General features: G+C 70.5%; 63 protein-coding genes, 2 tRNA genes and 1 pseudogene (1 of these 66 only partly in view). 43 read left to right on the top strand and 23 right to left on the bottom strand.

The window, feature by feature from the left end; genetic code table 11:
• From VF330_RS07485 to VF330_RS07435, 11 genes and pseudogenes are all read left to right on the top strand, one after another.
• Window positions 1-47 (top strand): annotated as a pseudogene (locus VF330_RS07485) (PhoH family protein); its annotated part reaches 310 nt to the left of the window's first position; the annotation flags it as partial.
• Window positions 48-52: 5 nt separating this feature from the next.
• Complete coding sequence (gene ybeY, locus VF330_RS07480; RefSeq protein ID WP_330850768.1) at window positions 53-613, top strand: rRNA maturation RNase YbeY; 561 nt, start codon at window positions 53-55, stop codon at window positions 611-613.
• A 6-nt stretch (window positions 614-619) separates the two neighbouring features.
• Window positions 620-1,921, top strand: coding sequence for a hemolysin family protein (locus tag VF330_RS07475; RefSeq protein ID WP_330850767.1), 1,302 nt, complete (start codon window positions 620-622; stop codon window positions 1,919-1,921).
• Window positions 1,902-2,246, top strand: coding sequence for a cytidine deaminase (locus VF330_RS07470; protein WP_330850766.1), 345 nt, complete (start codon window positions 1,902-1,904; stop codon window positions 2,244-2,246). The genes VF330_RS07475 and VF330_RS07470 overlap by 20 nt, the downstream gene beginning before the upstream one ends.
• Window positions 2,247-2,289: 43 nt before the next feature.
• Entirely contained in the window at window positions 2,290-3,186 is an 897-nt protein-coding gene (gene era / locus VF330_RS07465; RefSeq protein WP_330850765.1) for a GTPase Era, read from the top strand.
• 15 nt (window positions 3,187-3,201) lie between these two features.
• Entirely contained in the window at window positions 3,202-3,954 is a 753-nt protein-coding gene (gene recO, locus VF330_RS07460) for a DNA repair protein RecO (protein WP_330850764.1), read from the top strand.
• Window positions 3,955-4,000: 46 nt separating this feature from the next.
• Window positions 4,001-4,828 carry an isoprenyl transferase gene (locus VF330_RS07455; RefSeq protein WP_330850763.1) on the top strand — a complete coding sequence of 276 codons (828 nt, stop codon included), beginning with the start codon at window positions 4,001-4,003 and terminating at the stop codon, window positions 4,826-4,828.
• Entirely contained in the window at window positions 4,825-5,226 is a 402-nt protein-coding gene (locus VF330_RS07450) for a YbjN domain-containing protein (protein ID WP_330850762.1), read from the top strand. Before VF330_RS07455 ends, VF330_RS07450 begins: the two co-directional genes overlap by 4 nt.
• A 23-nt stretch (window positions 5,227-5,249) precedes the next feature.
• The gene (locus VF330_RS07445) at window positions 5,250-5,681 is read left to right on the top strand and encodes a hypothetical protein (RefSeq protein WP_330850761.1); all 432 of its coding nucleotides are present in this window, start codon (window positions 5,250-5,252) and stop codon (window positions 5,679-5,681) included.
• A complete protein-coding gene (locus VF330_RS07440; protein ID WP_330850760.1) occupies window positions 5,678-6,688 on the top strand; it encodes a permease in 1,011 nt (336 codons plus the stop codon). Before VF330_RS07445 ends, VF330_RS07440 begins: the two co-directional genes overlap by 4 nt.
• Window positions 6,685-7,386 carry a TIGR03943 family putative permease subunit gene (locus tag VF330_RS07435; protein ID WP_330850759.1) on the top strand — a complete coding sequence of 234 codons (702 nt, stop codon included), beginning with the start codon at window positions 6,685-6,687 and terminating at the stop codon, window positions 7,384-7,386. The genes VF330_RS07440 and VF330_RS07435 overlap by 4 nt, the downstream gene beginning before the upstream one ends.
• 3 nt (window positions 7,387-7,389) lie before the next feature.
• Here VF330_RS07435 and VF330_RS07430 read toward each other — a convergent pair whose 3' ends face one another.
• From VF330_RS07430 to VF330_RS07420, 3 genes are read right to left on the bottom strand one after another with little or no spacing between them, the layout of a single operon-like run.
• Entirely contained in the window at window positions 7,390-7,788 is a 399-nt protein-coding gene (locus VF330_RS07430) for a Fur family transcriptional regulator (RefSeq protein WP_089922330.1), read from the bottom strand.
• Window positions 7,785-8,135, bottom strand: a complete 351-nt coding sequence (locus VF330_RS07425; protein ID WP_330850758.1) for a metalloregulator ArsR/SmtB family transcription factor — start codon at window positions 8,133-8,135, stop codon at window positions 7,785-7,787. Before VF330_RS07425 ends, VF330_RS07430 begins: the two co-directional genes overlap by 4 nt.
• A gap of 11 nt (window positions 8,136-8,146) precedes the next feature.
• A complete protein-coding gene (locus VF330_RS07420) occupies window positions 8,147-8,425 on the bottom strand; it encodes a hypothetical protein (protein WP_330850757.1) in 279 nt (92 codons plus the stop codon).
• Between the two features lie 17 nt (window positions 8,426-8,442).
• On the opposite strand from VF330_RS07420, the gene VF330_RS07415 reads away from it, so the two are divergent.
• Window positions 8,443-8,823, top strand: coding sequence for an antibiotic biosynthesis monooxygenase family protein (locus VF330_RS07415; protein ID WP_330850756.1), 381 nt, complete (start codon window positions 8,443-8,445; stop codon window positions 8,821-8,823).
• On the opposite strand, the gene VF330_RS07410 is transcribed toward VF330_RS07415, so the two are convergent.
• Window positions 8,804-9,481 carry a tetratricopeptide repeat protein gene (locus VF330_RS07410; RefSeq protein ID WP_330850755.1) on the bottom strand — a complete coding sequence of 226 codons (678 nt, stop codon included), beginning with the start codon at window positions 9,479-9,481 and terminating at the stop codon, window positions 8,804-8,806. The genes VF330_RS07415 and VF330_RS07410 overlap by 20 nt on opposite strands.
• A 93-nt stretch (window positions 9,482-9,574) precedes the next feature.
• On the opposite strand from VF330_RS07410, the gene VF330_RS07405 reads away from it, so the two are divergent.
• From VF330_RS07405 to VF330_RS07385, 5 genes are all read left to right on the top strand, one after another.
• On the top strand, window positions 9,575-10,960 hold the full coding sequence (locus VF330_RS07405) for a glycine--tRNA ligase (protein WP_330850771.1): 1,386 nt from the start codon (window positions 9,575-9,577) through the stop codon (window positions 10,958-10,960).
• A 72-nt stretch (window positions 10,961-11,032) separates the two neighbouring features.
• Window positions 11,033-11,698, top strand: a complete 666-nt coding sequence (locus tag VF330_RS07400; protein WP_330850754.1) for a YbaB/EbfC family nucleoid-associated protein — start codon at window positions 11,033-11,035, stop codon at window positions 11,696-11,698.
• Window positions 11,695-12,015 carry a type VII secretion target gene (locus VF330_RS07395; RefSeq protein ID WP_330850753.1) on the top strand — a complete coding sequence of 107 codons (321 nt, stop codon included), beginning with the start codon at window positions 11,695-11,697 and terminating at the stop codon, window positions 12,013-12,015. Before VF330_RS07400 ends, VF330_RS07395 begins: the two co-directional genes overlap by 4 nt.
• Window positions 12,012-12,743: a hypothetical protein gene (locus VF330_RS07390; RefSeq protein WP_330850752.1), complete on the top strand. Its 732-nt coding sequence runs from the start codon at window positions 12,012-12,014 to the stop codon at window positions 12,741-12,743. The genes VF330_RS07395 and VF330_RS07390 overlap by 4 nt, the downstream gene beginning before the upstream one ends.
• Window positions 12,740-13,246 (top strand): hypothetical protein, encoded by a 507-nt coding sequence (locus tag VF330_RS07385; protein ID WP_330850751.1) that lies wholly within the window; start codon window positions 12,740-12,742, stop codon window positions 13,244-13,246. Before VF330_RS07390 ends, VF330_RS07385 begins: the two co-directional genes overlap by 4 nt.
• On the opposite strand, the gene VF330_RS07380 is transcribed toward VF330_RS07385, so the two are convergent.
• Both VF330_RS07380 and VF330_RS07375 read right to left on the bottom strand, forming a co-directional pair.
• Complete coding sequence (locus VF330_RS07380; protein ID WP_330850750.1) at window positions 13,230-14,090, bottom strand: serine hydrolase; 861 nt, start codon at window positions 14,088-14,090, stop codon at window positions 13,230-13,232. The two genes, VF330_RS07385 and VF330_RS07380, sit on opposite strands and share 17 nt — an antisense overlap.
• A gap of 16 nt (window positions 14,091-14,106) precedes the next feature.
• On the bottom strand, window positions 14,107-14,838 hold the full coding sequence (locus VF330_RS07375; protein WP_330850749.1) for a peptidase E: 732 nt from the start codon (window positions 14,836-14,838) through the stop codon (window positions 14,107-14,109).
• Between the two features lie 52 nt (window positions 14,839-14,890).
• On the opposite strand from VF330_RS07375, the gene VF330_RS07370 reads away from it, so the two are divergent.
• From VF330_RS07370 to VF330_RS07355, 4 genes are all read left to right on the top strand, one after another.
• The gene (locus VF330_RS07370) at window positions 14,891-15,565 is read left to right on the top strand and encodes a YdcF family protein (protein ID WP_330850748.1); all 675 of its coding nucleotides are present in this window, start codon (window positions 14,891-14,893) and stop codon (window positions 15,563-15,565) included.
• Window positions 15,565-16,803 (top strand): deoxyguanosinetriphosphate triphosphohydrolase, encoded by a 1,239-nt coding sequence (locus tag VF330_RS07365; protein ID WP_330850747.1) that lies wholly within the window; start codon window positions 15,565-15,567, stop codon window positions 16,801-16,803. The genes VF330_RS07370 and VF330_RS07365 overlap by 1 nt, the downstream gene beginning before the upstream one ends.
• Window positions 16,804-16,871: 68 nt before the next feature.
• Complete coding sequence (locus VF330_RS07360; RefSeq protein ID WP_330850746.1) at window positions 16,872-17,879, top strand: serpin family protein; 1,008 nt, start codon at window positions 16,872-16,874, stop codon at window positions 17,877-17,879.
• A gap of 80 nt (window positions 17,880-17,959) precedes the next feature.
• A complete protein-coding gene (locus tag VF330_RS07355) occupies window positions 17,960-18,481 on the top strand; it encodes a Scr1 family TA system antitoxin-like transcriptional regulator (RefSeq protein WP_330850745.1) in 522 nt (173 codons plus the stop codon).
• A 2-nt stretch (window positions 18,482-18,483) separates the two neighbouring features.
• Here VF330_RS07355 and VF330_RS07350 read toward each other — a convergent pair whose 3' ends face one another.
• On the bottom strand, window positions 18,484-18,660 hold the full coding sequence (locus VF330_RS07350; RefSeq protein ID WP_157512840.1) for a hypothetical protein: 177 nt from the start codon (window positions 18,658-18,660) through the stop codon (window positions 18,484-18,486).
• Between the two features lie 82 nt (window positions 18,661-18,742).
• Here VF330_RS07350 and VF330_RS07345 point away from each other — a divergent pair, with 82 nt between their 5' ends.
• Window positions 18,743-19,312 carry a carboxymuconolactone decarboxylase family protein gene (locus tag VF330_RS07345; protein WP_330850744.1) on the top strand — a complete coding sequence of 190 codons (570 nt, stop codon included), beginning with the start codon at window positions 18,743-18,745 and terminating at the stop codon, window positions 19,310-19,312.
• Between the two features lie 48 nt (window positions 19,313-19,360).
• Entirely contained in the window at window positions 19,361-19,957 is a 597-nt protein-coding gene (locus tag VF330_RS07340) for a class I SAM-dependent methyltransferase (protein ID WP_330850743.1), read from the top strand.
• A gap of 68 nt (window positions 19,958-20,025) precedes the next feature.
• Here VF330_RS07340 and VF330_RS07335 read toward each other — a convergent pair whose 3' ends face one another.
• Window positions 20,026-20,886: a sigma-70 family RNA polymerase sigma factor gene (locus VF330_RS07335; RefSeq protein WP_330850742.1), complete on the bottom strand. Its 861-nt coding sequence runs from the start codon at window positions 20,884-20,886 to the stop codon at window positions 20,026-20,028.
• 35 nt (window positions 20,887-20,921) lie between these two features.
• On the opposite strand from VF330_RS07335, the gene dnaG reads away from it, so the two are divergent.
• Genes dnaG through VF330_RS07320 form a run of 3 tightly spaced genes read left to right on the top strand, consistent with a single transcriptional unit; the run spans window position 20,922 to window position 24,067 of the window.
• Entirely contained in the window at window positions 20,922-22,808 is a 1,887-nt protein-coding gene (gene dnaG, locus VF330_RS07330) for a DNA primase (protein WP_330850741.1), read from the top strand.
• Window positions 22,808-23,302, top strand: a complete 495-nt coding sequence (locus tag VF330_RS07325; RefSeq protein WP_330850740.1) for a hypothetical protein — start codon at window positions 22,808-22,810, stop codon at window positions 23,300-23,302. Before dnaG ends, VF330_RS07325 begins: the two co-directional genes overlap by 1 nt.
• Window positions 23,303-23,326: 24 nt before the next feature.
• Complete coding sequence (locus VF330_RS07320) at window positions 23,327-24,067, top strand: trans-aconitate 2-methyltransferase (protein WP_330850739.1); 741 nt, start codon at window positions 23,327-23,329, stop codon at window positions 24,065-24,067.
• 6 nt (window positions 24,068-24,073) lie between these two features.
• Here the strand turns inward: VF330_RS07320 and VF330_RS07315 are convergent, their stop codons facing one another.
• Entirely contained in the window at window positions 24,074-24,343 is a 270-nt protein-coding gene (locus tag VF330_RS07315; protein ID WP_330850738.1) for a YtxH domain-containing protein, read from the bottom strand.
• Between the two features lie 139 nt (window positions 24,344-24,482).
• On the opposite strand from VF330_RS07315, the gene VF330_RS07310 reads away from it, so the two are divergent.
• Window positions 24,483-24,555, top strand: a tRNA-Asn gene (locus VF330_RS07310).
• Window positions 24,556-24,625: 70 nt separating this feature from the next.
• Window positions 24,626-25,483, top strand: a complete 858-nt coding sequence (locus VF330_RS07305) for an oxygenase MpaB family protein (RefSeq protein ID WP_330850737.1) — start codon at window positions 24,626-24,628, stop codon at window positions 25,481-25,483.
• Here VF330_RS07305 and VF330_RS07300 read toward each other — a convergent pair.
• The gene (locus VF330_RS07300; protein WP_330850736.1) at window positions 25,438-25,899 is read right to left on the bottom strand and encodes a GNAT family N-acetyltransferase; all 462 of its coding nucleotides are present in this window, start codon (window positions 25,897-25,899) and stop codon (window positions 25,438-25,440) included. The genes VF330_RS07305 and VF330_RS07300 overlap by 46 nt on opposite strands.
• Before the next feature lie 107 nt (window positions 25,900-26,006).
• Here VF330_RS07300 and VF330_RS07295 point away from each other — a divergent pair.
• Both VF330_RS07295 and VF330_RS07290 read left to right on the top strand, forming a co-directional pair.
• Window positions 26,007-26,084, top strand: a tRNA-Ile gene (locus VF330_RS07295).
• 74 nt (window positions 26,085-26,158) lie between these two features.
• Complete coding sequence (locus VF330_RS07290) at window positions 26,159-27,028, top strand: exodeoxyribonuclease III (RefSeq protein ID WP_330850770.1); 870 nt, start codon at window positions 26,159-26,161, stop codon at window positions 27,026-27,028.
• Window positions 27,029-27,190: 162 nt separating this feature from the next.
• Here VF330_RS07290 and VF330_RS07285 read toward each other — a convergent pair whose 3' ends face one another.
• The 4 genes from VF330_RS07285 to VF330_RS07270 form a co-directional block, all read right to left on the bottom strand.
• On the bottom strand, window positions 27,191-28,498 hold the full coding sequence (locus tag VF330_RS07285) for a HAMP domain-containing sensor histidine kinase (RefSeq protein ID WP_330850735.1): 1,308 nt from the start codon (window positions 28,496-28,498) through the stop codon (window positions 27,191-27,193).
• On the bottom strand, window positions 28,495-29,166 hold the full coding sequence (locus VF330_RS07280; protein WP_330850734.1) for a response regulator transcription factor: 672 nt from the start codon (window positions 29,164-29,166) through the stop codon (window positions 28,495-28,497). The genes VF330_RS07285 and VF330_RS07280 overlap by 4 nt, the downstream gene beginning before the upstream one ends.
• Window positions 29,167-29,298: 132 nt before the next feature.
• Window positions 29,299-29,661: a hypothetical protein gene (locus tag VF330_RS07275; protein ID WP_330850733.1), complete on the bottom strand. Its 363-nt coding sequence runs from the start codon at window positions 29,659-29,661 to the stop codon at window positions 29,299-29,301.
• A gap of 66 nt (window positions 29,662-29,727) precedes the next feature.
• On the bottom strand, window positions 29,728-30,600 hold the full coding sequence (locus VF330_RS07270; protein WP_330850732.1) for a tetratricopeptide repeat protein: 873 nt from the start codon (window positions 30,598-30,600) through the stop codon (window positions 29,728-29,730).
• Window positions 30,601-30,756: 156 nt separating this feature from the next.
• On the opposite strand from VF330_RS07270, the gene VF330_RS07265 reads away from it, so the two are divergent.
• The gene (locus tag VF330_RS07265) at window positions 30,757-31,116 is read left to right on the top strand and encodes a hypothetical protein (RefSeq protein WP_330850731.1); all 360 of its coding nucleotides are present in this window, start codon (window positions 30,757-30,759) and stop codon (window positions 31,114-31,116) included.
• A gap of 18 nt (window positions 31,117-31,134) precedes the next feature.
• Here VF330_RS07265 and VF330_RS07260 read toward each other — a convergent pair whose 3' ends face one another.
• Window positions 31,135-31,911: a hypothetical protein gene (locus tag VF330_RS07260; RefSeq protein WP_330850730.1), complete on the bottom strand. Its 777-nt coding sequence runs from the start codon at window positions 31,909-31,911 to the stop codon at window positions 31,135-31,137.
• 183 nt (window positions 31,912-32,094) lie between these two features.
• Here VF330_RS07260 and VF330_RS07255 point away from each other — a divergent pair, with 183 nt between their 5' ends.
• From VF330_RS07255 to VF330_RS07245, 3 genes are all read left to right on the top strand, one after another.
• Entirely contained in the window at window positions 32,095-34,329 is a 2,235-nt protein-coding gene (locus VF330_RS07255) for an ATP-binding protein (RefSeq protein WP_330850729.1), read from the top strand.
• A gap of 296 nt (window positions 34,330-34,625) precedes the next feature.
• Window positions 34,626-35,519 carry a hypothetical protein gene (locus tag VF330_RS07250; RefSeq protein ID WP_330850728.1) on the top strand — a complete coding sequence of 298 codons (894 nt, stop codon included), beginning with the start codon at window positions 34,626-34,628 and terminating at the stop codon, window positions 35,517-35,519.
• Between the two features lie 296 nt (window positions 35,520-35,815).
• Window positions 35,816-38,752: an AfsR/SARP family transcriptional regulator gene (locus VF330_RS07245; protein ID WP_330850727.1), complete on the top strand. Its 2,937-nt coding sequence runs from the start codon at window positions 35,816-35,818 to the stop codon at window positions 38,750-38,752.
• Here VF330_RS07245 and VF330_RS07240 read toward each other — a convergent pair.
• The 5 genes from VF330_RS07240 to VF330_RS07220 all read right to left on the bottom strand — a co-directional run bounded on the left by VF330_RS07240 (window position 38,733) and on the right by VF330_RS07220 (window position 43,249).
• Window positions 38,733-39,533 (bottom strand): phospholipid scramblase-related protein, encoded by an 801-nt coding sequence (locus VF330_RS07240; RefSeq protein WP_330850726.1) that lies wholly within the window; start codon window positions 39,531-39,533, stop codon window positions 38,733-38,735. The two genes, VF330_RS07245 and VF330_RS07240, sit on opposite strands and share 20 nt — an antisense overlap.
• An 83-nt stretch (window positions 39,534-39,616) precedes the next feature.
• Window positions 39,617-39,808 carry a ferredoxin gene (locus tag VF330_RS07235; RefSeq protein WP_330850725.1) on the bottom strand — a complete coding sequence of 64 codons (192 nt, stop codon included), beginning with the start codon at window positions 39,806-39,808 and terminating at the stop codon, window positions 39,617-39,619.
• Window positions 39,805-41,013 (bottom strand): cytochrome P450, encoded by a 1,209-nt coding sequence (locus VF330_RS07230; protein WP_330850724.1) that lies wholly within the window; start codon window positions 41,011-41,013, stop codon window positions 39,805-39,807. Before VF330_RS07230 ends, VF330_RS07235 begins: the two co-directional genes overlap by 4 nt.
• Window positions 41,010-42,605: an ABC-F family ATP-binding cassette domain-containing protein gene (locus tag VF330_RS07225; protein ID WP_330850723.1), complete on the bottom strand. Its 1,596-nt coding sequence runs from the start codon at window positions 42,603-42,605 to the stop codon at window positions 41,010-41,012. Before VF330_RS07225 ends, VF330_RS07230 begins: the two co-directional genes overlap by 4 nt.
• Before the next feature lie 107 nt (window positions 42,606-42,712).
• Window positions 42,713-43,249 carry a TetR/AcrR family transcriptional regulator gene (locus VF330_RS07220; protein ID WP_330850722.1) on the bottom strand — a complete coding sequence of 179 codons (537 nt, stop codon included), beginning with the start codon at window positions 43,247-43,249 and terminating at the stop codon, window positions 42,713-42,715.
• Between the two features lie 71 nt (window positions 43,250-43,320).
• Between VF330_RS07220 and VF330_RS07215 the strand changes: the two genes are divergently transcribed.
• The 6 genes from VF330_RS07215 (at window position 43,321) to VF330_RS07190 (ending at window position 49,597) form a co-directional block, all read left to right on the top strand.
• Window positions 43,321-44,358, top strand: coding sequence for an FAD-dependent monooxygenase (locus tag VF330_RS07215; protein WP_330850721.1), 1,038 nt, complete (start codon window positions 43,321-43,323; stop codon window positions 44,356-44,358).
• 216 nt (window positions 44,359-44,574) lie between these two features.
• Complete coding sequence (locus tag VF330_RS07210; RefSeq protein WP_330850720.1) at window positions 44,575-45,750, top strand: nitric oxide synthase oxygenase; 1,176 nt, start codon at window positions 44,575-44,577, stop codon at window positions 45,748-45,750.
• A 21-nt stretch (window positions 45,751-45,771) separates the two neighbouring features.
• Window positions 45,772-46,842: an APC family permease gene (locus VF330_RS07205; protein WP_330850719.1), complete on the top strand. Its 1,071-nt coding sequence runs from the start codon at window positions 45,772-45,774 to the stop codon at window positions 46,840-46,842.
• Window positions 46,843-46,881: 39 nt separating this feature from the next.
• Window positions 46,882-47,979 (top strand): NAD(P) transhydrogenase subunit alpha, encoded by a 1,098-nt coding sequence (locus VF330_RS07200; RefSeq protein WP_330850718.1) that lies wholly within the window; start codon window positions 46,882-46,884, stop codon window positions 47,977-47,979.
• Window positions 47,976-48,242 (top strand): NAD(P) transhydrogenase subunit alpha, encoded by a 267-nt coding sequence (locus tag VF330_RS07195; protein WP_198680616.1) that lies wholly within the window; start codon window positions 47,976-47,978, stop codon window positions 48,240-48,242. Before VF330_RS07200 ends, VF330_RS07195 begins: the two co-directional genes overlap by 4 nt.
• Window positions 48,239-49,597: an NAD(P)(+) transhydrogenase (Re/Si-specific) subunit beta gene (locus tag VF330_RS07190; protein WP_330850717.1), complete on the top strand. Its 1,359-nt coding sequence runs from the start codon at window positions 48,239-48,241 to the stop codon at window positions 49,595-49,597. The genes VF330_RS07195 and VF330_RS07190 overlap by 4 nt, the downstream gene beginning before the upstream one ends.
• On the opposite strand, the gene VF330_RS07185 is transcribed toward VF330_RS07190, so the two are convergent.
• Both VF330_RS07185 and VF330_RS07180 read right to left on the bottom strand, forming a co-directional pair.
• Entirely contained in the window at window positions 49,563-51,536 is a 1,974-nt protein-coding gene (locus VF330_RS07185) for a diguanylate cyclase domain-containing protein (RefSeq protein ID WP_330850716.1), read from the bottom strand. The genes VF330_RS07190 and VF330_RS07185 overlap by 35 nt on opposite strands.
• A gap of 55 nt (window positions 51,537-51,591) precedes the next feature.
• Window positions 51,592-52,395 carry an SAM-dependent methyltransferase gene (locus VF330_RS07180; protein ID WP_330850715.1) on the bottom strand — a complete coding sequence of 268 codons (804 nt, stop codon included), beginning with the start codon at window positions 52,393-52,395 and terminating at the stop codon, window positions 51,592-51,594.
• Window positions 52,396-52,566: 171 nt separating this feature from the next.
• Here VF330_RS07180 and VF330_RS07175 point away from each other — a divergent pair, with 171 nt between their 5' ends.
• From VF330_RS07175 to crcB, 3 genes are read left to right on the top strand one after another with little or no spacing between them, the layout of a single operon-like run.
• Window positions 52,567-53,010, top strand: coding sequence for a MarR family winged helix-turn-helix transcriptional regulator (locus tag VF330_RS07175; protein WP_330850714.1), 444 nt, complete (start codon window positions 52,567-52,569; stop codon window positions 53,008-53,010).
• Between the two features lie 4 nt (window positions 53,011-53,014).
• Window positions 53,015-53,314 (top strand): fluoride efflux transporter FluC, encoded by a 300-nt coding sequence (locus VF330_RS07170; RefSeq protein WP_330850713.1) that lies wholly within the window; start codon window positions 53,015-53,017, stop codon window positions 53,312-53,314.
• Window positions 53,311-53,649 carry a fluoride efflux transporter CrcB gene (gene crcB / locus VF330_RS07165; protein WP_330850712.1) on the top strand — a complete coding sequence of 113 codons (339 nt, stop codon included), beginning with the start codon at window positions 53,311-53,313 and terminating at the stop codon, window positions 53,647-53,649. Before VF330_RS07170 ends, crcB begins: the two co-directional genes overlap by 4 nt.
• On the opposite strand, the gene VF330_RS07160 is transcribed toward crcB, so the two are convergent.
• On the bottom strand, window positions 53,638-53,898 hold a 261-nt coding region (locus VF330_RS07160), incomplete at its 5' end, for a hypothetical protein (RefSeq protein ID WP_330850711.1). The genes crcB and VF330_RS07160 overlap by 12 nt on opposite strands.

Raw genomic sequence — 53,898 nt, 5'->3', positions numbered from 1 at the left:
ATCACGGACCCGGTGCACGCCGGGGGAACCAGCGCCGGGGACGATAGGCGCCGTGAGCATCGAGATCGCCAACGAGTCGGGTGTCGGGGTCGACGAGGGTTCCATCGTCTCCGCCGCCCGCTTCGCGCTGGACCGCATGGGCGTGAGCCCGCTGGCCGAGCTGTCCGTCCTGCTCGTCGAGCTGGACGTGATGGCGGACCTGCACGAGCGCTGGATGGACCTGCCGGGTCCCACGGACGTCATGGCCTTCCCCATGGACGAGCTGGACTCCGCGCGCCGGCCCGACGCCGCCGGGCTGGGGCCCGCGCTGCTCGGGGACATCGTGCTGTGCCCGGCGTTCGCCAAGGACCAGGCCAAGAAGGCCGGGCACGGGCTGCTGGACGAGCTGCACCTGCTGACCGTCCACGGCGTGCTGCACCTGCTCGGCTACGACCACGCGGAGCCTGCCGAGGAACGCGAGATGTTCACGCTGCAGAACCGCATCCTCTCGGACTTCCGCAACGCGCGGGACGAGGCCGAGCGGGTCGCGTTGCAGCGCAGCACGGACGACAAGGTGCTCGGGGCCGTCGGCCTGGACGAGCAGCGGCCCCTGCAGCACCCCGAAGAAGACTGACGCCTCATGAGCGCGAACCCCGCCAGTGTGATCGTGCTGGCCGTGCTGCTCGTGCTCGCCGCCGGTGTCTTCGCGTGCGTGGACGCCGCGCTGGGCACCGTGTCGCGGGCACGGGTGGAGTCGCTGCAACGGCAGGGCCGTTGGGGCACCGGGCAGCTGCTGCACGTCCTCAACGACCGGCCGCGGCACGTCAACCTGTTGCTGCTGCTGCGCCTCGCCTGTGAGATGTCAGCGGCGGTGCTGGTCACGACCGTGTTCCTGGACTACGTGGAACAGGACTGGCTCGCCGTCCTGTACTCGTGCCTGAGCATGCTCGTCGTGTCGTACGTGCTCGTCGGTGTCGGACCGCGCACCATCGGCCGTCAGCACCCGTACGCCGTGAGCCTGTCCGCGGCGGGCACCGTCCGGCAGCTCGGGCGCGTGCTCGGGCCGCTGTCGAAGCTGCTGATCCTCGTCGGCAACGCCATCACGCCCGGCAAGGGCTTCCGCGAGGGCCCGTTCAGCTCCGAGGTCGAGCTGCGCGAGCTCGTCGACATGGCGCAGGAACGCGGCGTCGTCGACGAGGGCGAGCGGGAGATGATCCACTCCGTGTTCGAGCTGGGCGACACCATCGCCCGCGAGATCATGGTGCCGCGCACCGAGATCGTGTGGATCGAGCAGGCCAAGTCGCTGCGGCAGGCGCTCGCGCTGTCGTTGCGCACCGGCTACACGCGCCTGCCGGTGATCGGCGAGAGCGTCGACGACGTGCTCGGCGTGGTGAACCTCAAGGACCTGATGCGGGCCACGCTCGCCGACGGCGAGGACCCGAAGTCGGTGTCCGAGCTGATGCGGCCGACGAGCTTCATCCCCGACTCGAAGCCGATCGCGGACCTGCTGCGCGAGATGCAGCTGTCCCGCAAGCACATGGCGATCGTCGTCGACGAGTACGGCGGCACCGCGGGCCTGCTGACGATCGAGGACATCCTCGAGGAGATCGTCGGCGAGATCACCGACGAGTCCGACACCGACGACCGGCCGCCGGTCGAGCACCTCGACGACGGCGCGGTGCGGGTCAGCGCGCGCCTGCCGGTGGACGACCTGGACGCGTTGTTCGGCACCGAGCTCGACGACCACGAGGTCGAGACCGTCGGCGGCCTGCTCGCGCAACGGCTGGGGCGCGTCCCGCTGCCCGGCACGGAGGCCGAGATCGCGGGCCTGCGCATGCGCGCGGAGGGCGGCAAGGACGAACGGGGCCGCATCCGCGTCACGACCGTGCTCGTGCGTCCTGTGCAGAAGGAGACCGAGGAAGATGCCGGAAGCGAACACTGAGCTCGACCCAGAGGACGCGAAGCTCGTCACGCTCGCGAGGTCCGTCCGTGCGCGCAACGGCGCCGCGGAGGGTGCGGCGGTGCGTGACCTGGACGGCCGCACGTACAACGCGTCCACGGTCGCGTTGCCGTCGCTGAAGCTGACGGCGTTGCAGGCCGCCGTGGCAGCGGCGGTGTCGAGCGGTGCCGAGGGCCTGGAAGCGGCCGTGGTCGTGAGTGAGGAGTCCGGAGTGGACGCCGAGTCGCTGGCGGCCGTCCGCGACCTCACGGCGTCCGGCCCGGTCTACCTGGCGGACACCTCCGGCGAGGTGCGCGAGCAGGTCTGAGGGCCACCGAACGGCCACAACCGGCTAGAGGGACAATGGACTGATGGATGGTTACCGCTCCGGGTTCGCGTGCTTCGTCGGCCGCCCGAACGCAGGGAAGTCGACGCTGACGAACGCGCTGGTGGGCACGAAGGTCGCCATCACGTCCAGCAAGCCGCAGACCACCCGCCACACGATCCGCGGCATCGTGCACCGCGAGGACGGCCAGCTCGTGCTGGTCGACACGCCCGGTCTGCACCGGCCGCGCACGCTGCTCGGCCAGCGCCTCAACGACCTGGTGCGCGAGACGTGGTCGGAGGTCGACGTCGTCGGCTTCTGCGTGCCCGCGGACCAGAAAGTCGGCCCCGGTGACAAGTTCATCGCCGCCGAGCTGGAGAAGGTCGCGAAGCGCACGCCCGTGATCGGCATCGTCACCAAGACCGACCTCGTGTCGCAGCAGCAGGTGATGGAGCAGCTGCTCGCGTTGCAGAAGGTCATGGAGTTCGCCGAGATCATCCCGGTCTCCGCGGTCGACGGCTTCCAGGTCGACCGGCTGAGCGACCTGCTGCTGCAGAAGCTCCCCGAGGGCCCGCAGCTGTTCCCGGACGGCGACCTGACCGACGAGCCGGAGCAGACGCTGGTCGCGGAGCTGATCCGCGAGGCCGCGCTGGAGGGCGTGCGCGACGAGCTGCCGCACTCCATCGCCGTGGTGGTGGAGGAGATGATGCCGCGCGAGGGCCGCGACGACCTGATCGACATCCACGCGTTCGTGTTCGTGGAGCGGCCGTCGCAGAAGGCGATCATCCTGGGGCACCGGGGCGAGCGGCTCAAGCAGGTCGGCACGGCGGCGCGCAAGCAGATCGAGCGCCTGCTGGGCAGCCGGGTGTACCTGGACCTGCACATCAAGATCGCCAAGGACTGGCAGCGCGACCCGAAGCAGCTGCGCCGCCTGGGGTTCTAGATGGCGGGACTCTAGATGGCCAACCTGTACCGCGACACCGGCATCGTGCTCCGCGTGCAGAAGCTCGGTGAAGCGGACCGGATCATCACCTTCCTGACCCAGCGCCACGGCAAGCTCCGCGCCGTGGCCAAGGGCGTGCGCAAGACGTCGTCGAAGTTCGGCGCCCGGCTGGAGCCGTTCTGCCACGTCGACGTGCAGTTCCACCCCGGCCGCACGCTCGACATCATCACGCAGGTCCAGACGCTGGACGCGTTCGGCGTGGGCATCGTGAACGACTACCAGCGCTACACGGCGGCGTGCGCGATCGTCGAGACCGCCGACCGCCTCACGGCCGAGGAGGGCGAACCGGCCGTGCGGCTCTACCTGCTCGTCGCGGGCGCTCTCCGTGCGTTGTCGGCGGGCGAACGGGACCCGTCGCTGCTGCTCGACGCCTACCTGATGCGGGCGATGGCGTTCGCGGGATGGGCGCCCGCGGTCAACGAGTGCGCGAAGTGCGGCGATCCGGGGCCGCACCGGGCGTTCAGCGTGCAGGCCGGTGGCTCGTGCTGCCCGAACTGCCGTCCGCCGGGTTCCGCGTCGCCGTCGCAGGACACGCTGGCGTTGCTCTCGGCGCTGCTGCACGGGCAGTGGCACCTGGTCGACGAGATCCCGCACCTGGCCCGCCGCGACGCGAGCGGCCTGGTCGCGGCACACCTGCAGTGGCACCTCGAACGGCAGCTGCGGTCGTTGCCTTTGGTCGAGCGGAAGGCGCAGCCGGCGGACGGCTAGTCTGGCGCCTACCGACAACGGTTTTCGCGAGAGGAAGCCTGGTTTCATGCTGCGTCGTCGCCGCTCCGAGCGTGAGAAGCGCGTCCCGCGCCCACCGGAGCCGCATCCCTCCGGTGCGACGCCGCCGGACATCCCCGCCGACCTGGTGCCGAAGCACATCGCGATCGTGATGGACGGCAACGGCCGCTGGGCCAACCAGCGCGGGCTGTCGCGGGTCGAGGGCCACAAGCGCGGTGAGCAGGTCGTCCTCGACGTCGCGAAGGGCTCCATCGAGCTGGGCGTCAAGTGGCTCTCGCTCTACGCCTTCTCCACCGAGAACTGGAAGCGCAGCCCGGAAGAGGTGCGCTTCCTGATGAACTTCAACCGCGACGTGATCGCGCGCCGCACCGACGAGCTCGACGAGATGGGCGTCCGCATCCACTGGGCCGGCCGCTCGCCGCGCCTGTGGGGCAGCGTCATCAAGCAGCTCCAGGAGGCCGAGGTCCGCACGCAGGACAACGACGTCCTGAACCTCGTCATGTGCGTGAACTACGGCGGCCGCGCGGAGATCGGCGACGCCGCCCGCGAGGTCGCCCGGCTGGTCGCCGCCGGGCAGATCAACCCGGACAAGGTCGACGAGCGCATGCTCGCGAAGTACCTGTACAAGCCCGAGATGCCGGACGTCGACCTGTTCATCAGGCCGTCGGGCGAGCAGCGCATCTCGAACTTCCTGCTCTGGCAGTCCGCCTACGCCGAGCTGGTGTTCCAGGACATCCTGTGGCCGGACTTCGACCGCCGCGACCTGTGGCGCGCCTGCGAGAAGTTCGCGGGCCGCGACCGGCGCTTCGGCGGTGCCGTCGACAAGCCGGGTGAGGAGGAGGTGGTGTCGTCGTGAACGCGAGCGGTGAGGCCCTGGAGGCCGCGCGCAAGGCGCTGGAGCTGTTCCACGACGTGTCGGTGGACGACGACGGCGCGCTGAGCTTCCGCCACGGCGACGTGCCGTGCGCGGTGCAGGGCATGGAGCTGGCCGAAGGGCTGACCGTGCTCTCGCTGACCGTCGTGGTCGCGTGGGACCTGCCCGGCGACGCGGCCGCGTGGGTCGCCGAACGCGCCGGTCAGGGCCTGTTCGGCACCCTCGGTGTCATCCAGTCCGAACGCGGTGGCACGGACGTGATGCTGCGGTACGCCTTCCCGGCGGACGGCCTCAAGCCCGAGCCGTTGAGCACGCTGCTGATGCTGGTCGTGTCGACCGCGTCGCAGGTGCGCGGCGAGCTCCTCTCCCGGTTTTCTTGAGAAAGGACCCTTCCATGGGTGGCGTGATCATTTACGAGCCGGAAGAGGACTCGGACGTCAACGAGTTCCCGTGGACCGTCACGTTCGAGCCGTCGGGCGGTGACGACTGGGACTCGTTCATCTGCGGTCCCTACGAGCGCGACCACGCCGTCGCGCTGGCCGAGGCCGTGGCCCTCGACGACGCCGAGGGAGGCGTGCTGGCCATCGTGAAGCCGATGCTGCCCGCGCTGTCGGCCGAGGATGTGACCGCCACGATCGAGGAGCTCCGCGAGGCAGCCCTCGAGGAGGAGGCCGAGGCCGAGGAGACGGTCAACGGCACCCCGGTCGACTTCGACGACGACGAGCTCGAAGAGGAAGAGGCCGAGTTCGAGGAGCCGCCGTCGCCCGAGGAGATCCGCGAGGGCATGGCGCGCCAGTACCGGCGCCTGCTGGACCTGGACGCGGACGCGGAATGACGATCACCGGCGAGATCCGATCGTCGAAGCGGCGCTCCGGCCCGCCCCGGCTGAAGATCACGTCGTTGGAGGTGCTGTGCGGGATCCTCGTTCTCGCACTGCTCTTCCAGTCCCGGCTCGTCGACCTGCTGGACGTGCCGAAGCTGCGCACGGCGTCGACGGTGTTCGTGGCGATCTGCGTGCAGGCCATGCCGTTCCTGGTGCTGGGCGTGCTGATCTCGGGAGCCATCGCGGCGTTCGTGCCCGCTTCGGCGCTGCGGAAGCTGCTGCCGTCGAAGACGGCGCTGGCCGTGCCCGTGGCGGGTGTCGCGGGTGTGGCGCTGCCGGGCTGCGAGTGCGCCTCGGTGCCCGTCGCGCGCCGGTTGATGCAGCAGGGCGTCGCCCCCGCGGTGGCGTTGACGTTCCTGCTGGCGGCGCCCGCGGTGAACCCGATCGTGCTGGTCTCGACGGCGGTGGCGTTCAACGACACCCCGATGATGGTCGTCGCGCGGTTCGTCGGGTCGCTGCTCACAGCGATGGTCATGGGCTGGCTGTGGGTGCGCTTCGGCAAAGTGGAGTGGATCGCGGAACGCGCGCTGGCGCGCCTCGGTGACCACTCCGGGCAGAACAAGTGGGCCGTGTTCGCCGAGAGCGCGCGGCACGACCTCGTCGACGCCGGCGGGTTCCTGGTGCTGGGCGGGCTGTTCGCGGCGGCGTTCAAGACGTTCGTGCCGGTCGCGTGGATGCAGACCCTCGGCGGTCAGATCGTGCTCGGCGTGATCGTGATGGCGTTGCTGGCCGTGATCCTGGCCCTGTGCTCGGAGGCCGACGCGTTCGTCGCGGTGGCGTTCTCCGCGTTGCCGCTGCTGCCGCGCCTGGTGTTCCTCGTCGTCGGCCCGGCCGTCGACGTCAAGCTGATCGCGCTGCAGGCCGGTGCGTTCGGCAGGTCCTTCGCCTTCCGCTTCGCACCCGCCACCTTCGTGGTGGCGATCCTGTGCGCCGTGGTGACGGGAGTGGTGCTGCTGTGAGGCGGGAAACCCAGAACATCCTGCTGGTCCTGCTCGGCGGGGCCCTGCTGAAGATCAGCTTTTCCGGGCTCTACCTGCGCTACGTGCAGAAGAGCCTGCTGCCGCTGCTGATCGCCGCCGGCGTGGTGATGATCGGCCTGGCGCTGTTCGCGATCATCACCGACATCCGGCGCGGCAAGGCGGCGGCCGACGGTCACGACCACTCGCACTCGTCGCGGTCGACCTGGCTGCTGATCCTGCCGGTGATGGCGGTGTTCCTGATCTCGCCGCCCGCGCTGGGCGGCGACGTGGTCAGCTCGGCCGCCGACACCAACCAGACGCAGCGGTCCCGCAACCTGCTGGGCGACCTGCCATCCGGCGAGGTCATCCCGCTGTCGATGACGGAGTTCGTCACGCGCACGGCGTGGGACGAGTCCGGCACGCTGGACAACCGCCGCGTGAAGCTGACCGGCTTCCTGCTGCGCGCCGACGGCGGCACGTTCGTCGCGCGGCTCGCGATCTCGTGCTGCGCCGCGGACGCCCGGCCGTTGAAGGTCAAGCTGACCGGGGACGTGCCGTCGCTGCCCGACGAGCAGTGGGTCGAGGTCACCGGGCAGGTCGTGCCGAAGTCGGCGAGCGAGAAGACCTCGTGGGTGCCGAGCTTCACCGTGGAGTCGTTCACCCCGGTCGCCGAACCGGTTGAGCCCTACGAGAGCTGAGCCCTACCGCAAGCCCTTGGCCGTGCACTCCGCGCACGTGCCGAAGATCTCGACGGTGTGGCTGACCTGCGAGAAGCCGTTCTCAGCGGCGACGCGGTCAGCCCACTTCTCGACGGCGGGGCCCTCCACCTCGACCGTGCGGCCGCAGTGGCGGCACACCAGGTGATGGTGGTGGTGCGCCGAGCAGCGGCGGTAGATCGCCTCGCCCGAGTCGGTGCGCAGGACGTCGACCTGGCCGGCGTCCGCGAGGGACTGCAGGGTGCGGTACACCGTGGTCAGGCCGATGCCCTCGCCGCGGCGGCGCAGCTCCTCGTGCAGCTCCTGGGCGCTGCGGAAGTCGTCGAGCTGGTCGAGCAGGTTCGACACCGCGGTGCGCTGCTTGGTGGACCTCAGTCCGGTCACAACTTCTCCTCGACGTGCGTCACAGCGTCCACCACGATGTGCGCCAGGTGTTCGTCCACCAGCCGGTACACGACCTCGCGGCCGTGCCTTTCCCCGTGCACCACGCCCGCCGACTTCAGCACGCGCAGGTGCTGGCTGATCAGCGGCTGGGCCACGCCCAGCGCCTCAACCAGCTCGTGCACGCAGCGGTCGTGCGCCCGCAGCTGCAGCACGATGGCGATGCGGACCGGTGCGGCGAGCGCGCGCAGCAGGTCACCCGCCTCGGCGAGCGTGTGGGCGGAGTGTCTCGGCGCGGGTGCGGGCGCCGATCGTTCGGGGGAGTGCTCGCCGTGCATCTGAACGGTCATGGCGGCGCACCTCACCTGGTAGGGATTTTCACAACCAATTCTACGGTGATGAGCACGAGTACCAGCAGGACCACCACGCGCAATGTGCGGTGAGCTGGGGAAAGCACCTTCCAGGTGGCCGCCAGCAGGACCGCGGAGGCCACGACCAGCACGCCGAGCAGCACCGCGCCGAGCGTGCCGCCGACCCAGACGCCCGTGATGAACAGGCCGAGCACGAGCACGAACGCCACGGCCGGCCGGACGCGCGCGAGCGGGCCGTCGCCGGGCAGCAGGGGGCGCTTGTCAGTCACCGTGCCATCCTTGCACCGTGCTGCTGGTGTGCCGCTTCCGCGTGTCCGATCCCGAGACGTTCACCTCCCGCGCCGAGGAGGCGTTGAAGCTGCTGACGGCCCAGCCGGGCTGCCGGCGCGGGACGCTGGCGCGGTCGACCGACGAAGACGACCGGTGGGTGCTGACCGTCGAGTTCGAGTCGGTCGTGGCCTACCGGCGCGCGATGTCGCCGTTCCCCGTCCGCGAACACGTCATCCCGCTGCTCTCCGAAGCGCTGACCGACGAGCCCGCGATGTACGAACCGGTGCTGACCAGCGCGAACGGTCACGTCGACGAGCACACGAGCGTGCTGGCGCAGGACGCGTTCACCGTCCGGCTGGGCGAGGCGAGCGGCCCCGCTACCCCGCGGCGGCGATAGCCCGCATCTCCTCGACCCACTCCTCGTGCGAGTCGTGGGGGAGGAGCTCCAACGCCCGGCGCGCCGCCTCGGCCGCCTCGGCGGTGCGGCCCAGCGCGTGCAGCGTCTTGGCCCTGCCGCTCTCCGCGTAGGCCTCCGGCGTCTTCTCGAACGCCTCCAGCGCCTCGTCGTAGCGGCCGTTCTCGTAGTAGAACCAGCCGAGGTTGTTGTGCAGCGGGCCGAGCCAGCGCACCAGCTCCGGGTGCGCGACGACGATCTCGAGGCCCTGCTTCGTCCACTTCTCCGGGTCGTCGACCAGCGACGCCATGTGCGCCGCGTCGACCGCGAGCGACAGGTCGCCGCGCGTCTTGGCCAGGATGAACGCCGCCACGAACAACGGCTGCGCGGCCTCGGCGTCGCCCGCCGAGCGGTGCAGCCTGCCGCGTTCGAGCAACGCCCGCACCCGGCCGGTCGAGTCGGGCGCGACGAGCACCTCCGCCTCGTCGACGAGGACGTGTCCCGCGGCGAAGTCCTCCCGCAGGCCCTCGACGCGGGCGAGCTGGGTCAGCACCTCCGCGCGCTCGTCGTCGGTGCCCACGTCGTCGAGCAGAGCGCGGAACCTCGCCTCGGTGCCGCCGAGGTCGGCGAAGTCCCAGAGCTCGCGCAGCCGGTCTTCCATTCGTGCAGGGTAGGCCTCCGGTCGCCCGTTCGGGGCGCAACGTGACGGGCTAGGCTTGGGCCCCCGAATCTGATTCCCCCGATGGAGTTCCCGTTGGCCGCCGATCGTATTGAGACCGTTGTCAGCCTCTGCAAGCGCAGGGGGTTCGTCTACCCGTGCGGGGAGATCTACGGCGGTACCCGCTCGGCGTGGGACTACGGGCCTCTCGGCGTGGAGCTCAAGGACAACATCAAGCGCCAGTGGTGGAACTTCATGGTCCGCGGCCGTGAGGACGTCGTCGGCCTGGACTCGTCGGTCATCCTCCCGCGCGACGTGTGGGTCGCCTCCGGTCACGTCGAGGCGTTCGTCGACCCGCTGGTCGAGTGCGAGTCGTGCCACAAGCGGTTCCGCGCGGACACGCTGTCCGAGGAGTACGCGGAGCGCACCGGCAAGGAGGTCGCCGAGGGCGACGTCTCCGACGTGCCGTGCCCCAACTGCGGCGTGCGCGGCTCCTACACCGAGCCGAAGATGTTCAACGGCCTGCTCAAGACGCACCTCGGTCCGGTCGAGACCGAGGAGGGCCTGCACTACCTGCGCCCCGAGACCGCGCAGGGCATCTTCACGAACTTCCTGAACGTGCAGACCACCTCCCGCAAGAAGCCGCCGTTCGGCATCGGCCAGATCGGCAAGTCGTTCCGCAACGAGATCACGCCGGGCAACTTCATCTTCCGCACCCGCGAGTTCGAGCAGATGGAGATGGAGTTCTTCGTCGAGCCCGGCACGGACGAGGAATGGCACCAGTACTGGATCGACGAGCGCACCCGCTGGTACACGGACCTCGGTGTGTCGAAGGAGAACCTGCGGCACTACGAGCACCCGAAGGAGAAGCTGTCGCACTACTCGAAGCGGACCGTCGACATCGAGTACCGCTTCAAGTTCGGCGGCCAGGAGTGGGGTGAGCTCGAGGGCATCGCGAACCGCACCGACTTCGACCTCACGACGCACTCCAACCAGTCGGGCGTCGACCTGTCGTACTTCGACCAGGCCACGAACTCGCGCTACAAGCCGTTCGTCATCGAGCCGGCGGCCGGCGTCGGCCGCCCGATGATGGCGTTCCTGCTGGAGGCGTTCACCGAGGACGAGGCCCCGAACGCCAAGGGCGGCGTGGACAAGCGCGTCGTGCTGAAGCTCGACCGCCGTCTCGCGCCCGTGAAGGTCGCGGTGCTGCCGCTGTCGCGCAACGCCGACCTGTCGCCCAAGGCCCGCGACCTCGCGACCGCCCTGCGCCGCAACTGGAACGTCGACTTCGACGACGCCGGCGCGATCGGCCGCCGCTACCGCCGCCAGGACGAGATCGGCACGCCGTTCTGCGTGACGGTCGACTTCGACACGCTCACCGACCTCGCCGTCACGGTGCGGGAGCGCGACACGATGTCGCAGGAGCGCGTGGCGATGGACCAGCTCGAGGCGTACCTGGCCGCACGCCTGGTGGGCTGCTGACGTTACTCCGTTCGGCCGCAGACCCTGCTACGTTGTGAAGTCGGTTCGTCACAGCGTGCAGGAGGCCGGTGGGTGGTCGAGGACAACCGCAGGTGGGGCTTCGAGGAAGCCGAGGACTGGGAGCAGGCAGCGCAGCCTGCTCCTGCGCAGGACGACGGCTGTACCGGCACGGACGGCAGCGGTGCCGTCTCGGTGGTCGTCGAGCCGGACGGTCGCGTGCGCACCGTCCGGTTGGCCGCGCAGTGGCGTGACGCGCTCGAACCGCGCTCGCTGGGCGCCGCCGTGGTCAGCGCGGTCACCGAAGCGACCATGCGGGCGCTGGCGCGCGCCGTGGAAGCCCAGGGAGATCTGACGGCCGTCGCGCCGCCTCCTCCCGTCGCGGACGTGGACGAGACGCCGTTCACCCGCGCCGACGCGGAACGGCTGTTCGCCGCCGTGAACGTGGAGCTGGCCGCGTTCACCGCCGAGCTCGACCGGGTGGTGAACGTCCCCGTGCGAGCCGAGAGCCGCGGTGGGCACGTCAGCGGCACCGCGCAGGCCGGCCAGGTCGTCGCCGTGGAGATCGACGGCCAGTGGTCGCACGCCGCGCCCGGCCCCGAGGTCGAGGGCGAGCTCGCCGAGGTGCTGCGGGCGTTGCACGGCCCGCCCGTCGCACGGCCCGCCGGACCCGCCATCGCCCAGCTCCAGGCGTTGGCGAGCGACCCGGCGAGGTTGCTGCGGAAGGTGGGCCTGGCATGAGCGACGTCGAGGTCTCGCTGGAGGCGATGCGCGCGGACGCGGCCCTGTGGTCTGCCGCCGCCGACGCCGTGCAAGGCCCGCGGAGGGCCATCGGCGAACTGACCGTGAGCGGTGCCGCCATGTCGATGTGGGCCGTCGACCACGGCTTCGACCGCGCGTACGAGAACGCCCGGACCGTGCTCGAAGACCTGCTACGGCAGGCGACGGCGGCGTTCCACGGTCTTGGCGACGGACTGCGTGCCGCCGCTGACACCTACGAACGCGAGGAAGCCGCGAACCTGCACGAGATGACGCGGCTCACGGGGGAGATCAGGTGACCGACGCACTGGTGTTGCAGGCCGAGGAGAAGGTCAAGGCGGTCGACCGCGACCTCGAACGGTTCTTCGACGTCGTCGCGGCGACGCTGACCCGGGTGCCCCCGCCGCTGCGCTGGGTGGTCGACGAGGTCGGGAAGGGCATCCGGTGGATCGTCGAGAAGATCGCCGAGTTCCGCGACCGGGTCGGCGAGCTCTGGCGCCGGGCGGGGGAGCCGGACCGGCTCCGGCAGGTCGGCACCGGGTGGGTCGAGCGGATCGGCGACGTGCTCGGTGACGTCGCCGGCACGGTCACGCTCGACAAGATGCGCACGAACGTCGAGTGGGAGGGCAGGACCGCCCGCGCCTACGCGGCGACGGTTCCGCCTCAGTCGCAGGGGCTGAGTGCCGTGAAGGACGTCGCGAACCAGCTGCGCGCGTCGTTGAACAGCCTCGCCAACTCGATCGAGGTGTTCTGGATCTCGATCGTCGTCGCCCTCAGCACCTTCGCCGTGGCGGCGATCGGTGCGTGCTACGCCGCCGTCACGGTCGTGGGTGTTCCCGCTGCCGTCGCCGCCCTGGCTACCGGCCTGACCGCCGTCATCGGCATCATCGGTGCCACGGTCATGGCGCTCGAGTCCCACACCAACACGATCGAGACCGAGCAGAACGCGATCATGCAGAAGATCCACGACATCGGCCGCGCCTGGACGATGCCGTCGGTCGGTTCGGACTGGAGAGCGGCCAGGTGATCGTCGTCGGCCAGGGCCAGGCACCGCACTGGGTGTGGATCTCCCCTCCCCGCGTCGACTGGATCCGGGCGCGCCTGGCCAGGACGGGAACGGTCGTGATCTCGCTGGGGGCGGTGGCGGTGGTCGTCGTCTTGGTGAACCTGCCGTCGTCGCGCGATCCGTTCGCCTGGTTCGGGGTGATCATGGGCGGGCTGGGCGCGTTCTGGGGACTGCTGGCCGGCCTGAGCCTCGTCCTCGCCAGGGAGTGCGCACGCGACGGGTACTTCGACGTGAACCACGCGCAGGGGGTGCGGCGGGTGCTCGGGGTCCTGTGGGGCGCCGTGATCCTCTGCACGATGATCGCCGCGCTGCTGCAGGTGGGGCTGCTGAGCGACGACAGGCGAGCGGTGCCGTTCACGGTGGGGGCGGCGCTGTACTTCGTCGCGCTGTACCTGCTCGTGGTGCTGGGCGGGGTCGCTTTCTTCGCCGGGCGCGGCGTGCTGCGGCTCAGCCCTGGACGGTGAGCTTGCCCAGGACGGCCTGCGTCACGGCGTTGATCGACTGGCGGGCGGTGGCCCAGTCGCCGGACGGGTTCGTCGTCAGGACGGCGACGGCGTAGCGGTTGTCCAGGACGCCCGCGCTGTGCAGGTACACCTCGCTCGGCAGGTAGTACATCCAGCCCTGCTTGGCGTAGGCACCGGTGACGCCGAGCAGGCCGAACGCCTGGTCGAAGCCGTCGGCGGCGGTGGCCTGGGCGGAGGACAGGTCCGCGACGACGGCGTCGCGGACCGGTGAGCCGAGGATGTAGTGGTAGAGCCGCACCATGTCGTCGGCGGTGACGACGACCTCGCCCCACTGCGACGGGTCCTGCGGGGCGTGGGTGCCGGTGAGGCCCGCTTCGGCGGCGACGCGGCCGATCGCGCCCATGCCGTCGAACCTCGTCCACAGCACGTCCATCGCGTTGTCGTCGCTGACGCTCAGCGCGCGGTGGACCAGGTCCTGGTCGTCGGCGGACAGCTGCTGCTGCAACGCGTCGACGGCGAGGATCAGCTTCGACAGCGACGCCGAGTAGAACGGCTTGTCGCCCTGCTCCGACACGACCTGACCGGACTCGAGGTCGAGGACGGCGATGCCGACGTCGGACGCCCCGCCCGCCGCGGCCATATCCGATATATCAGTGGCTGATATATCGGATATGGCCGAGCTGACCTGCTCTGCCTCGGAACCGGCATCCGGTGTGTCGGGCTCGTCGAGGAGGTCCGGGCCGCGCGAAATGTCAGCTGACGGTTTGGCGTGCGCCGAGCACGGCGCCGCGTCCGGGATCACGAAGACGGCCGCCACGAGGAAGAGGATCAGAGCCCAGCGCACACCTCCAAGGTCCGTCTCACAGGAGCCTGGTGTCGAGCTTTTCCTCCTGTGCGGTTGCTGAAGAATCGTCCCTGACCACCACGTATGCGCCGGAGCCCTGCCGTTCGGACACCGCCTCGACGAGCTCGGTGCCGCGGTACAGCAGGCCGACGCCGTCGTCGGTGCAGTAGGTCTTCGGCAGCGTCCCGGCGGCGACCGCCTCGTGGACCTTCGGGCGGCGCTGCTCCTCGGAGTCGTAGTGCACGCCGTTGCCGTAGGGCAGGAGACCGAGGCCGTTGGTGACGACGCGGAGGTCCGGGCCGAACGAGTCGGTGGTGCCGCCCAGGTGCCAGCAGATCGACCCCGCCGACACGCCGCTGAGCACGACACCGGCCTCCCAGGCCGTGCGGAACACCGGGCCGAGGCCGTGGACCTCCCACACCGCGAGCAGGTTCGCGACCGAGCCGCCGCCCACCCACACGACGTCGTGGGACAGCACGTAGCTCTCCAGGTCGTCGGTCGGCGGCATCGTGAAGAGGTTCAGGAACGAGACGTCGACACCGGCGATCGCGCCGGCCTCGGCCACGTTCGCGTTCATGGCCCGCTGGTCGCCGCCCGCCGTGCCGACGTGGAGCAACCGCGGCCTGCGGCCCTGCACCCCGGACAGGTCCAGCGCGAAGTGGATCAGCTTGTTGAACTCCAGTGCGCTGCGGTGACCGGGGCGCCAGCCCCCGGAGGTGGCGAGGACGGTGGGCTGTTCAGCGGGCATGTCGTTGATCCTCGCAGGGGCGTCAACGCGGGACCGGTCCGGTTCTGGAAGCATGCGGGGTGTGCGGACCACGCCCCTCAGACCATTCGCCAGGATTCGCCGGATCGTGTTGCGCCTCGTCTTCGGGGCGTTGGTCATCGGCGTGCTCGTGGTGGGCGGCACGGCGTTCCGCGTGTGGCAGGTCGCGCGCGTCGACGACTGGACCAAGGCCGACGTGGCGGTGGTGCTCGGCGCCGCGCAGTACAACGGCGTCCCGTCCGACGTGCTCGAAGCCCGCCTCGAACACGCGCTGGGCCTCTACCAGGAGGGCGTCGTCGGCTACATCGCGACGACCGGCGGCCGCCAGCCCGGCGACAACTTCACCGAGGGCCAGGTCGGCAAGCTCTGGCTGGTCAAGCGCGGCGTGCCGGAGAACCGCGTGCTCCAGGTCGGCGAGGGCGCGGACACGCTCGGGTCGCTGCGGGCAGTCGCGTCCGTGGCCAAGGAACGCGACCTGAAGACCGCCGTGATCGTCAGCGACCCGTGGCACTCGCTGCGCGCCCGCACGATGGCCGAGGACGCCGGTCTGCGCGCCTGGACGTCGCCGACGCGCGTCGGCCCGAACGTGCAGACGCGCGAGACGCAGTGGTTCTACATCAAGCGCGAGACCGGAGCGCTGCTGTACTACCGCCTGATGAAGGCGCACGCCGGCGTGTTCGAGGAGCTGAACCTCCCTAAAATCGGGTGATGGGATACACCGGCCACGACGCGGAGCGCCTGCTCACCGAGGACCCGAAGACCGCGGTGCTGCCGGGTGCCCGCACCGACACGCGCACGCCGTTCTCCCGCGACCGCGCCCGCGTGCTGCACTCCGCGGCGTTGCGCAGGCTCGCGGGCAAGACCCAGGTCGTCGGCCCCGGTGAGGGCTCCGAGGTCACCGGCGTGCCGCGCACGCGCCTGACGCACTCGCTGGAGGTCGCCCAGATCGGCCGCGGCATCGGTGAGGAGCTGGGCTGCGACCCGGACATCGTCGACACCGCCGGTCTCGCGCACGACATCGGCCATCCGCCGTTCGGGCACAACGGCGAGAGGGCGCTCAACGAGCTCGCGGGCCCGTGCGGTGGTTTCGAGGGCAACGCGCAGACGTTCCGGATCCTCGCCCGCCTGGAACCCAAGTCCGCGCACGGCCTCAACCTCACGCGCGCGGTGCTCGACGCGTCGACGAAGTACCCGTGGCGGCGCACACCGGGAACGGTGAAGTTCGGCGTGTACGAGGACGACGTCGAGGTGTTCGAGTGGATGCGTGACGGCGCACCGGACCGTGAGCGGTGCATCGAGGCGCAGGTCATGGACTGGTCCGACGACGTGGCGTACTCCGTGCACGACGTCGAGGACGGCGTGCTGGCGCACCGCATCAGCCTCGGCGCGCTGGCCCGTCCCGACGAACGCGCCGCCATCGCCTCGCTCGCCGCCAAGACGTTCTCCGACGAGTCCGTGGCGGACCTGGAGGCCACCGCCGAGGAGCTGCTCACGCTGCCGGTGATCGCGTACTGGACCGGGCACGAGTACGACGGCTCGCTCGGCGCGCAGGTGGCGTTGAAGAACCTCACCAGCGAACTGGTCGGCCGCTTCGCCTCCGCCGCCGTCACCGCGACCCGCGCCGTGCACGGCGACGGGGCGTTGACGCGCTACAACGCCTCGCTGGAGGTGCCGCGCCAGGTCGCCGCGGAGGTGGCGCTGCTCAAGGCGATGGCCGTCCGGTACGTGATGAGCGACCCGGCCCGGCTCGCCATGCAGGCCGAGCAACGCGAGCTGATCGCTGCCCTCGTCACCCGTCTGATGGAGCGGCCGACGTTGCTCGACCCCGCGTTCCGCCCGGTTTTCGCGTCCGCTTCCTCTTACGCGGCAAGGCTTCGCGTCGTCGTCGACCAGGTCGCGCTGCTCACGGACGCGCAGGCCGTGGCCTGGCACCGCGCATCGGCGTAGCTTCGAGGCCGTGGCGGATGACCCGATCGTGACGTCACCGCCAGGCCCGCGCCACCAGAGGAGACCCTGTGACCGATCAGGCCGACTTCGCCCTGAACCTGCACCGCGTCGCCGTCCCTGATCCGTCCACCAACGCGTGCTGGTCGCCGTACTCAGTGGCCAGTGCGCTCGCATTGGCCCGTGAGGCCGCCCGCGGCCGGACCCGCACCGAGCTCGACGACCTGCTGACCGGCTTCGACGCCTCCGACGCGCTCGACGTGCCGGAACTGGCCGTCGCCAACACGCTCTGGGCCGACGACGACCTCAGGCTCAACCCGGAGTTCTCACTCACGTCCTCGGTCCGCCGCACCGCGTTCTCCGACCCGACGACCGTCCGCAAGCTCGTCAACACCGACGTCGCCGAGACCACCCGCGGCCTGATCCCCGAACTGCTGACGGACGCGCCGCCCGCCGACGCCGCCGCGATCATCGTCAACGCCCTGTACCTCAAGGTGGGCTGGCTGAACCCGTTCGGTGCGGGGGAGACCACCGCGAAGCCGTTCCACGCGCCCGGTGGTGACGTGGACGTGCCGACCATGAAGGTGACCGAGAAGTTCCGCTACGCCCACCGCGACGGCTGGCAGACCATCGTGCTGCCGGCGGACTCGGGCGTCGAGGCCGTGGTCCTGCTGCCGGACGAGTCGCTGGACCAGCCGCTCGACCCGTCGGTGTTCGACGCGGAGACGTTCACCCGTCTCGAGCTGTCATTGCCCACAGTGGACGTCCGCGCGAAGTTCCACCTCAAGAACACGTTGCGGCAGCTCGGGGTCGAGCGGATGTTCGCGCGCGACGCCGACTTCAGCGGGCTCTCCCCGGACGAGCGGATGTACGTCGACGAGGTGGTCCACGAGGCCGTGCTGCGCCTGGACGAGCAGGGCCTCGAAGGCGCCGCGGCCACCGCGATCACGTTCCGGACCGTGTCGATCGAGATCCCGGTGGACCCGGTCGTCGTGACCGTCGACCGGCCGTTCCTGCTCGCCGTTCGCCACGCGGCCTCCGGGGCGGTCTACTTCCTGGCCCAGGTCGCCCGTCCGTAACCGGTTCGGGACCGCCATTCGCCCTGTAGGGCGAGCGTTTCGCGCGGCGAGATCATGATCACGCCTTTACCGTTCCAGGCATGACCCAGCACGGTGCCGGCGAGCAGCTCGTCGTGCTCGCCGCGGCGGGCGCCACGCGGATCACCTGCTTCAGCGGCGTCACCATCCCCGTCCTCCTGCGGACCGAGTGCTACGCGAAGGCGCTGGCCGCGGCGCTGGGCCTCGCGCCGGCGCCCGAGCTGCAGCGCGACGGCGTGCTGCCGCAGTGCGTGTTCTTCATCCACGAGTACGCGCTGAACACCGTCGTCGGGAACAACAGGCTGATGGAGGACCAGGTCCTGCACCTGCTGTTCCACGCGCCGTCGATCCGGATCGTGCCGGTCAGCGCGGGCGGGGCGGCGGCGGTCGGGCTCGACTACGCGCTGATCCAGTACGAGCACGAGCCGCCGCTCGTCTACCTCGCGAACTGGACGCTCGCCAGCGACACCGAGACCGTGGAACGAGCCGTGACGATCTTCCAGCGCATGCACGCCGTCGCCCTGGACAACGAGAGGTCGCGCGACCTGCTGATGGAGTACGTGGAGGTCTACGACCGCCGTTAGGCCTACGGTGTGTTCCGCCGCAGGAAGAGGCGCATGCCGTCCTCGCCGGGAAGCGCGCACAGCAGCAGTTTGACGTTCTGGTGTCGCACCGGGACCGCGCACGAGTCGCCCGCCAGCAGCGTTCCCGCCAGCAGGCCGGCCGACTCGTGATCGATGTCCAGCACGAAGTCGTTGCTCATGCGTGGACCCTATGAGCTGACCGGCCCAGGCCCCAGTCACCCAAAGGTGTCACATTTCGTCAGGCCGTCCCGTCCAGTGGTCATGACGAGGATCGAGGGAGTTCCCCCGCAGGACGCCGGCCTGCTCACCAGGGCCGTGTACTGGTTCGCCCGGCGCGAGTTCGGCGCGGTGCCGGAGCCGGTCACCGTGGCGGCGCACCACCCCGGGCTGCTGATGGCGAGCGGCCGGCACGAGCTCGCGGTCAAGAAGGCCGTGAAGAAGTCGGCGCACGGGCCGTTGTTCGAGCTCTGCGTCTACCGGACCGCGGTGACGCTCGGCTGCTCGTGGTGCGTCGACTTCGGCGCCATGCTGATGAAGCACGGCGGTCTCGACGTCGAACGGCTCAGGCACATCGACTCGTACGCCACTTCCGAGCTGTTCACCGACCTCGAACGCAAGGCGCTCGCCTACGCCGACGCCATGACCGCCACGCCCGTCACCGTCACCGACGAGCAGGTCGCCGAGCTGGAACGGCTGCTGGGGCGCGCGGAGCTCGTGGCGCTGACCTACCAGATCGCGCTGGAGAACCAGCGCGCCCGGTTCAACAGCGCGTTCGGCATCCGGGACCAGGGGTTCACCTCTGGTGACGCCTGCCGCGTCCCGACACACTGACGAGGTGGAGAAGATCACCCTGACGGGCGCGCAGGAGACCATGCCGGGATGAACCTGACCTCAGCCGTCGGCGTCGCCATCCGCGCGCGGGTGCTCGACGACTGGACGCGCGAGTTCCTCGGCCGCAACCCCTCGTGCACGGTGCTGCACCTGGCCTGCGGCCTGGACACCCGCGCGCACCGCGTCGACCGGCCGGACACCGTGCGGTGGGTCGACGTGGACATGCCGGACGTGGTCGCGTTGCGGCACAGGCTCCTGCCCGGACCGGGCGGCGACTACCGGCTGGTGGCGTCGTCGGTCACCGAGGACGCGTGGCTCGACGCCGTTCCCGCGGACCGGCCGGTGGTCGCGGTGTTCGAGGGCCTGTCGATGTACCTGACGCGGCAGGAGGGCCACGCGCTGGTCAGGCGGATCACCGAGCGGTTCCCGAGCGGTGAGCTGCTGTTCGACGTCTACGGCTCGTGGGGCATCAAGCTGCAGAAGCTCGTCCCCGCCGTGCGCAATGCAGGGGCGACGCTGCACTGGGGCGTCGACGATCCGCGCGAGGTCGAGGCGCTGCACCCCGGACTGACCACAGTGGACGCCTGGCCAGCGTGGACCTGCCGCACCTGGACGCGCTGCCCAGGGCGGGCCGGGTGCAGATGAAGGTCGTCAGCGCCATCCCGAAGCTCCGCGACGTCGGGAAGCTGCTGCGGCTGCGCTGGTGACGCCGGTCAGAACCGGACGTGGCCGAGCTTGTCCGGGTTCGCGATGTCGTAGATGGCGGTGATCCTGCCGTCGTGCACGGTGAACGTGGTCACGCGCGACGCGATGTCGCCCTGCGCCGCCATGACCATGCCCAGGTCGCCGTTGACCAGCACCGGGTGGTGCTCCGGGTAGCCGTACTTGCGCAGCAGGCCGAGGAAGAAGCGGGCGACCTTGTCCGCGCCGGAGACCGTGTTGACGGCGGTGCGCGCCTTGCCGCCGCCGTCGCCGACCATCACGGCGTCCGGGTGCAGCAGGCCGAGCACGGCGTCGATGTCGCCGCTCACCATCGCGGCGAGGAACTTCTCCAGCACCTCGCGCTGCTCGTCCAGCGCCGAACGCGGCGGCGGTGTGGAACCTGTCACGATCCTGCGGGCCCGTGACGCGTGCTGCCGGGCCGCCGCCGGTGAGACGCCCAGCACCTCCGCGATCTCGCCGAACGGCACCGCGAACGCGTCGTGCAGCACGAACGCCACGCGCTGGTCCGGCGTGAGCTTGTCGAGCAGCACCAGCGCCGCCATCCGCACGCCGTCGGCCCGCACGACCGCCGCCAGCGGGTCGTCGTCCTCCGGGGTGGTGACCAGCGGCTCCGGCAACCATGAGCCCACGTACGTCTCGCGGCGCACGGCGGCCGAGCGCAGCCGGTCGAGGCAGATGCGGCTCACCACGGTCGTCAGCCAGCCCCGTGCGTCCTCGATCCCCTCGGCCTTCGCGAACCGCGGCCAGGCCTCCTGCACGGCGTCCTCGGCGTCGGCGACGCTGCCGGTCAGCCGGTAGGCGACGCCGATCAGGTGCGTGCGGTGGAGTCCGAAGACGTCGGCCGTGGTCACGGTTGGCAGTTTGCCAAAGGATTAGACTCGGACGCGTGGCAGGACGCATCAGGGAGAGCGACATCGCGTTGGTGCGTGAGCGCAGCCGCATCGACGAGGTCGTGGGGGACCAGGTCTCGCTCAAGAGGGCCGGTGGCGGTGCGCTGAAGGGGTTGTGCCCCTTCCACGACGAGAAGTCGCCGTCGTTCAACGTGCGCCCGTCGCACGGCACGTACCACTGCTTCGGCTGCGGCGAGGGCGGCGACGTGATCGCCTTCGTGATGAAGGTGGAGCACCTGTCGTTCGTGGAGGCCGTGGAGCGGCTCGCGGACCGGGCGGGGATCCAGCTCGTCTACGAGGGCGGCGGCGCGACGGTCCAGCGCGACCGCGGCACCCGCAGCAGGCTCATCGAAGCGCACAAGGCCGCCGCCGAGTACTACGCCGAGCAGCTCGCGACGCCGGAGGCGCAGCAGGCGCGCGAGTTCCTGGCCGAGCGCGGGTTCGACGAGGCCGCCGCGCGCCAGTTCGGCTGCGGCTTCGCGCCCGGCGGCTGGGACAAGCTGACGAAGCACCTGCTGGGACGGGGTTTCGAGCTCCAGGAGCTGATCAAGTCGCAGCTCACCAAGGAGGGCAGGCAGGGGCCGATCGACCGGTTCCACCGGCGGCTGCTGTGGCCCATCAAGGAGATCAGCGGCGACGTCGTCGGGTTCGGCGCGCGCCGGATCTTCGACGACGACCCGATCCAGGCCAAGTACCTGAACACCAGCGAGTCGGTGATCTACAAGAAGTCGCAGGTGCTGTTCGGGCTCGACCAGGCCAAGCGGGAGATCGCCAAGCGCAAGCAGGCCGTCATCGTCGAGGGCTACACCGACGTGATGGCGATGCACCTGGCCGGCGTGCCGACGGCGGTCGCGTCCTGCGGCACGGCGTTCGGCACCGACCACATGAACGTGCTGCGCAGGCTGCTGATCGACGACGACGTGAACGGCGAGGTCATCTTCACCTTCGACGGCGACGAGGCCGGCCAGAAGGCCGCGCTGAAGGCGTTCGAGGGGGAGCAGCAGTTCTCCGCGCAGACCTACATCGCGGTGGCGCCGGACGGCATGGACCCGTGCGAGCTGCGGCAGTCCAAGGGCGACGTGGCGGTGCGCGACCTGGTGGCGCGGCGCACGCCGCTGATCGAGTTCGCGATCAAGGCGCAGCTCAAGGCCTACGACCTCGACTCGGTCGACGGCCGCGTCGAGGCGCTGAAGAAGATGGTCCCGTTCGTCGCGCAGATCAAGGACCGCGCCAAGCGCGACGGCTACGCGACGCGCCTGGCCTGGTGGGTGGGCTGGGACGACGAGGCGATGGTCGTGCGCCGGGTGCGCCAGACCGCCGGCGGCAAGGCCCCGGTCGCCGCCCCGCGGGCCGACCCGAACCAGATGGCGCTGGGCGTGGAGGTCGACGGCCCGCAGCGGCCCAACCCGCGCGACCCGCGGCTGGTGCCCGAACGCGAGGTGCTCAAGGTCGCGCTGCGGCTGCCCGAGTACGCCGGACCGCTCTACGACTCGTTGCCCGACGAGGCGTTCACCGACCCCGCGTACGTGGCGCTGCATCGCGCGATCCGGGCCGCCGGGGGCGCCGCCTCGGGACTGGCGGGGACGACGTACCTGGACGCGATCTCGCAGGAGTGCTCGCACGCGTCGGTGCGGTCGGTGCTGACCGAGCTCGCCGTGGAACCGTTGGCCGTCAAGCAGAACGACGAGTTCCGCTACGTGTCGATGGTGATCGCGCGGCTGCAGGAGGTCCAGGTCGGCAAGCAGGTCGAGGACGTGAAGTCGCGGTTGCGGCGGCTGTCCCCGATCAAGGACGCCGACGAGTACCGGGCGTTGTGGGGCGACCTGGTGGCGCTGGAGGAGTACCGCAAGGCGCTCCTGCAGCAGAGCGCGGGAGTGCTGTAGTGGGACTGTTCCGCCGGTTGTTCGGCAACGGCACGCCTGACGGGTTCACGGGCACGCTGGAGCCGGACGAGACCGTGATCGCGCACACGGCCGTGCGGGGCGGCGAGCACCTCGTGGTGACGACGCTCGGGCTGTGGGTGCCAGGACCGCGCCGCATCGGCTGGCACCTGATCAGCAAGGTGAAGTGGGAGGGCTCGCTGCGGGTCGTGGAGGCCGTGGAGGCGTCCACCGAGGGACCCGTCGTGCTGCTGGAAGACCTTCCCGCGCAACGGTTCACGGTCGACGACCCCCAACGCGTGCTGCGCGCGATCAGCCAGCGCGTCGAGTGCTCGATCCGCCAGCGCGAACGCGTCGAGTCGCCCGGCGTGTGGATCCTGCAGCGCAAGATTCCCGGCCGGGACGGCGTCGTGTGGCAGGCGCGCGGGGACGCGGGCGTGGACCTGGAGGCCGTGCGTGCGGCCGTGGTGCCGTTCGTCGCGAGGCTTGCGGGCTAGCAGTACGCGTGTACTGTTAGCCGTATGTGGGATCCGGCGCAGTACCTGGCCTTCGCCGATCACCGGGCGCGGCCGTTCTACGAGCTAGTCGCGCGCGTGGGGGCCGAGGAACCGCGGCGCGTGGTCGACGCGGGCTGCGGCCCCGGCAACCTGACCTCGTCGCTGTCCGCCCGCTGGCCTTCGGCCGTGGTGGAGGCGTTCGACTCGTCCCCGGAGATGGTGGAGGCGGCTCGCGCCGCCGGCGTCGACGCGCGGGTGGACGACGTGACCACGTGGACGCCGTCGCCGGACACCGACGTCCTGGTGTCCAACGCGGTGCTCCAGTGGATTCCGGAACATCCCTCGATCGTGTCGTCCTGGGTGGCCGCGCTGCCGTCCGGCGCGTGGCTCGCGTTCCAGGTGCCCGGCAACTTCGCCGACCCGTCGCACCGCCTCATCCGCGAGGTGGGCGGAGAGGCGTTGGCGCACGTCTTCCGCGCCGACAAACCCGTGCTGGCGCCCGTGGAGTACGCGGACCTGCTGGGCGGCTGCTCCACAGTGGACGTCTGGGAGACGACGTACGTGCAGCGGCTCACGGGGGACGACCCGGTGCTCGACTGGGTGAGCGGCACGGCCCTGCGCCCGGTGCGGGCGGCACTGTCCTCAGCGGACTGGGAGGCCTACGTCGCGGAACTCGCGCCGCGGCTGCGCGAGGCATATCCCCGGCGAGCCGACGGCACGACTTGGTTCCCGTTCAGGCGGATCTTCGCGGTGGCGCAGGTGTGAAGATCGTCACGTGAGGCGCGTGACGGGCAGGCCGTTGGACTGCTCCTTGTTCTTCCACGGAGCCTTCTCGGCGGCCTTCTCCACGGCGTCCGCAGCCACGTCTTTCGCCTGGTGAGCGGCCTCGAACGCCTTGTCCTTGGCCTGGCTCGCCGTCTTGCGGACCGTGGGGTTCGCGGTGAAGCGGTGCCAGAGGCGCACGATCTGGTCGTAGCGCTCCCGCCCGGCCTTGGCGCCGAGCACGTAGCCGATCGCCGCGCCGACCAAGATGCCCTTCATCCGGCTCTCCTCTCATCGTGCCTGGTCAAGGCCTATGTTGCCGCAAAGAGGGGGTCCTTGCAGAACCCGTTTTGAGGCTCATGTAGAGTTACCCACTGTCAGGAGGAACCAAGCCTGACAGGCAAGAACAACAGAACATTCCCCCATAGCTCAATTGGCAGAGCATGCGACTGTTAATCGCAGGGTTACTGGTTCGAGTCCAGTTGGGGGAGCTTACGCGGAGGCCCCAGTCCATACGACTGGGGCCTTTCGCTTTGCGCGGGTGTGCGTCAGCTTGGGTGCATGGCCCGCTTCGCTCACCTCCGCCGGATCTCCTCGCTCGACCCCGTGGCCGACCACGAGGAGATCATGCGGATCTCCGCGGGCCTGGAGTTCCCGTGGGACTACCAGAAGTCGTTGGAGATGGCCCTGTTCCGCACGTACTGCGTGCCGACGATCTCGGGGCTGCTGGAACGCACCGGCGAGTTCGAAAGGCGGCCGCAGAAGCGCTACGACGACACGGCCGTCCTGATGGCCGAGCTCGTGGAGCACGGCTACGACTCGCCGCGCGGCCGTGAGGCGTTGCGGGTCGTCAACCGCCAGCACGGCCGTTACGACATCTCGAACGACGACATGCTGTACGTGCTGTCGACGTTCATCTTCGACCCGATCGAGTGGCTTTCCCGCTACGGCTGGCGGCCGCTGACGCAGAACGAGCGGCTGGCGTCGTTCCACTTCTACCGCGCAGTCGGCGCCCGCATGGGGATCCGCGAGATCCCCGCCTCGTACGACGAGTTCCTGGGCTTCAAGACGGCCTACGAGCAGGAGCACTTCGTGTTCGCGCCGTCGAACCGGCGCATCGGCCAGTACACGCTCGACCTGTTCTGCTCCTGGTACCCGTCCGTGCTGAAGCCGGCCGTCTCCCGCGCCGTGATCGCGATGCTGGACCCGCTGATGGTGCGCGCCTTCGGTTTCACCGCACCGCCGGCGTGGGTCGGCGCCGCGGGACGGCTGGCGCTGCGGTGCCGGGCTCTGGTGGTCCGCCGGCTGCCGGTGCGCCGCGCGCTGAAGCTGACCAGCACCCGCAACCGCACCTATCCCGGCTACCCGGACGGCTACCGCCCGTCGGACCTCGGCGCCAGCTCCAGCACGGCCAGCTGACCGTCGAGCACGAACCCCGTGGCCTTGAGGAACTCCCTGCCGGGCTCGAAGTCGTCGAGCCGCACGTGCACGCGCGTGACGTCGGGGAACCGTTCGGCGAGCGCCCTGACCATCTCCGTGCCGATGCCCCACCGCCGCAGGTCCTTGGGCACCAGGAAGAACCCGACGCTGGCGTGGTTCTCCCGCGGGTGGTCCAGCACGAGGTCGACGAACCCGATCATGCCCTCGGCCTGCGCCACGAGCAGCCGCTTCTGCTCGAACGAGGCCTCCTCCGGCAACGCGTAGAAGAGGCTCTGCACGTCACCGGGCCCCGACGGGTGACCGGTGGCGGCCTGGAACCAGTCGTCGCAGTCGGCGAACAGCCGCAGCACCTCGGGCTCGTCCGCCGGGGTGAAGTCGCGGAGGGTCAGACGCACGCGTGCAAGCCTATGTGTCGCTCGCCACGGGGGCGCGCAAGACCCGTTCGGCGTGATCGGTATCCTCCACCACGCAGCGTGAGCCAGGGGACGGGTGCCGCTGCGAGGGGGCAGTAGCTCAACCGGTCAGAGCAGCAGACTCATAATCTGTCAGGTTGTCGGTTCGAATCCGACCTGCCCCACCACGCACGCCTCGACGGTGCCGGGCGAGCGCGGTGCCTGAGGACGTTCCATGCGCGCTCGAGCCGCCATGACTACCGTGGAACGGGTGCGAGTGGCGACCTGGAACGTGAACTCCGTCAAGCAACGCGTGCCCCGCCTGCTGCCGTGGCTCGACCAGCGGAAGCCGGACGTCGTGTGCCTGCAGGAGACCAAGCTGGCCGACGACGCCTTCACCGCGCTGCTCGGTGACGCGCTGCGGGAGCGCGGGTACGAGGTCGCGTTGTTCGGCGAGACGCAGTGGAACGGTGTGGCGCTGCTGTCCCGCGTGGGCCTGGAGGACGTCGAGGTCGGCATCGCGGGCGCGCCGGGTTTCCCGCACGTCGAGGCACGGGCCGTGGCCGCCACGTGCGGCGGCGTGCGCGTGCATTCGCTGTACGTGCCCAACGGCCGTGAGCCGGAGTCGGACCACTACAAGTACAAGCTGGAGTGGCTGGCCGCCCTGCGCGACGTGCTGGACGCCGGTCCCGCGGACGCCCTGGTGTGCGGTGACATCAACATCGCCCCGGCCGACGCGGACGTCTTCGACCCCGAATCGTTCATCGGATCGACCCACGTCACGGAGCCCGAACGCGCCGCATTGCAGGCCATCGAGGCATTGGGCTTCCACGACGTGGTGCGCGACCGTTGGCCCAACGAGCGCATCTTCAGCTATTGGGACTACCGCGCCGGCATGTTCCACCGCGACCTGGGCATGCGCATCGACCTGGTCCTGGCGTCCGACTCCGTCGCGCCTCGGGTGGAGGCGGCGTGGATCGACCGGCACGCGCGCAAGGGCACCGGGCCGAGCGACCACGCGCCGGTGATCGTGGACCTGGACGAGGCGCCGGACGGGGACATCGGGCCCGTGGTTCCGCCGCCTTCGGCGCCGGGCTCGAAGAAGAAGGTCAAGCTGCCCCAGGCGAAGTAGAGCGCGCCTGCTCCCAGTGCGTGCGCAGCTAGGCCGGAGAACGCGAGTTCATTTCCGTGCAAAGCCAACAGCTCCGCGGCGGCTTTCAGCGGTGTCAGCGTCAGCTCTCCGCGAGAGCAGCGTGGAAGCTGTCGTGTCCCCCATGGTGGACAGATCGCGATTTCACCCGATCGTGTTAGCGGATGGCAGGGTGACGGTGAACGCCGCGCCGCCCTCCGGCGCCGGACCGGCCGTGATCGTCCCGCCCATCCGCGTCACCAGCCCGTGCACCAGCGCCAGCCCCACACCGGTCCCCACCGGCCGCGAGTCCTGGTACCGGTCGTGCAGCACGCCGCGGTCGAACGCCACGGGGTAGTCCTCGGCGGCGAGGCCGGGGCCGCCGTCGCGGACTTGCAGGACGGACGACAGGGCCAGCACCACGGGGCGGCCGGCTGGGGTGACGCGCAGGGCGTTCTCCAGCAGGCCGTCGATGACCTGGCGCAGGCGGCGGGCGTCGGCGTGGACCACCGGGGAGGCGGAGACTTCCAGCGCGAACGCCACCCCGCGGGCGTGGCAGCGGGCGTGCCAGACCTCGGCGGCCGAGCGGACCACCGGTTCCAGGGCCACGGTCGCCAGGTCCAGGCGGAAGTCGTCGGCGCCGAGGCGGGCCAGGTCCAGCAGGTCGGTCACCAGGCGGTCGAGCCTCCTGGCCTCGTCGAGGATCACCGTGCCGACCGGCGCCACCTGCGAGCCCGTGACCACGCCGTCGGCCAGCGACTCGGCGAAGCCCGTCACGGCGGTCAGCGGGGTGCGGAGCTCGTGGGAGACGGAGAGCAGGAAGTCGCGTTGGCGGGACTCGCTGTGCTGCAACGCGTCCGCCAGTGTGTTCACGGAGGTGGCGACCTCGGCCAGTTCCACCGTGCCGACGACCGGGACGCGGAGGTCTCGGCGGCCCGCGCTCATCGAGTGGGCCACGGACGCCACCCTGCGCAGCGGACGGGCCAGCACCGTGCCCACGGCCAGGCCCGCCAGGCAGGCCACGACCAGGCCGATGCCCAGGGCGAACAGGATGTTGCGGACCAGCTTGCGGTAGGTGCCGCTCGTCTCGGTCTCCTGGACCAGGGCGAAGCCGCCCGAGCCCGAGGGACGGGCCTCCACGTTCAGGCGGCCGCTCACGCCGGTCACCGGGGTGCCGGTCAGGACGCGTTCCGCCTTGACGTCGCGGGCCGCGCGGACGGCGGCACGGTCGGAGCCGGTCACCTCGCCGGTGGCGGAGATCCGCACGATCGCGATGCCCTGGCCCTCCAGGACCTGCTCGACGCGGTTGTTCGAGATCTGGCCCGCCACGACGTCGGCCTGGGAGCTCAGGATGTCGCGGCTCACCTGCTGCGAGGAGGTGAGGACCAGGCGGGTCGACACGACACCGGCGATCAGCACCGCGACGAACGCGACTCCCAGGCACACCAACGCGATCCGCGCCGCCAGGTTCATGACGCGTCCGCCGAGTAGCCGACGCCGCGCACCGTCCGAATAGGACTCAAGCTTCCGAACTTGGCGCGCAGCTGCGCGATGTGGACGTCCACGGTCCGTGTGCCGGCTACGGACGAATAGCCCCACACGGCCGAGAGAAGCTGCTCTCGCGAGAACACTTGGCGTGGGTGCTTCATCAGGTGCGAGAGCAGCCCGAACTCCGTCGACGTCAAGGACACCTCGTCAGAACCGGCGAACGCGCGCCGTTCGCCGACATCGAGCCGTACGGAACCCACCTGCAGAACGACCGGCACGACCGCGGACGAACGTCGCAGAACCGTGCGCACTCGCAATGCCAGCTCGCGTGGGCTGAACGGTTTGGTGATGTAGTCGTCGGCCCCCAGCTCCAGGCCCAGCAGGCGGTCCACCTCGTCGTCGCGGGCCGTCACGAACAGCACCGGGGTCCAGTCGCCGGACGCCCGCAGCGCCCGGCAGACCTCGATGCCGTTCATGCCGGGCAGGCCGACGTCGAGCACCACCGCGACGGGCGAGAGCGAGCGGACCGCGGCCAGTGCCGCGTCCCCCGAGAACTCCAGGTGCACGCCGAAGCCGTCGCGCCGCAGGTACAGCGCCACGAGCTCGGCGATCGCCGGTTCGTCCTCCACGACGAGCACCAGGCCACGTTCCACGCGTTCACCCCGGCTGGTTGATGTCCGACTCGATGCTGTTCAACGTTGATTCCACATCATCCAAGTCCGCTGCCGGCGCTTCACTGCGGCACGCCGTCAGCGACATGACCAGCAGCACCGCGGCGACCCACCTCACTTGGCACCGCAATGCTTGGTCTTGAACTCGGCGATGCGCTCCGAGGTCTTCCCCAGCTTGACGAGCTGCGCGTCCCGCAGCTTCAACCGGGCGTCCAGCACGTCCGCGCGGGCCGTGTTGCCGTCCTTGCGCGCCTCGGCGGCCCTCTGCTCGATCCACTTCTTCGAGCCCAGCGTCTCCGCCGTGCCGTTGATCCGGTCGGTGAGCGCCTTCACCTTGGCCTCGACCCGCGGCACGCGCTCGGTACACGTCTTCTGCACCTTCTCGGGGCTGGGCGTGCTCGGCTCCTGCGCCGACGCGGTGCCCGCGCCGAGCAGCAGCAGTCCGATCACGAGCCCACCGATCTTCGAGATGTTCATGCCACGAACGATGGCGGAGCACCGTCAGGACCAGGTCCGCCGAATGTTCGGGTTCTGCAAAGATCGTCAGGGCAACGACACGCCGTGAGAAGCCGCCGCCTGCACGAGGGGCCGCATCCGGTCCCACACCCGCTCGGACCGCAGCTCCTCCGCCGCGTTCATCGCCCGCGTCCCGACGGCCGTGCCCTCGTCGGCGTCGCCGTCCAGGAAGTGGCACGTCGCCAGCGCGATCAGGCAGAACGTCGAGCTGCGCGCCATCGCGGGCCCGAAGCTCTCGATCGCCGAACGCAGCGCGGGAATGGCGGCGCGGGTGTCGCCGAGCTCCGCGTGGACGATCCCGGTCATCGCGACCAGGTCCGTCTCGTCATGGAACCGCGCCCAGTCCGGCGCGTGCGCCAGGTCCGCGGCCGCGAACGAGTCCTTCGCCCTGCCCAGCGCGCGCACCGCTTCATCGGAACGTCCCTGGCGTGCGTACGCCCAAGCCTCGTTCACGAACATGATGCTCGACGCCAACGGCGCGAACGCTCCCCTCTGGAAGTACGCCAACGCATCGCCCGGCGCGCCGTGATGCAGGTGCACGCGCCCACGCCGGTACACGATGTTCGTCGTCAGATCCTCGTCGTGGCGCGCGAAGTCCAGCGCGCGGTCGAAGTGGTGGTACGCCGCTCCGACCTGGCCGCTGTCGAACGACGTCCACCCGGCCAGGTTGTGCAGGTCCGCGACGGCGGAGAGCAGCCGCGAGCGCACGACGTCGGACGCCTCGGCCGCCAGCAGCTGCTGCGCCCAGTAGATCCGCACGACGACGGCGTCCCGGCAGGCCCCTCCGCCGTGCCGGTAGTCCACCGAGCGCAGGGAACGCGTCTGCGCCTCCAGCTGGTCCACATCGCTCATCCCGATGCGGGCGGAGTGCGGAGGAGGGAAGTACGCAGGATTCGCCATGTCGGTACACACCTCTGCGCCGTTGAAATCCGAGCGTAAAGGGCTCGTGACAAGCTGAGAAGAGATGCACGGCGCAGTGGAATCCCATTCGCGGCGCGATTGAACAGGTATTAATGCGGGTAGGCACGCCCGCTCCGGAGGAGCAGTGTTCTGCACATGAGGCGACGCGCCCACCTGCGACTGGTGACCTCCCGCACGACCCCCGACCCGGCCATGACCGCTGTCCTCGACGCCGAGGACCTGGCGGAAGAGCTCGGCCTCGACCCCCACGCCAGAGTCACGTGCGGGCTGCATCGCCGCTGGTTGCACCAGTGCGTGACCAAGCCCGAGCACGTCATCCCCGTCACCGGCCACCGCTGGTGCCGTCCGTGCGGCAGCCCTCTCGAGGTGTTCGTCGACGAGACGACGGCGCGCCTGTCGTGCCCGAACTGCGGCACGCGCACGCCGGACACGGCAGCGAACCGCCAGGTCGTCCGAGCGTGCCGGACGAGCCTGGCCGCGATGCGCGCCAGGTAGAACGACGACCCGGAAGTGTTAACCCTGGTGGGTGAAGGCTGCGGCCTCCGGCAGGAAGATCGGGGGTCGCCCGCTGTCCGCCGGCACGTCGAGCAACGCCCAGATGATGTGCCGTCCGCAGCCGGCCGGGGTCTCGCCCATGCTGAAGTTGCACACGGCGATGGACGCGACGTTGTGCCGCATGACGTGCCACTGCTTGAGGTCCAGCCGTGCGGTCGTGCGCACGGCGACGGACAACTTGTCGCCACGCATGCGCAGCAGCAGCGCCAGAGGGCTGTCGTCCTCGACGTGAGACACCAGCTCGACGGCTACCTGCGGCGCGACGTCGAGCATCGACTGGACGCCCCACCGCTCGCAGGCGCGTTCGGTGATCCGCTCGGTCACGTGCGGCAGGCAGCGGCACGTCGGCAGCGCCGCGTCCACCCGGTCCTCGTGCTTGAGCCGCACCACGGCGGCCACCGCCGTCGCGGTCGTGGCGTGCATCGGGATGTGCCGCGGCAGCCCGCGCGACTCCAGCGTCGAGCGCAGCCGGTGGTCGCTCACGACGAGGCTCATCGAGATGCCCGGCCAGCGCGCCGCGGACAGCCACACGACGTCGAACACGACGAGCAGCGCCGGCGACTCCGCGACCAGGTCGTCGAGCTCCACGACCACGCCCACGAGCTCCTTCGTGGCGCAGTCGAGCAGCACGTCCTGCACGCGCAGGTACGTCGTCCAGTCGAGCCGCCCGCTGAACCGGACGACGAGCACGCCGTTCTGCTCGCGGACGTCCACCTCCAGGCCCTCACCGGTCACGGGTCCCCCTCCCACAGGTGTGTCCCAAGCCTTCAAGGCTCACCCGGTGACTGCATCGGCCCTAGGGGGTAACTACCCGTGTTTCGGCGTTGGTGCCTCCGGGGGACCGCGTTGCAGCGGAAGAACGGGCCGACCTAGGGTGCCGCTGTGGGCGGTTCGCTTTCCCCGGGTCGCAAGGGCAACTTGCCTGCCGACACCACTGCTTTCGTCGGCCGCAGGCACGACGTCGGCGAAGTGCGGAGGCTGCTGTCCGAGTCGCGCCTGGTCACCCTGACGGGTGTCGGCGGGGTGGGGAAGACGCGACTGGCTCTGCGGCTCGCCGCTGACCTGCACCGGGCGTTCCGCGACGGCGTGTGGTTCGTCGAGCTGGGCGGCGTCACCGACCCGGAACTGGTCGTGCACACCGTCCTGGAACAGCTGGGCGTCCACGACGACACGGTCCGACGGCACCACACGGTCCTGGTGGAACACCTGCGCGACCGGCAGCTGCTGGTGGTGCTGGACAACTGCGAGCACGTCGTGGAGGCCACCGCCGAGCTCGTGGACGTGCTGCTGCGGTCCTCCCGCGGCCTGCGCGTGCTCGTGACCAGCAGGGAACGCCTGGGGGTCGACGGCGAGCACCTGTGGCAGGTCGCGCCGCTGCCGAGGGACCCGGCGCTCGCGCTGTTCGCCGAACGGGCCGCCGCCGTCGAGCCGGGGTTCGTCCTCGGACCGCAGAACCACGAGCAGGTCAGCAGGATCTGCGCGCTCCTGGACGGGATTCCGCTCGCCATCGAGCTGGCCGCCGTGCGCCTGCGCGTGCTGACGCTCGACCACCTGCTGTCCAGACTGGACAACACGTTCCGGGTGCTGGCCGACGGCAAGCGGGGCGGCGACCCGCGACACCAGACGTTGCAGGCCGCGGTGGACTGGAGCTTCCACCTCTGCACGCGGCCCGAGCAGGTCCTGTGGGCGCGGGCGTCGGTGTTCTCCGGGACGTTCGACCTCCAGGCCGCGGAACGGGTCTGCTCCGGCGACGGCACCCCGCCCGACGGGATCATGCAGTCGCTGACCGGTCTCGTCGACAAGTCCGTCGTCGTGTCCGAGCAGCACCCGTCCGGCACGCGCTTCCGGTTGCTGGAGCCGTTGCGGCAGTACGGCCTGCAGAACCTGCGCGGGGCCGGCCGCGAACAGGTGGTGCGGCAACGCCACCGCGACCACTACATCGAGTGGGCCCGGCGGCGGGAGGGGGAGTGGTTCGGCCCGGCGCAGCCGCAGATCTTCGCGCTGACCCGGCTGGAGCACCAGAACCTCCGGTCGGCGCTGGACTTCTGCTTCGACAACGACGGCGACCACTGCGTGCACCTCGCCGGCACGCTGTGGTTCTACTGGGCCGGCTGCGGCATGCTCGGCGAGGGCCGCCACTGGCTGGACCGCGCGCTGGCCGACGCGGCGCCGGGCCCGTTGCGCGCGAAGGCGTTGTGGGTCAACGGGTACGTGGCGACGTTGCAGGGCGACATCCCCGCGTCCAGGCGGATGCTGGAGGAGTGCCGCGCCTACGCCGTCGACGCCGGGGACGGGCTCGCGCTGGCCTACGCGACCCACCGCCTCGCCTGCACGCACCTGATCGGTGACGACCTCGCCCTCGCCGACGCGCTGTTCCTGGAGGCCAAGACCCTGTACCGCGGCCAGGGGACGGTGAACAGCCACACCATGCTCGCCGACGTGGAACTGGCGATCTCGGCGACGTTCCAGCGCGACTTCGCCGCCGCGGAACGGCTCTGCAGCGAGGCCAAGGCCGTCGGCGAGGAGCACGGCGAGCTGTGGGCGCAGGCGTACGCGACCTACGTGCTGGCGTTGTGCGCGTGGGTCCGCGGCGACTTCCCGCGCGCCGACCAGCTCGGCAAGGAGTGCCTGCGGATCAAGCGGACGTTCCACGACCTGCTCGGCATCGTGCTCGCGCTGGAGGTGCTGGCCTGGATCGCGGCGTCGCAGGGCAACGCGGCGCGCGCGGCGACGCTGCTGGGCGCCACCAACGAGATCTGGCACACCGTCGGCTACCCGATGTTCGGCTCGCGCCACTTCGGCGCCCCGCACGGCGCGTGCGAGTCCGAGGCCATCTCCGTGCTGGGCGAGCAGGAGTTCCGCGCGGTGTTCCGCAAGGGCATGGACCTGGAGCTGGAGGACGCCATCGCGTTCGCGATCGGGGAGGAGCAGGGCGAACGCGCGCGGCCGGCCGAGGCGGAGCCCACACCGCTGACCCGGCGCGAGCAGCAGGTGGCCGACCTCATCGCCGGGGGCCTGTCGAACAAGGAGATCGCGGCCCGGCTGGTGATCGCGCGCCGGACCGCGGAAGGGCACGTGGAGCGGATCCTGCAGAAGCTCGGGTTCTCGTCGCGGGCGCAGATCGCGACCTGGGTGACGGAACGCCGCGCCTAGACCGTCCCGAGTGGACTGACTCCGGTTCGCGGAGGGAGCGCGCACAAGAGTGACTCGGGCCGCCATTCCGGTGAGACGTCCTCACCGTGCGAACGGGTTCGGTTCCTCCGAACCGGAAGACCCCTTTCCGACCAGGCCGAACAATGGGATGGTGACGGCGGCGCGGTGAATACCGGCGGTGCGTGACGGGTATCTCCACGGAGAGCTTCCGACGTACGTCAGGAGGACCAGCTGTGTTCAACGGCGAAGCATTTCCAGCTCGCGTGGACAAAACCGATGTGCGGCATGTCGAAACGTTGACGAGCGCGCTTCGGGCACTGGACCAGGAGTACGGCGGAGGCGCGTGCCGGGACGCCTGCGTGGCGTTGCTCGGCTGGGCGAACCCGCTGCTCGACGCCGGCTCGTCGGGACGGGTGCTGCACCGGCTCCAGGTGGCCATCGCGGACCTGCACAACCTGGCCGGCTGGGCCTCGTTCGACCTGGGCCTGCTGGAGTCCGCGCACCGGCACTTCGGCCGGGCGATGGACCTGGCGCGCGCGTCGGGCAACAGCGCGCTGGAGGCCAACATCCACTACCGGATGGGCCGCGTGCACCTGCACTACGAGCTCGCCGAGGACGCGCTGGCGTCGTTCCGGTTCGGTCTGCCCATCGCGCAGGCCAGCGGCTCGACGCTCGCCGTGTCGATCCTGCACGCCAACGAGGCGTGGGCGCTCGCGAAGATGGGCGCGGAAAGGCAGGCGCTGCGCCAGTTCGCCCGCGCGCAGGACGAGTTCGACCGCGCGGAGACCGAGGAGGCGCCGCCGTGGGCGCGGTTCTTCGACCTCGCGGACCTGGTGTCGATCGGCGGCATGGTCCACACCGAGCTGGCGCGCACGTGCGACGTGAAGTACGCGCGGACGGCGATCCCGTTGCTCACCAGGGCGATCTCGGCCGGGGGCCAGGACGCGTCGCGCAGCCAGTCGTTCCGGCTCGCGGCGCTCGCGGTCAACTACCTGGTGCAGAACGAACCCGAACGCGCCTGCGAGGTCGGGGAACGGGCGATGGCGGTGTCCGGGCCCATCCGCTCGGCCCGCACGCGCGACCGCATGCGGCCGCTCAAGCAGGAGGCGGACCGGTTGCGCGGCAACGAGGCCGCGGACCAGCTGTCGGCGCGGCTCGGGGTGTTCATGAGGTCGCAGGGCGCGGCTTGAGCGACCGGGCGTCGCCGGGGCCCGCGGAGAGGTTCGGGCTGCGGGCCCCGGCGGCACCGTGACGGAGCGGCACCCGCCTGGGGGGCCGGGACCGCTCCGGACCGGGTGATCAGCAGCGGATCGCGGTGCCGACCTGGCGGAGGACGCTTTCGGCCGGCGCGTCGTCTGCCGTGGACAGCCCGAACGACAACGCGTCGACCACGGGAAAGGTTGTCCTCCTCATGGGCGAGAAGCATCACGTGACCCGCTGACATTTCGCTGACACGCGGGGTTACCGGCTGGTTAGGATCGGGCCCATGCAGCGGCGATGGGAGTTCAGGGTTCTCGGATCGTTGCAGGTCATCGACTCCGGACAGGTCGTGGAACTGCGTTCGGCCAAGCAACGCGTCCTGCTCTCGGCGTTGCTGATGAAAGCCAACGCTCCCGTGTCGTCCTACGAGCTGATGGAACACCTTTGGGGCGACGAGCCTTCCGGTTCCGCGCGGGCGACTTTGCAGACGTACGTCATGCGGTTGCGGCAGGCGCTGGACGACCTCGCCGACCGCAAGCTCGTGCGCACCTGGCCGACCGGCTACTCGATCCACCTCGACGACGACCAGCTCGACCTCCTGACGTTCCAGCGGTTGCGCGCCGAGGCCCGCCGCGCGCCGGACCTGGAGACCGAGGCGCGGCTGCTCGGCGAGGCGGCGGCGTTGTGGCGCGGGCCCGCGCTGGACCAGGTCTCGTCGCTGCGCGTGGAGCAGACCGACGTGCAGCGCCTGAACGAGCAGCGCTGGGAGGTCCTGGAACGCCGCAACGACGCCGAGCTCCAGCTCGGCCGGTACGACCGGGTCGTCGACGAGCTGCGGTCGCTGGTGGCGCAACACCCGCTGCGGGAACGGTTCTGGTTCCAGCTCATGCTCGCGCTGCACCGCACCGGTCAGCAGGCGCAGGCGCTCGACGTCTTCCGCCGCGCGCGCGAGGTGCTCGCCGACGAGCTCGGCATCGACCCCAACAACGAGCTGCGCGCGCTGCACATGGAGGTGCTCGCCGGGTCGTCCGCGCCGGTCGCCGTCCAGTCCGGACCGTCCTGGCTGCCGCCCGCGGTCGGCGACTTCTCCGGCCGCGCCGACGAGGTCGCCCTGCTGACGGCCGGACTGCGCGCCGGTGGCACGTGGACGATCACCGGACCCGGCGGTGTCGGCAAGACGTCGCTGGCCGTGCACTGCGCCCACGCCGTGCGGGACGCGTTCCCGGACGGCCGGCTGTACCTGAACCTGCGCGGCGGCGAGCACAGGCCCGTCGAACCCGCGGCGGCGCTGGACCGGTTGCTGCGCGGCCTCGGAGTCCCCGGCGGCGCCATCCCGTCCTCTGTGGACGAACGGGTGGACCTGTACCGGGACCTGTTGTCGGACCGGCGGGTCCTCGTCGTGCTGGACAACGCGACCACCGAGGCGCAGGTGCGGCCGCTGCTGCCGGGAACCACGTCCGGTGCGGCGCTGGTGACGTCACGGGCGGTGCTGGCGGGGCTGGAGGCGGCGTACGTCGTTCCGCTGGACGTGCTGCCGCCGGACGACGCGCTGGCGCTGCTGCGCGCGGCCGTCGGTGAGGCGCGGTGCGCCGCGGAACCCGAAGCGGCGCGGGAGATCGTGACTTACTGCGGCAAGCTGCCGCTGGCGTTGCGGGTGGCGGCGGCCCGGCTCGTCGCCCGCCCGCACTGGCAGCTGGCGAAGCTCGCCGGCCGGTTGTCCGACGAACGCCGCCGCTTCGACGAGCTGTCGCTGGGCGACCTCGACGTCCGCGCGTCGCTGGCGTTGTCCTACGACGGGCTCGGCGAGTCGCACCGCACGGCGTTCCGGTTGCTGTCGCTGGTCGACACCCCGGACTTCCCGGCGTGGACGGCGTCACCGCTGCTGGGCCTCGACCCCGACGACGCGGAGGACCACGTCGAGGCGCTGGTCGACGCCCGGCTGGTCGACTACGCCGGCCGCGACGCGCTGGGGCAGGTGCGGTACCGGCTGCACGACCTGCTGCGCGCGTTCGGCCGCGAGGCGGCGTCCGAGGACCCGGCCGTCGCGCTGAAGGCGCTGTTCGAGCAGTGGCTGGACCTCGCCACGCGGGCGGACGCGGAGCTGCCGCACCAGGCGGTCCGGCTCGAACCCCGGGCACTGGACCCGTTCGACCTGGGCGACGCCGCAGCCTGGTTCGACGCGGAGTGGCAGAACATCCACGCCCTCGTCACCCAGGCGGTCGCGCTGGGCCTGGACGCGCAGGCCGCCGAGCTGGCGATCCGGTCGGCGGCGTTTTGCGACCTGCGCGCCCGGTTCGACGACTGGGAGCAGATCAACCGCGTCGGGCTGTCGTGCGCGCCGCCGGACCGCAGACCGGTTCTCCTCCAGCAGCGCGGGATCCTGCGCGTGCGGATGCACGACTACGTGGCGGCGTCGGAGGACTTCCAGGCGGCGCAGGAGGGTTTCGCCGCCATCGGGAACGTGTGGGGCGAGGCCTACGGCTGGAGCGGCATGGGCTGGATGCACGAGTGGAGCGGCCGGTCCGCCGAGGCCAGGGAGGCGCACCGCGAGGCCATGTCCCGGTTCGTCGCGTCCGGCAACCCGCACGGCGAGATCGAGGTGCTGTGCTCGCTGGGCGCCATCGAACGGCGGGCCGGCGGCCTGACCGCGGCGTCGGGCTACCTGGAACGGGCGCGGCGGCTCGCGAGCGGGCTGGGCGACGAGCAGAGCGCGCTGATGGCGACGCTGGAACTGGGCCGGCTGCACCAGTTCACCGGCGACCTGGCGGCGTCGGCGGAGTTCCTGCGGACCTCGCTCGCGTCCGCGCAGAGGCTCGGTGATCCGGACATGGCGGCCAACATCCGGCTCTTCCTCGCGGACACGCTGATCCGGTCGGGCGAGGTCGTCCCCGCCGAGGAGCAGCTGCGGCAGGCGTGGGAGTTCTTCGAGGAGCACGACGACCGGCAGGGCCGCATCTGGGTGTGGCGCCTGAGGTCCGGGCTGGCCGGGACGCCGGAGGAAGCGCTGGAGCTGGCGTCGCTCGCGGTGGACCAGTCGCGCGAGATGGACTCGCCGCCGGAGCTCGGCCGGTCGTTGCGCGTGCTCGGCGACGCCCTGGACCGCGCCGGACGCGCCGAGGAGGCCCGCGAGCACTGGCGGCAGGCGGAGGAGATCCTGACGGCGGCGGGGTTCCAGGCGGAGGTCGACGAGCTCCGCCTGGCGGCTAACCCTGGTCCTGGCTGAGCACGGTGTCGACCGTGACACCGGAGGCGATGACCATGCTCAGCAACGGGTCCTGCACCGGCCGGTGGAACTGCACGACGTAGTTGTCCGCGGTCGAGAACATCGCCTTCGCCATGCCCTGCCACGTCTTGGTGATGCGCGCGACCTCGGTGTCGGTGTGGTCGCGCAACGAGAAGTTCCACGCGCGCCAGTTCTCCGCGTAGATCCCGCCGACCTGCATCCCGTTGCACACGTAGGCGAACCGGACCTTTCCGAACACGTTCTCCTGGACGATCTCGCCGACCGGCGCGCCGTCACCGCGTTCGACCAGCACCTTGGACTTCCAGATCGTCGCCGGCCGGGTGACGCGCAGCACCGGGTGGCCCTGGACGTCGCGGATCTCCAGCCGCACGTCGAGCATCGAGTCCATCTTCGTGAAGGCGCGCAACGCCTTCGCGGCACCGGACTGGCCGACCTGCTCGACCGTGCCGATGTGGCGGGCGTGCTGGTCGTAGATGACGTAGGAGTTGGACATCTCGACGAGCTTCGCCTTCTGGTTCACCACCAGGACGGGCTCGGAGAACAGCGTGCCGCCGCCACCGGCCACGGGCTGCTGGATTCCGGCGCGCCGCACCTGCTGCGCGACGCGGTCCTGACCCGTGCCGCCCATCTGCACTTCCAGGTGGTGGGCGTCGGTCTGCTGCCGGCGCGGCTGGGTGTGCGGCGTCCACTGGGTGCCGTCCCACCACCGCACGAAGCGCGGGTCGGCGTTGTCGGGGTACCAGCCGGGCGCGGTGTTCACGCGCACGAGCGTACGACCTCACGACAGCCGTTGGTGCCAGGCGACAGGGCACTTTTCGTCGCCTGGCAGCTCCTGGCAACGGCTCAGCTGACGGTGATGGCCCCCGCCGGGCACAGACCGGCCGCTTCCTTCGCGGTCGCCTCGTGCGCGGCGTCGGGCTCCTCCACCAGGAGCACCACCGTGCCGTCGTCCTCGCTCTGGTCGAAGAGGTCCGGGTCGGTCAAAACGCACATTCCCGAACCGCAACACTTCGCCTGGTCAACGGAAATCCTCATGACGACCACGCTACTGGCAACGAGTGCACGCCGTAGATCCCCATGTCGGTGCGCAGCGGCACGTCGTCGGGATCGGCGTCGAGCCGCAGGTCCGGGAACTCGCTGAACAGCTTGGAGAACCCGATCCGCATCTCGATCCGCGCGAGCTGCTGGCCCAGGCACTGGTGGATGCCGTGACCGAACGCCACGTGGCCGGAGGCGGGCCTGCGCAGGTCGAGCTCGTCGGGGTTGCCCGGGAACCGCTCCGGGTCGCGGTTGGCCGCGGGCACGTGCATCAGCACCGTGTCCCCGGCCTCGATGAGGTGCCCGTCGATCTCCACGTCCTCGGCCGCGGTGCGCACCGGTCCGAAGTGGATGATCGACAGGTAGCGCATCAGCTCCTCGACGGCGTTGTCCAGCACCTCGGGCTCGTCCTTGAGGATCTTGAGCTGGTCGGGGTGCCGCAACAGCGTGAACGTGCCGAGGCCCAGCATGTTCGCCGTGGTCTCGTGCCCGGCGAGCAGGAGCAGCAGCGCCATGTTCGACGCTTCCTCGTCCGTCGGTTCCCCGGTGGCGAGCAGGTCGCTGATCATGTCGTCGCTCGGCGTCTCCTTCTTGCGGGCGATCAGCTCGCGCATGAAGTCCTGGATGCGCGCCAGGGCGTCCATGGCCTCCTGGAACGTCGACTCCAGGCTCAGCAGCGTCGCCGTGTCCTCCTGGAACCTGTGCCGCTCGTCGTAGGCGACGCCCAGCATGGCGCAGATCACCAGTGACGGCACGGGAAGCGCGAACTCCTTGACGAGGTCCGCCCTGCCGCCCAGCGACCGCAGGTGCGCGAGCTGGTCGTCGACGATCTCGCCGATCCAGTCGGACAGCTGGTTCATCCGCCGGACCGTGAACTGGCCCTGCAGCATCCTGCGCAGCCGGGTGTGGTCCGGCGGGTCCTGGCTCAGGAACATGCCCGGCTGGACCTTCCGGCCGCCCTCCGGGATCTCGCCCTGGAACCGCAGGTCGAGCATGTGGTGCTTGTTCGGGTTGGTGGTGAACTTCGGGCTCGCCAGGACCTCGCGCACCTGGTGGTGGCCCGTGACCAGCCAGCCGAGGTGGCCGTCGGAGAACCGCAGCCTGCTGATGCGGGCCTGCTCGCGGATCTCGGCGACCTCGGTGGGCGGGTCGAACGGGGTGGGTCGCGTGGTGGGCAGCTTCTCGGAGATCACTTCGGTCATCTCGCACACCTCCCAGTGCTCGGCAGAAGACCTGCTTCTGAAGCTACAGAAAATTCATGAACTCGTGAAGACGAATTCAGGACCACCGGCCGCCACGAGTCGAAATCCGTCCGCATCTGCCGGTCGTGGGTCGCGACGGCCACGGCGGCCCTCGTCCGCCGCAACGCCTCCGTCAGTTCGTCGACCAGCGCGATCGACAGGTGGTTGGTCGGTTCGTCGAGCAGCAGGACGTGCGGACCGGTGCTCAGCAGGATCGCCAGCTCCAGCCTCCTGCGCTGACCGGTGGACAGCCGCGAGACGGGCCGCGTGAGGTCCTTCCCCGCCAGCAGGCCGAGCTCCTCCGCCCGTGGGCAGAGCCGGGCGGCGGTGGTGTCCTCGTCCTCGAACGCGGGTTCCTGGGCGAGCAGCGCCACCCGGCCGGTGCGGTGGACCGTCCCGGTCGCGGGCGTCAGGCGACCGGCCAGGACGGTCAGCAACGTCGACTTGCCCGCGCCGTTGGGTCCGGTGACCAGCACCTTGTCGCCCGCGCCGAGCGAGATCGGCTCGGTGAGGCTCAGCCGGCCCGGCACCTCGAGCGGGGTGGCGTGCAGCAGGTCGCCGCTCGCCTCCAGCTCCGGCGGGGTGAAGCGCAGCGGGGGCGGGGGAGCGGCGACGCGCTGGTCGTCGAGCTCCTCCAACCGGCGGGCGACGGTGCGCATCCCGTTCGCCGCGCGCGTGGTCCGCTTGTGCCTGGCCGCGCCCTTCGGCGGACGCCAGCCGTCCCGCAGGCGGGACCGGGCCCGGTCGACCTTCTCCGCCAGCTCGTCGTGCTCGGCCTCCTCCTGCGCGAAGCGCTGCTCCCACCGCTGCCGTTCGGCGTGCTTGGCCTCCTTGAACGCCCGGTAGCCGCCGCCGTGCAGGTGCACCGCGCCGTCCGGCGCCGGGTCGAGGTCGAGCAGCTGGGTGCAGACGTCGTCGAGCAACGTGCGGTCGTGGCTCACGAGCACCACGACGCCGTGGTGCTCCCGCAGGCGTTCGGTCAGGAACGCCAGCGCGTCCGCGTCGAGGTGGTTCGTGGGTTCGTCGAGCAGCAGGACGTCGGCGCGTTCGGCGAGCAGGCACGCGAGCCGGACCCGGTAGCGCTGCCCGACGCTGAGGTGCCGCAGCGGCAACGACCTGTCGTGGCCGGCGTCGAGCGCCTCCAGCGCGATCTCGGCGCGGCGGTCGGCGTCCCACGCCTCGATGGCCTCGGCGTGGGCCAGCGCCTTCCCGTACCGCAGCTCGTCGAACGGCTCGGCGGCACTGTCCAGTTCGGACAGTGCGGAGCGGCTCTCGCGCAGTGCCTCGGACAGCAGGTCCCCCACCGTTTCGCCGTCCTGGAACGGCATTTCCTGTCGTACGAGGCTCAACGATCCGTGCCGCGAGACAGTTCCCTGGTCCGGCGCCAGGTCCTCGGCGAGCAGGCGGAGGAGGGTGGTCTTGCCGCGGCCGTTCTCGCCGATGATGCCGAGCCGGTGACCTGCGGAGACAGTCAGCGAGACACCGTCGACGACGGGGCCGGTCTCATAGCCCTTGGTGAGGTCTTGGGTCGTCAGGTGGACATGCGAACGCACGGGGATCCTCTTCTGGGTACGCGAAATCAGGACGTGTTGCGCGGTGGCACACGTCCGAGATCAGAGGTAGAAGACCCCGTACCCGAATCCCATGAGACCCAACGTACCTACGGCCGCAACGCCTTTTCGACCGCGATCCGCAGGTCGGCGACGCTTTCCGGCGTGCCCGGCGCCGGTCCGAGCGCGCTCCCGGCGCCGACGAGCCGGTAGAAGAGCAGGCCCTCCAGGAACGCCGTGAAGTGCGCGCCCGCCCGTTCGGGATCGGCGTGGCCCAGCATCGTCGCGAGTGCAGTGGCCTGCGCGCGCGGCGAGTGCTCCAGGATCGACCTGAGCTCCGGGTGGTGCGTCGCCTCCAGCATCGCCGCGTACCGGGCGAGCGTGCGGTTCCGTTCGACGAGCCAGCCGTCGAGCGTCCTGGCGATGCTGCCCGCGACGTCGGCGGGATCCGGTGCGACGTCGAGGCGTTCCTGCTCGGCCAGGCGTGCCACGAACCCCTCGACCAACGCCTTGCGGGTGCGGAAGTACGCGCTGGTGGAGCCCTCCGGCAGGCCGGCCCTGCGGTCGACCGCGCGGTGGGTCAGGCCGCGCATGCCCTGCTCGGCCACCAACGCGATCGCGGCGTCGGTGATCACGTCCTTGCGCATGTGCCCGTCGTCTCCCTTCGCCACCGGACTCTACAGGTGTAGATTCTCTACAGCTGTAGAGGAGGCAGAGGATGAAGGCGATCGTGGTGGGCGGCGGCATCGGCGGACTGGCCGCGGCGGTGTCGTTGCGGCGCGTCGGCTGGGAGGTCGAGGTCCACGAGCGCGCCGCCGCGTTCGGCGAGATCGGCGCCGGTGTGGGCGTGATGCCGAACGCGATGCGCGCGCTGGAGTGGATGGGCATCGACGCCGAGGTCAGGCGGCTCGGCACGCCGCGGGTGTCGGGCGGGGTGCGGTCTTCCGACGGGCGCTGGCTGGTGCACCTGCCCGACGTCGGTCAGGAGAGGGTCATCGCGATGCACCGGGCCGATCTGCACGGTGTGCTGCTGCGGGCGTTACCGCCGGAGATCCTCTTCAACAACGCCGAGGTGACGAGCGTTGAGGACCTGGACGCGGACCTCGTGGTGGCGGCGGACGGCATCGGCAGCCGGCTGCGCGGGGAACTGCTGCCCGACGCGCCGGGACCGGTGTACGCGGGGGCCACGGCGTGGCGAGGGGTGGCGCCGGGGCCGTACGACCTGCCGATCTCGCAGACACTCGGTCCCGGCGGCGAGGCGGGGGTCCTGCCGCTGGGGGACGGCCGGGTCTGCTGGTACGTCGCCGCAGTGGCGCCCGCCGGGGCCGACCTGGACCCCGCGGAGCTGTTCGCCGGCTGGCACGACCCGTTGCCCTCGTTGATGTCCACGACCGCGGACGTGGTCCGGCACGACATCCACGCCCTGCCGCCGCTGCCGACGTTCGTGTCGGGACGGGTCGCGTTGCTGGGCGATGCCGCGCACGCGATGACGCCCTACCTCGGGCAGGGGGCGTGCATGGCGCTGGAGGACGCGGTGACGCTGGCCGCCTGTAACGGCGACCTCGCGCGGTACGACGCGTTGAGGAGGCCGCGCACCCAGGCCGTGTGGCGCGGGTCGCGGATGGCGGGGAAGTTCGGGATCGAGCTGCGGTCGCCGATCGCCGTGGCAGCGCGGAACTTCGTCCTCCGCGCGTTGCCCTCTTCCGCGGCCGTACGGGGAATGTCTCGATTCTCTACGTGGGAATTGCCCGCCTAGTTCACTCGAACGGGGCAGATTCATCCGTGACCTAGATCACCGATCAAGGTTTGATTTCGAGGAGATAACAGTACGAAATCACTCTTTGTCCCACCCTTTGTCACCCGGTTGAGGGATCAAGGACTTCTGAGCGTGTCAGACGTGGCCGCATGATCCGGATGGAGTAGCGCGAGAGGCGGTTCCCGCTCCACCGAAGCGCGACTACGGTGGCCCGGCATGACCCCCGTCCCGACTGACGCTTTGCCCCGTTCCCTCACGGCGCTTCCCCCGGCGCAGGTCGAGAAGCTCGGCGACGTCGACATCGCCGAGGCAGAGGACTTCATCCGGCTACACCATTCCGAGAACCCCGAGCTCGGGCCCGTCGAAGCCCGCCTGGCCGAGGTGCACGCGGAGATCGCCGCGACCGGCACCTACCGCCACACGACCGCCGAACTGACCTTCGGCGCCCGCGTGGCCTGGCGCAACAGCTCGAGGTGCATCGGCCGCCTCTACTGGCGGAGCCTGAAGGTGCGCGACCTGCGCGAGGTGTCCGCTCCCGCCGAGGTGGCGAAGGAGTGCATCGAACACCTCCGCGTCGCCACCAACAAGGGCAAGATCCGCCCCGTCATCACGGTCTTCGCCCCGGCGGAGCCGGGCACGAACGCCCCCGTGATCCATAACGAGCAGATCATCCGCTACGCCGCCTACCGGGGCGCCGACGGAGGCGTGCTCGGCGACGGCCGCAACCTCGCGCTGACCGAGCTCGCGCTGAAGCGGGGCTGGGAGCCGCCCGTCATCCGCGGCCCGTTCGACGTCCTGCCGGTCCTGGTGTCCTGCGAGGGGCACGAGCCCGCGATCCTGAGGATCCCGGCCGACGCCGTCCTCGAGGTGCCGCTATCGCACCCGGACCTGCCGTGGCTGGGCGCGCTCGGCGTGAAGTGGCACGCCGTCCCCGCGATCAGCAACATGCGGCTGCGCATCGGCGGGATCGACTACCCGTCGGCGCCGTTCAACGGCTGGTACATGGGCACCGAGATCGGCGCCCGCAACCTCGCCGACCACGACCGGTACGACCTGCTGCCGTACATCGCCAGACGGATGGGCCTGGACATGTCGTCGGAGGCGACGTTGTGGCGCGACAGGGCTCTGATCGAGCTCAACCGCGCCGTCCTGCACTCGTTCGGCGAGGCCGGGGTCACGATCACCGACCACCACACCGAGTCGAAGAGGTTCCTCACCCACCTCGAGAAGGAGGAGGCCGCCGGACGCACCTGCCCCGCGGACTGGTCCTGGATCGTGCCTCCCGTGTCGGGCGGGCTCACGCCGGTGTACCACCGCTACTACGACACGGAGGAACTGCTGCCGAACTTCTTCCCCGCGGCACAGCCCACCGGATGTCCCGTACCGCATTGATTTTGGCGGCACACTGACCGGGTGCAGCTCACCCGCAGTCTTTCGCTGACCGACGCCGTCTTCGTCGGGCTCGGCTCGATGATCGGCGCCGGGGTGTTCGCGGTCTTCGCCCCCGCCGCGGCGGCCGCCGGGTCCGGATTGCTCGTCAGCCTCGTCATCGCGGGCGTGATCGCCTGCTGCAACGCGTTGTCGAGCGCCTGGCTCGCCGCCCGGTACCCGCAGTCCGGCGGCACGTACGTCTACGGTCGCGAACGCCTCGGCCGCGTCTGGGGCGACCTCGCCGGGTGGGCGTTCGTGCTCGGCAAGACGGCGTCGTGCGCGGCCATGGCGCTGACCGTCGGCACGTACGCCGGATGGCCGAAACCCGTTGCCGTGGCGGCGGTCGCGGTGCTGACCGTGCTGAACCTGACCGGTGTCCAGAAGTCCGCGCTCGCCACCCGCGTGGTCGTGGTCGTCGTGCTGCTCGTGCTGGCCACCACCGCGGTCACCGCCCGCGACGCCGTGCAGCCGGCGGAGTTCCTGCCCGCAGGAATCCTTCCCGCCGCCGCGCTGCTGTTCTTCGCGTTCGCCGGCTACGCGCGCATTGCCACTCTCGGAGAGGAGGTCCGCGAACCGCAACGGACGATCCCCCGTGCCGTGGTCATCTCGTTGGCGATCACGCTCGTCGTCTACGCGGTCGTCGCGCTGGTGTCCCTGAACGCGCTGGGTGCCGATCTCGCTTCCTCCACCCTCGCGGACGTCTCGCCGTCCCTGGCGCCCGTGATCCGGGTCGGTGCCTGCCTGGCCGCGCTCGGGTCGTTGCTCTCGCTCCAGCTCGGGGTGTCGCGGACCGCGCTGGCGATGGCGCGCGACCGCCGGTTGCCCGCGCCGCTGGCCGACCTGCGCGTCGCCGAGGTCTGCACCGGGCTCGTCGCGGTGGCGTTGGTGCTCACCGTCGACGTCACGCGCGCGATCGTGTTCAGCTCGTTCTGCGTGCTGCTCTACTACGCGATCGCCAACGCCAGCGCGTGGACGCTCGGCAAGCGCTTCGTGCCCGCCGTCGGGCTGGCCGGGTGTCTCACGCTCGCCGGTGCGGTTCTCTGGCAACTGTGATGTGGCCCAGGTCACCTTTGATCGCGTAACGTGCGTACGGTGAAAGTGGGAACACCCGCAGAGTCGCGGCCCGCCGAGCGCCGAGTCGCCTGCGTACCGGAAACGGTGCCGTCGCTGGTCGACGCCGGACTGACCGTGCACGTCCAGGAGGGCGCCGGCCGCCACGCCCACGCCCTCGACGCCGCCTACCGGGCGGCCGGTGCCACCGTGACGCCCGAGGACCCGGCACCCGAGTCCGACGTCGTCGTGTCCGTCCAGCCGCTGGGCCTGGAGCAGGCCGCCAGGCTGAAACCCGGTGCCGTCACCATCAGCTTCCTGCAGCCCGGCGCCGAACGGGAGCTGCTGGAGGTCTACCGCGAACGCCGCGTGACGTCGTTCAGCTTCGACCTCCTGCCCCGCGTGACCCGCGCCCAGACGGCGGACGCGTTGTCGTCACAGGCTTTGGTGGCCGGCTACCGCGCCGTCCTCGTCGCCGCCGAACGGCTCCCGCGCTTCCTGCCGATGTTCACCACCGCCGCGGGCACCGTGCCCCCGGCCAAGGTGCTCGTGCTGGGAGCCGGCGTGGCGGGCCTGCAGGCCATCGCGACCGCCCGTCGTCTCGGCGCCGTCGTCGAGGCCTACGACGTCCGAAAGGCCGCCGGCGAGGAGGTCCGCAGCCTCGGCGCCAAGTTCCTGGAGCTGGACCTGGAGACGCAGTCCGGCGTCTACGCGTCCGTGCAGTCCGAGGAGTTCCTGGAACGCCAGCGGGAACTGATCGGCGACCACGTGGCGGCGTCCGACGTCGTGATCACCACGGCGGCGATCCCCGGCCGCAAGGCCCCGGAGCTCGTGACGACCGACATGCTCAAGGCCATGGCACCGGGTTCCGTCCTGGTCGACCTGGCCGCGGAGTCCGGCGGCAACTACGCGGGATCCGTGGCGGGCAAGGAGATCTGGGTCGGCGACGTGCTCGTGCACGGTGCGCAGAACCTGCCGTCGTCGATGCCCGTGCACGCGAGCCGCCTGTACTCGCGCAACGTGGTCAACCTGCTCAAGCTGATGCTCGTGGACGGCGCCGTGCGGCCGGACCTCGACGACGAGGTGCTCGACGGCTGCTGCCTCACCCACGACGGTGAGATCCGCAAGGAGTTGCCGTGATCGACCTGCTGACGATCTTCGTGCTGGCCGTGTTCGTGGGCTTCGAGGTGGTCTCGAAGGTGTCCACGATCCTGCACACGCCCCTGATGTCCGGCGCGAATGCCATCCACGGCGTGATCCTGGTGGGCGCGATCCTGATCACCGGCTCGGCGGAGAGCACGTTGGAGCTGGTGCTCGGGTTGCTCGCGGTGTTCCTGGCGACGGTGAACGTCGTGGGCGGGTTCGTGGTGACCGACCGGATGCTGGAGATGTTCAAGAAATGATCGTCCAGCTGATGTACCTCGTCGCCGCGCTCTGCTTCATCCTGGCGCTCAAAGGCCTGAGCTCGCCCAAGTACGCGCGCTACGGCAACTTCATCGGCGCGTTCGGCATGCTGGTCGCCGTCGTCACCGCCTACGTCCACGGCGTCGTCCACAACGGACTGTGGATCCTGCTCGCCGTCGCACTCGGTGTCGTCGTGGGCATTCCGGCCGCCCGCTCGGTGAAGATGACCGCCATCCCGCAGATGGTCGCGCTGTTCAACGGTGTCGGCGGCGCCGCGGCGGCGCTGGTCGCGCTGGCCGAGTTCTTCGCGGTGCCGGAGACCACGGTGCTGTTCCGGCTCGCGACCGTGCTGACGGTGCTGATCGGGTCGGTGAGCTTCTCCGGCTCGGTGGTCACGTTCCTCAAGCTCCAGGAGCTGATGACGACGCGGCCGGTGCTGCTGCCGGCCGGGCAGCAGCTCGCGATCGCCGCCGCGGTCTCGTCGGTCGCGTTGTGCGCGTTGACGATGATCGTGCCGAACGGGTTCCTGCTGTGGCTGCTGGCGGTGGTCGGGCTCGCGCTCGGCGCGTTGTTCGTGCTGCCGGTCGGCGGGGCGGACGTGCCGATCGCGATCTCGTTGCTCAACGCGTTCACCGGACTCGCGGTCGCGGCGTCCGGGTACGTGCTGGCGAACACGCTGCTGATCGTCGCGGGCACGCTCGTCGGCGCGTCCGGCACGATCCTGACCCGGTTGATGGCGCAGGCGATGGGGCGGTCGCTCACGAACATCCTCTTCGGCGCGTTCAAGGCGACAACCGCCGCGGCACACCAGGAAGAGCAGCGCACGGTCAAGTCGGGGACGGTCGAGGACGTCGCGATCCTGTTGGGGTACGCGAACAACGTCGTCGTGGTGCCCGGTTACGGGTTGGCAGTCGCGCAGGCGCAGCACGCGGTGCGGGAGCTCGTGTCGCAGCTCGAACGGCGTGGAGTCGCCGTGTCGTACGGCATCCACCCCGTCGCGGGGCGGATGCCGGGGCACATGAACGTGTTGCTGGCGGAGGCGGACGTGCCGTACGAGCAGCTCAAGGAGCTCGACGACGTCAACCCCGGTATCACGTCGGTCGACGTGGCGGTGGTGGTCGGGGCGAACGACGTGGTGAACCCCGGCGCGCGCGACGAGCCGGCGAGCCCGATCTACGGCATGCCGATCTTCGACGTGGACCGCGCGAAGTCCGTGGTGTTCATGAAGCGGTCGATGCGGCCGGGGTTCGCGGGCGTGGACAACGAGCTGCTCTACAACCCGAAGACGACGTTGCTGTTCGGCGACGCGAAGGACTCGCTCACGAAGCTGCTGGCGGCGGTGAAGCAGCTCTAGCCAGCAGCTCCGTCACCTCGTCGGCGGTGAGGGCGGGAAGCAGCCCGATGACGCCGTCCGCTCCGGCGGCGCGCCAGTCGTCGGCCTCGGACGTCGTGTGCACCTCGTCGGCGGCGAACCGCACGCCGAAGCCGTGCACGGTCGCGATGAGGCCGCGCATCGCCTGGTGCAGCGGGGAGTCCTGGCTCGGGGCGGGTGCGCGGGTGATCACCGTGCGGACCGGCACCTCCGTCAGCACGGCCAGTTCGTCGTGGCCGCCGCGGAAGCCGTCCAAGGCCGTGACGATGCCGCTGTCGTGCAGCACCAGCGCGTTGTCGTCGCCGGCGAGCACGGAGGAGATGTCCAGGGCGATGCGGAGCCGTTCTGGCGGCAGGCCCGTCTCGTCGAGCGCTCGTTTGACGTCGGCGACCAGGTCCTCGTTCCTGGACTGCAAGGCGCCCAACGCGATGTGCAGCGTGGGCGCCCCGTCACCGAACCGTTCCACCCATCTGGCGGCCTGCGCGCACGCCTCCCGCAGCAGCCAGCGGCCGATGGGCAGCGACAGGCCCGTCGAGTCGGCGAGGGCCATCGTGTCGTTGTGGCTCAGGTCGTCCCAGTGCAGGCGGGCGACGGCGCCGAGCACCTCGTGGGTCTCCAGGTCGTGCACCGGCGCGTAGACGATCTCGACCTCGCCGTGCTCCCACGCGCCCGGCATCGACGCGGCCAGCGCGTACTTGCCGCGGCGGCGGGCGTCGTCGTGCGGGTCGTGCAACGCCCACTGCCGCTTGCCCCGCGCCTTCGCTTGGCGCAGGGCGGCGTTGGCGCACCGCATCAGCTCGGCGGCCGTGGCGAACGCGGGCGGCCGGTCGACGACGCCGATGCTGGCCGACAGCGCGATGCCGTGGTCGTCGACGAAGGTCGGTTCGCCGAGCACCTCCTGGATCTCCTCGACGGTCGCGGTGACGTTGTCGCCGGTCGTCAGGAGCCCGAACTCGTCGCCGCCGATCCGCGCCACCACGGCCCGCCTGTCGTCGGCGAGCTTGCCGAGGCGGTTCGCGACGATCTTGAGCAGCTTGTCGCCCGTGTCGTGGCCCAGGCCGTTGTTGACGACGGAGAACGCGTCGAGGCCCAGGTGGTACAGCGTGATCGGCTCGCCGTCGAGCTGCCGTTCGACCTGGGACAGGAAGTGCTGGCGGTTCGACAGGCCGGTGAGGGAGTCGTGCAGCAGCTGGTGGTCGAGGCTGCGCTGCAACAGGTGCAGCTCGCTGATGTCCTCGACCATCGTCACGTGGTGCGTCGGTTCGCCGTCCGCGTCGCGCAGCACCGACACGACGAGGTGCACCCACACCGGTTCGCCGTCGGCGCGGATCAGCTCGCGCTGGTCGCGGAACCGGTCGAGGCGGCCCTCGCTCACCTGCCGGTACGAGGCGCCCAGCGTGAGCAGGTCGTCGGGGTGGTAGAAGTCGCGCAGGTCGCGTTCGTGCATGTCCGCGCCGGACGCCAGCCCGACGATCTCGGCGAGCGCGTCGTTGGCCTCGACGCACCGGCCGGTGAGGTCCGTGATCGCGATGCCGAGCGCGGCGGAGTCGAACACCTCCCGGAAGCGCGCCTGGCTGACCTTGAGCGTGCGTTCGACCCGTTGCTTGGCCCGCACGATGGCGACCTTGACCTGCTCCTGCTGGTCGAACGCGTCCATCCGCATGGCCTGCGCGTACGCGGAGCTCAACCGCGCGAGCAGCGGCAGCTCGAAGGTGGGGGAGAGCACCTCGATGGTGACGCGCAACGAGTCGGGACCGGTTGCGTGGAGTGACACCAGTCGAGTGGCGACGGATTCAGGCGAGTCCGGGAGCTCGGCCAGCGAGTCGAGCAGAGCGCGCTCGATTTCGGCGTGGGACAGCGGGATGTACGCGGTCGAGGTCAACGCGTGCATCCAGCGGGCGGCGATCTCCGGAAGTTCCATCCTGTGACAGAGCGTACGGATCCTGCGCCTCCCGGGCCAACATCACCGCGCCGTGCTAGCCCTTACGGCCTACTGCCGCGTAGATCGCCGCCTTGTCGGGGTCGTCGGTGTTCGTGCCCTCCGGCCGCCACAGCGGCGACGGCACCACACCGGGCTCCACCAGCTCGAACCCGTCGAAGAGATTCTCGACCTCGGACTTGGTGCGCGGGTGGACCGGGTTCTGGCTCTTCTTCATCACCTCGACCACACCGGCCATCTCCTCGGGCCGCAGGTCGTGGGTGAACTGGGAGAACGCCAGGTAGCTGCCGTCGGGCACGGCGTCGCGGTAGGCGGCGACGATCGACGCGGGGTCCGCCTCGTCCGGCACGAAGTGGAAGACACCCACCGTCAGCACCCCGACCGGACGGGTGAAGTCGAGCAGTCCGGTGGCGCGCACCGCTTCGAGCACGACGCCGGGCCGGGTCATGTCCTCCTGGACGATCGCGGCGAGCGGGTCGCCCTCCAGGATGAGCTGGCTGTGCGCGACCGCGACCTCCTCGAAGTCCACGTAGACGACCCGGGCCGACGGGTCCGCCTTCCGCGCGATCTCGTGCACGTTGCCGACCGTCGGGATGCCGGAGCCGAGGTCGAGGAACTGGCGGATGCCGTTGTCCATCATGAACAGCACGGCCCGGCGCAGGAACGCCCTGTTCAGCCGCGCGACCGTGCGGGCGTGGGGCTGGGCCTCCAGGAACTTCTCCGCGAGCGCCCTGTCCGCCGCGAAGTTGTGCCCGCCGCCGAGCAGGTAGTCGTACAGGCGCGCGGCGCTCGGCTTGCCCGTGTCGACGCCTTCCGGAACCCAGCTCACCTGTTCAGCCATGCGCCCACGCTACTGAGGCTCCGCAAGCGCGCGGCAGACGCAATCACTGGAAAGGGTGACGAGTGCCTGAGTGGCGATCCTGCCCATTGGGAAGTGAGTGCCGCTCGGTTTCGGTGCTCCAGCAACATGTCTGACCCAGAGCTGTTGATGCCGGTTCAGTAAGATTTCTGCATGTCAGACGAAGCCCGCACGCTCACCGACGTCGTGACTCGCCTGCGCCGGGCGCTGCGGACGAGCATCCGTGCGGACTGGCCGTGGGAATCCCTGCCGATGGCGCAGGTAGAGCTGCTGCAGACCCTCGCGGAACGCCCGCCGATGAAGGTGGGCGACCTCGCCGGCGTCCTGCGGCTGGCCCCCAACACCGTGTCCGGACTGGTGTCCCAACTGATCGACTCGGGCCTCGTGGTGAGGGGTGGAGACCCCAAGGACAGACGGGTAGCCCGGCTATCCGTCTCACCCCGTGGACACGAACAGCTGCTCGTGTGGCAGCGCGAACACGAGAAGCGGATCGGCGCCGCCCTGGGCAAGCTGGAGGCGTCGGAACGCGAGGACGTCGTGCGCGCGTTGAAGGCCCTGGACCACCTGGTGGAGCACCTTGCCGAACCGTCAGCCTGACTCGGTGGCGTTCGTGTCGCTGGTGTCCCTGGGGGGCGGGCTCGGCGGGGTGGCGCGGTACGGGCTGTCTCTTCTGGTGCCCGGGGCCTGGGGCCTGTTCCTGATCAACGTGCTGGGGTCGTTCCTGATCGGCGTGTTGATGGGGCTGGTGCCCAGGCCGTTGGTCCGGGCGTTCTTCGGGGTCGGAGTGCTGGGCGGCTTCACGACGTTCTCGTCCTACGCCGCTTCGTGGTCCTGGGCGCTGCTGGCCACACCGGTTTGTGCTGTGGCTGCGGCGTTTCTGGGGTTGCGGGTGACCCGGTGACCGCGCTGGTGGTGTTCCTCGGAGCTGCCCTGGGGGCGCCGTGCCGGTACCTGCTGGACCGGTTCGTGTCGGCGCGGGTGTCCTCGGACTTCCCGTTCGGGACGTTGGCGGTGAACGTCCTGGGGTGCTTCCTCATCGGGTTCATCGTGGGGACGTCGTGGATGCCGCTGCTGGGGATCGGTTTTTGTGGTGGGCTCACGACTTACTCGACGTTCAGCTACCAGACGGTCGAGCTGCTGGAGGGCGAGAAGTACCGCTCGGCGCTGCTGAACGTCGTGGTCAGCGTGGCGCTGGGCGTGGGGGCGGCGGCTGTCGGTCTTCTGCTAGCACGCTGATCTCGCCCCGAGGCGCAGGGCGTTGTCCGGCGTGACGGGTACGGGCGTTCCCGGCAGGTCCCACGGTGTCGGCAGCGACGTCAGCTCGGACGCCAGCTGGTCGGTCAGTCTCGCGTCCAGGTCGGTGCGCGAGGCGAGCGAAGGTCTCTCGACCACGCCGAACCAGCAGGTGGTGTACAGCGGCCAGGGGCAGTCCTTCCACAGTCCGACGAGCCGGGTGCGGTGCCGGTCGACCAGTTCGTCGAGACC

It is taken from the genome of Lentzea sp. (assembly GCF_036380075.1).
In the GTDB taxonomy this organism is placed as follows: Bacteria; Actinomycetota; Actinomycetes; order Mycobacteriales; family Pseudonocardiaceae; genus Lentzea.
Note: the sequence above shows the minus strand (reverse complement) of the source record. Positions and strands in the feature narration are given on the sequence as shown.

Excerpts from the sequence above, each read along its gene's own strand:
- VF330_RS07475 (WP_330850767.1), top strand. The coding sequence starts at position 620 with ATGAGCGCGAACCCCGCCAGTGTGATCGTGCTGGCCGTGCTGCTCGTG.
- VF330_RS07470 (WP_330850766.1), top strand. The coding sequence starts at position 1,902 with ATGCCGGAAGCGAACACTGAGCTCGACCCAGAGGACGCGAAGCTCGTC.
- era (WP_330850765.1), top strand. The coding sequence starts at position 2,290 with ATGGATGGTTACCGCTCCGGGTTCGCGTGCTTCGTCGGCCGCCCGAAC.
- recO (WP_330850764.1), top strand. The coding sequence starts at position 3,202 with ATGGCCAACCTGTACCGCGACACCGGCATCGTGCTCCGCGTGCAGAAG.
- VF330_RS07455 (WP_330850763.1), top strand. The coding sequence starts at position 4,001 with ATGCTGCGTCGTCGCCGCTCCGAGCGTGAGAAGCGCGTCCCGCGCCCA.
- VF330_RS07440 (WP_330850760.1), top strand. The coding sequence starts at position 5,678 with ATGACGATCACCGGCGAGATCCGATCGTCGAAGCGGCGCTCCGGCCCG.
- VF330_RS07425 (WP_330850758.1), bottom strand. The coding sequence starts at position 8,135 with ATGACCGTTCAGATGCACGGCGAGCACTCCCCCGAACGATCGGCGCCC.
- VF330_RS07410 (WP_330850755.1), bottom strand. The coding sequence starts at position 9,481 with ATGGAAGACCGGCTGCGCGAGCTCTGGGACTTCGCCGACCTCGGCGGC.
- VF330_RS07395 (WP_330850753.1), top strand. The coding sequence starts at position 11,695 with ATGAGCGACGTCGAGGTCTCGCTGGAGGCGATGCGCGCGGACGCGGCC.
- VF330_RS07375 (WP_330850749.1), bottom strand. The coding sequence starts at position 14,838 with ATGCCCGCTGAACAGCCCACCGTCCTCGCCACCTCCGGGGGCTGGCGC.
- VF330_RS07370 (WP_330850748.1), top strand. The coding sequence starts at position 14,891 with ATGCGGGGTGTGCGGACCACGCCCCTCAGACCATTCGCCAGGATTCGC.
- VF330_RS07365 (WP_330850747.1), top strand. The coding sequence starts at position 15,565 with ATGGGATACACCGGCCACGACGCGGAGCGCCTGCTCACCGAGGACCCG.
- VF330_RS07355 (WP_330850745.1), top strand. The coding sequence starts at position 17,960 with ATGACCCAGCACGGTGCCGGCGAGCAGCTCGTCGTGCTCGCCGCGGCG.
- VF330_RS07350 (WP_157512840.1), bottom strand. The coding sequence starts at position 18,660 with ATGAGCAACGACTTCGTGCTGGACATCGATCACGAGTCGGCCGGCCTG.
- VF330_RS07345 (WP_330850744.1), top strand. The coding sequence starts at position 18,743 with ATGACGAGGATCGAGGGAGTTCCCCCGCAGGACGCCGGCCTGCTCACC.
- VF330_RS07340 (WP_330850743.1), top strand. The coding sequence starts at position 19,361 with ATGAACCTGACCTCAGCCGTCGGCGTCGCCATCCGCGCGCGGGTGCTC.
- VF330_RS07320 (WP_330850739.1), top strand. The coding sequence starts at position 23,327 with ATGTGGGATCCGGCGCAGTACCTGGCCTTCGCCGATCACCGGGCGCGG.
- VF330_RS07315 (WP_330850738.1), bottom strand. The coding sequence starts at position 24,343 with ATGAAGGGCATCTTGGTCGGCGCGGCGATCGGCTACGTGCTCGGCGCC.
- VF330_RS07305 (WP_330850737.1), top strand. The coding sequence starts at position 24,626 with ATGGCCCGCTTCGCTCACCTCCGCCGGATCTCCTCGCTCGACCCCGTG.
- VF330_RS07285 (WP_330850735.1), bottom strand. The coding sequence starts at position 28,498 with ATGAACCTGGCGGCGCGGATCGCGTTGGTGTGCCTGGGAGTCGCGTTC.
- VF330_RS07275 (WP_330850733.1), bottom strand. The coding sequence starts at position 29,661 with ATGAACATCTCGAAGATCGGTGGGCTCGTGATCGGACTGCTGCTGCTC.
- VF330_RS07270 (WP_330850732.1), bottom strand. The coding sequence starts at position 30,600 with ATGGCGAATCCTGCGTACTTCCCTCCTCCGCACTCCGCCCGCATCGGG.
- VF330_RS07265 (WP_330850731.1), top strand. The coding sequence starts at position 30,757 with ATGAGGCGACGCGCCCACCTGCGACTGGTGACCTCCCGCACGACCCCC.
- VF330_RS07245 (WP_330850727.1), top strand. The coding sequence starts at position 35,816 with ATGCAGCGGCGATGGGAGTTCAGGGTTCTCGGATCGTTGCAGGTCATC.
- VF330_RS07235 (WP_330850725.1), bottom strand. The coding sequence starts at position 39,808 with ATGAGGATTTCCGTTGACCAGGCGAAGTGTTGCGGTTCGGGAATGTGC.
- VF330_RS07230 (WP_330850724.1), bottom strand. The coding sequence starts at position 41,013 with ATGACCGAAGTGATCTCCGAGAAGCTGCCCACCACGCGACCCACCCCG.
- VF330_RS07220 (WP_330850722.1), bottom strand. The coding sequence starts at position 43,249 with ATGCGCAAGGACGTGATCACCGACGCCGCGATCGCGTTGGTGGCCGAG.
- VF330_RS07215 (WP_330850721.1), top strand. The coding sequence starts at position 43,321 with ATGAAGGCGATCGTGGTGGGCGGCGGCATCGGCGGACTGGCCGCGGCG.
- VF330_RS07210 (WP_330850720.1), top strand. The coding sequence starts at position 44,575 with ATGACCCCCGTCCCGACTGACGCTTTGCCCCGTTCCCTCACGGCGCTT.
- VF330_RS07190 (WP_330850717.1), top strand. The coding sequence starts at position 48,239 with ATGATCGTCCAGCTGATGTACCTCGTCGCCGCGCTCTGCTTCATCCTG.
- VF330_RS07185 (WP_330850716.1), bottom strand. The coding sequence starts at position 51,536 with ATGGAACTTCCGGAGATCGCCGCCCGCTGGATGCACGCGTTGACCTCG.
- VF330_RS07180 (WP_330850715.1), bottom strand. The coding sequence starts at position 52,395 with ATGGCTGAACAGGTGAGCTGGGTTCCGGAAGGCGTCGACACGGGCAAG.
- VF330_RS07175 (WP_330850714.1), top strand. The coding sequence starts at position 52,567 with ATGTCAGACGAAGCCCGCACGCTCACCGACGTCGTGACTCGCCTGCGC.